Here is a 57,671-nt window from a genome sequence, read left to right as displayed (position 1 = left end):
ACAGTTAAAACGACCGTCGGTATAAAACTTTCTTGATACGGACGATACTTTTCTAAATGGACAAATATTGCGTTTAAAATCGATTCGCTATCTCTCTTTGAATCGACGTGAATACTGCGTGCAAGAGCTTTTGCTTTTTCTGTTAAGTTTTGACTTGCGACTTTACTCGTGTAGAAGTTATACATATATGTCACTAAGAAAAACAAGATAAAGTACACGATGAGCATTATAAATTCAGTTTTTACTGTCGTTTTGTTTATGATTAAGTTTTCAAGTAGTTTTGATAGTTCGTGACCGAACAATAAATAACTCACTGCAACTACGGTTGAAATGAGCGTATAGATCACGATGTACTTTCTATCCAAATCAAACTTCATGTTTACACCTCTATTAAAAAAACGTGAGAGTTCATCCTCCCACGCTTCCTATCCTCCAATATAGCTCATATCTATTTTACGACGCGCTTTGCGCTCTTCTTCTGTAATTTTATGACGAATTGCTGAATATTGGTCGTCACGCTTATTCCACTCACCCATTAAGATGTCTTCGAGTGTTTCATCTGAAATACCTTCACGCATGAGCGTTTTTATATCAAATCCTTCAGTTGCGAATAGACAACCATAAAACTTGCCGTCTGCAGATAGTCTTGCGCGTGTACATGTTGAACAGAAATTTTCAGACACACTCGTAATAAACCCTAAATGTGCATCTGTGTCCGTATGCTTATACACTTTCGCAACTTCCCCGTAGTACGCTGGGTCTACTGGCTCAAGTGTAAATTCTTCACGCAACATATCTAATATATCTTCTTTAGATACGACTTTTTCGAAGTTCCATCCGTTATCGTTACCGACATCCATAAACTCGATAAAACGTAACGTAATTGGCGTGTTTTTAAAATGACGCGCCATGGGTAAAATCTCATGGTCGTTTAATCCTTTTTGTACGACCATATTGACTTTAATTTTAAACCCGAGAGAAATCGCATAATCTATATTTTCTAATATTCTCGATGTACCGATGCCACGGTCATTAATTTGACCAAATAGTTCGTCGTCCATCGCATCGAGTGAAATGTTTAAACGACGAAGGCCCGCATCGTAAAGCTTTTGGCCATGTTTTTTTAACAGTAACGCATTCGTCGTCATACCGATATCTTCTATACCTGGAATTTTATTTAATCGTGCGATAAGCTCGTGTAAGTCTTTACGCATTAACGGTTCACCACCTGTTATACGTAATTTTTTGACACCGAGATCTGCGTATATACGCGCGAGTCTTTCAATTTCATCAAATGAAAGTAAATGCTCTTCTGGTAAAAACGCATAGTCATCGCCGAATATTTCTTTTGGCATGCAGTAGCTACATCTGAACTGACATTTATCCGTTACGGAAATACGAAGATCTCGTAACGGTCGTCCGAACTTATCAGTTACTTGTTTCATCGTATCCCTCCTAGAGAATATCCGTTTTACGATTAATGTTTACAAACATCGATTCATTTAGACCGTAGTCTTCAATGTTTAACGTTATATAGTCTTGGTGCTCTAAAAATTGTCGGATACTCAGTTTTTTTGATTCGAGTTGTCTTTTTAAATCTTCGACGATCGTTTCACCGTGATATACACCGATTAACGGATGTAGTTGCTCGCCTTCAGTAACGACGATTTTGTTCGTTTCAATCGCCTTTTCGACTAACACTTTTAACCACGCACTAGGTACGTACGGTGTGTCTGTCGACACGATGATGACGTAGTCGTCTGGATATTCTTTCATCAGTGCGTAAATTCCACCGAGTGGTCCGTGATCTATAAAACTTTCGTCATCTATCACCGTTTTATACGGATGAAACGCATCCTTTAATCGCACGTTTGTATTGACGACGATTTCGTCGACGACTCCACTTTTCTTTAAACGATTCACGACGTGCATATACATCGGCCTGTCGTTTAACGCATATAATGATTTGTCTGAACCAAATCGCGTCGAATTTCCACCTGCTAATACTGCTCCGATTACCATTTAACCACCACTCACTGGCGGGATAAGTGCTACGACGTCATCAGGTGCAATTACTGACTCGTCTCTTTCAAACGATTCGTTCACTGCAACTTGAAACACTTCTCCGTCTAATTCTGGATAATCGATATATAAACGCTCTTTTAATTCTTTCACTGTTATTGCGTCATGAATCGGTAGTTCAATATGATCGTCACCGATTTTTTCTTTTATACTTGCAAATATTTTAATTTTCATCACGATCCACCTCCACACTCGAGTGATAATGTCTAGAGTCACCAATCCACTCTTCTCCGTCTTCCCAAATCTCTTTTTTCCATATCGGAACGATTTCTTTTAATCGGTCGACTGCGTACATATTTGCACGATACGCGTTATGTCGGTGAGGTGAAGACGTTAAAATAACGACCGCGATCTCAGTCGCATCGAGTTTACCGATTCGGTGCGCGATGCTCGTTTTGACACCAGGCCACTTTTCGCTTATCTCATCTGCGATTTGTGCGAGCATTTTTTCTGCCATCGGAATATATGCTTCGTACTCTAAATATACTGTACGTGTCCCTTGTGTCCACTCACGCACGTGACCCGTGAACGTCACAAGACCACCTTGATGTTTGTCTAGAACATATTGTTGATATTTTACGATATCAATCGGTTCAGTTACTATTTCGAACTGCTTCATCTATTTTTACTCCAACCTTTAAACCATTGTAATATCGCATCTTGATCTGATGCTACGTTATAGTAGTTTACCACATTTGACAGCTCTAATTCTCTTATGTCGCCTTTTTCACCCGTGAACGAATGCGTGAGGACAATCTTGTCATAATCTTCGTTTTTATAACCTTCGATTAAAATGACGTCTACTTTACCGTTTAAAGCTTCGATTTGCTCTTTTAAACCCGGCACTTTGTTGTCGTGGTAAATCGTATAATTCGGTGTGTTTAATATCGTATAGTCGCTCAGTCGACTGAACTTTCCAGTGTCTGTCGAATCATCGATATCAATGTGATGATGTTTTATTACTGCTGCTTTTAAGTTCGAAGCTTTCAATATTTTTAGAAACTCAACGATTAGCGTTGTTTTGCCGGTATCTTTATATCCGACGACTTGTAAGATTTTCATTGTCGAATCGAAAAGTGTGACACACCGCTCGTCACATCTGTCAGCATTACTTGTACTTCATCTCCCGCTTCAAAGCCACGTGTACCACCTGGTAATACGATAACACCGTTGCTTCTAGCAATAGACGTTACGGCGTTTGATTTATTAAATCCAGACGGTTTTGAGATGACTTTACCGTCGACAAAGTCAATCTCAGCACGGACAAATCGCGTAAACGGATTTGGCTTTTTAAAGTCTTCTCCAAGCGTCGCGTTCACGAATGGCGCGAATGCTCGTGCAGAACCTTGCATAAGTAATATCGCAGGACGAGCGAATAACTCAAATCCTGAATAGCACGCAGATGGATTCCCGCTTAAACCGAATAAAAACTTGCCTTTTGCCCTTGCGACTGTCGTAACACTACCTGGTCGCATTGCCACTTTGTTAAACAGAACTTCCGCGCCAAGTTTTTCATATACTTTCGGAAGTAAGTCGTAATCTCCAACAGACACACCACCTGTTGTGATAACTGCGTCGACTTCGTTAAACATTTTTTCGATTTTTTCTAGAAGTGTGTCTAGATTATCTTCTTCGAGATCATATCGCTTAGCGTGCACGCCAATTCTCTCTAACTGTGCCATAATCATCGGTGTGTTTGAGTTTCTAATTTTACCGCGCTCTAATTCGTCAGATACTTCAAGTAATTCACTTCCTGTCGATAAAACACCGACAACTGGAACGCGGTAGACATTCACTTCAGCGTATCCAAATGTCGCAAGCGTTGCGACTGTGCCTGGGTTAATTTGACTTCCTTTATGGACGATAATGTCGCCTTTTTTACACTCTTCCCCTTGCATCGCAACGTTATCGAATGCATCAAATGTTTTACGTATCGTGAACGTATCACCGTCAATATTTGCCTGCTCAAACATCACGACCGTGTCTGCAGATTTCGGTAACTCTGCACCTGTCATAATACGGAATGCTTCATTTTCTTTTAATTCGTAGTCACTCGTACTGCCAGCGAGTACTTCATCTACAACAGTAAACGCTGCACCTTTACCTGAATCAGCACTACGGATCGCAAACCCATCCATCGCTGAACGCGTAAATAACGGCACGTCATGAGTTGCTGTTAAATCCTCTGAAAGATAACGATTATAACTATCTTCGAGTTTCACTGTTTCAGTATCTATATGTGTTACATTTTCTACTACTTTAGTTACGGCATCAAAAACTGGGATTGGTTGTCTATTTAAAGTCACTAAAATCTCTCCTTTTGATATAATTAACGTAATACTTATGAACTATTATACTAAAAAGAGGGATTTTAATGTCTAAGTTTACTCACTTTAACGAAGAAGGACGCGCGAAAATGGTCGACGTCTCAGAAAAAAATGTCACGTCACGCGTTGCAACTGCAGAAAGCGTAATTGAAGTCAGTCAAGAAATATATGAAGGCATCGTAAACGAAAAGATGAAAAAAGGTGACGTCTTAGCAGTAGCTCAAATCGCAGGAATTATGGCAGCGAAAAACACGCATCAAATCATCCCGATGTGCCATCCATTACAACTTTCTGGAATCGACATCACATTTAACTGGGATACGGATGACGGATACAAGCTACACATCAAAGCAACAGTAAAAGTTAAAGGGCAAACAGGTGTGGAGATGGAAGCCTTAACGGCCGCAAGCGCTGCAGCACTCACAGTGTACGACATGTGTAAAGCGCTCGATAAAGGTATGATCATCAGAGAAACTAAACTATTAAGTAAATCAGGCGGGAAATCCGGAGATTATTCTATTTAGGTGATGGATGTGGGTTGACCGGGGTGCTTTTGAATTGGTGTTTTTATTCTTTTGCCGATTTTATTTAACAAAAATATCGCGGTTTTGTGAGATATCCGGATTTATTTAACATATTTCGGTCCGGTTAGTTACGTCCATATAATTGTGTAAAATAGAAAAAAAAGAGCCATCGTATTCTCTGTTATAATTCAGTTACCAACAAAAATTAACAGGGAGAGAATACAAATGACTCAACTTAATTTTACAGTAGATATGAAAAAAAATCTAGAGGATATCTCTGGAAGTAACCTTAATGAAATGACTAAGGGTCTTCTAACTTTAGTGTTAAATCAGGTGATGCAAGAAGAACGAGATGAATACATGGGTATTGGCTCATATGAAAGAAACAGTAGTCGAAAAGACTATCGTAATGGCAGTTATCGCCGAGGGTTCACAACGTTAGTTGGAAAAATTGAACTCGAAGTCCCACGAACACGTTCCGGAGAGTTTTCACCACAGGTATTTGAGAAGTGGCAAAGAAAGGACCAGGCGCTCGTGCTTTCTTTGATTGAAATGGTAGTCAGCGGTGTGTCTACGCGTAAAGTCACTAAAATTGTGGAAGAACTAGTCGGAGAAAGTGTCTCGAAATCATTCGTATCTAACGTGATGAAACGATTAGATCCAGAAATCCAAGACTTCGCGGAGCGTTCATTAACACACAATATATTTAAATATGTATCAGTAGATGCGATGTATATTAAAGTACGTGAGAATCATAGAATCGTCTCTAAAGCTGTGTATATTGCGCTCGGTATTGGTGTAGATGGTCATCGTGAAGTACTTGGGTTTAAAGTGGATGATGCTGAGAGTAAGAATCACTGGGGACACTTTTTACGTGACTTAAAAAATCGTGGATTAACACAACCAGAACTCATTACTTCAGATTCACATCAAGGTTTAAAGCAGGCGATTCAAGAAGAGTTTCCGGGCACACCTTGGCAAAGATGCACAGTCCATTTCTTAAGAAACATTACGAATGTAATGCCTAAAAAAGGTTCAACTGTTGCGCGTCAATTATTGAGAGAGATTTTTCATACGACAACACCCCAACATGCACGAGAAGCAAAAGAGAAGTTTTTAGACTTTGTATCAGAGGATCCAAGATTTAATCACGCGGTAGAAATTTTAGAAAGTGGATTTGACGATGCGATTCAATGTTTAATGTGTCCAGCGGCTAGACAAAAGTTTTTAAAAAGTACAAACGCACTCTAACGACTAAATAGTGAGTTAAGACGTCGTGAGCGCGTTGTTAGAGTATTTCCAAATATCGAGTCTGCATTTCGTTTAATTGGCGCACTTCTTCTTGATGCGAATGAAGCCTATAAAGAAACAAATAGAAAAGTGAGCGCGTTCGTGGAAGCTAAAGAATAACAGAGAGATTTTTTATTTTACACAATATTTAAGACTTGACCGTCCGGTTGCTCGATTTTTGTTAAATATATTTTTTTTATCTAACAAAAACGGCACCGGATCCTCAGTTTTTGTTAATTATCCGGATATATCTAACAACTTCAGGCAATTTTTGTAAATAACCGAGGAGTGATAGTGGTGTTTTATCCTAAAAGATGAAAAACGCTCTTTCTCCCGATTTTATTTAACAAAAATATTGCGTTTTTGTGAGATATCCGGATTTATTTAACATATTTCGGTCCGGTTGCTCGGTTTTTGTTAATTATATTTTTTTATCTAACAAAAACGAGGTCGGAACCCGAATTTTTGTTAATTATCTTGATATATCTAACAAATTCAGAGAATTTTTGTAAATAACCGAGGAACGATAGTGTTTTTTATCCCAAAAAGATGAAAAACTCACATTCTCCCGATTTTATTTAACAAAAATATTGCGTTTTTGTGAGATATCCGGATATATCTAACACTTTCAGACATTTTTTGTAAATAAGCGCACCACACACAGCAAAGCACTCTTACTTCTCTATCCAAAAGAACAAAAACCTCCTCCGACCGCACGTCTTTACAACTACTACAATAGTTCGTGCCCCGACTAGTTCTCTTTGTTTAACTCAAATACTAAATGGTTTAACTCTGGGACGATGAGTTTGTCCATACCGAGTTTGACTGCACCTGTTGATCCTGGAAGGCTGACGATGAGCTGATTATCGTGCGTGCCCATTGCTGCGCGTGATAATAGACTTCTAGATCCGATGTCTTCTGTGTAAGATAACATTCTAAATAATTCTCCGAAACCTTCGACTTCTTTGTCAAAGAGCTCGCTCACCGCTTCTATTGTAACGTCTCGCTTAGCGATTCCTGTACCGCCTGTCGTGATGACGACGTCTAGACCTTTTTCGAGTAATCCAACAACCGCTTCACGGATTTTTTCTTTATCGTCTGTCACGATTAAGTGATTATCATGTTCGACAACTGCGTTAATTTCATTTAACTTTTCGATGACGAGTTTTCCGCCTTTGTCTGTTTCTTTTGTACGCGTATCACTTACTGTAATTACGCCAACGTTAATATCTCTCTCAATTCTTTCAACGATACTCATAGTATCTCTCCTATCCAAATAGTTGTGCGACGATTGTGCGTGCTTTTTCAATTCTTTTTAGACCGTGTATTAACATTCGACCGTTTTTAAATACGATAATTCGATAATCATCATAATAAAATTCGATGAAGTACGGTGTCTCCTTATAGTCACCGAGTCGCTTCGCGGTGTTTAAGGAAAGTTCATAAGTAATAGTGTCATCATATATTTGAACGGCGTCTCTTCCACATAAGCTTAACGCTTGATGTGATTCATTATATGAGGGATAAAGTTCCAACTCACACGTGTCGCACTCTTTATTTTTAATGTTATCAAACGCGATGCGACTATGCTCTCCTGACCATAAATCTCCAAATGTCATATAGTGTCTGTCAAACGTTTCACCGATGAGTAATTTGATTGCCGTCGTAACTTGTATTGACACGGCCGTATGAATGGCTGGAGATATCACACCTGCTGTGTCACACGTTAACGTGTTTGACGGAAGTACTGGCATCACACATCTATAACACGGTGAATCCTGTGTAAATGGTGCCACTACGTATGACGCTTCGACGACAGCTGCGTGGACCCACGGAATCCCGACTTTATACGCAACGTCGTTAATTATGAGTCTCGTTTCAAAGTTATCTGTTCCGTCTAAAATTAAATCGACGTCATGAGTTTTTACGAGCGATTCTAAAAAGAGTGCGTCTACGTGATTCACATGAACTTCAATATCGAGATCACTACGAATTTCTTTTAAATGTTCGAGTGCCGCGATTGCTTTTGGTTTTTGTTCATCTGCGTCACGTTCAGTATATAACGTCTGACGTTGTAAGTTCGATAGCTCAACGTAGTCTCGATCGACTAAAATGAGTTTTCCGATACCTAAACGCGCAAGCATCTCACTTGAAACTGAACCGAGTGCACCGACTCCGACAATTAAAACTGTACTTTCAAGCAGTTTTCGTTGACCGTCTTCACCTATATTTTTATATAAAATTTGTCGACTATAACGTTCGATATCCATAGTTTCACCTTAAAAAGTATAATCTCAATTACAATACTATATTCTACACTATTCCATGAGTATTCTACATTGTAAAGATTGTGTAAAATATAAGTGAATAATTGTAAACATGATAAAATGATTAACATATAACAAATTCGATATGCAGGAGGTTACTATGCATAAAATTCTCGTTGTTGATGATGAAACATCAATTGTAACGTTACTTAAATTTAACTTAGAACAAAATGGCTTTGAAGTTGTTACAGCAAACGACGGTTTAGAAGCAATTGAACAAGTGAAAAAGGAATCACCGGACGTAATGGTTTTGGATTTAATGCTTCCAAAAATGGATGGTATGGACGTCGTGAAAACTTTACGACTCGATAAAATTCATGTGCCTGTTTTAATGCTCACTGCAAAAGATGATGAGTTCGATAAAATACTCGGTCTTGAAATGGGGGCGGATGACTATATGACAAAACCGTTTAGCCCGCGAGAAGTCGTAGCGAGAGTTCGCGCTATATTAAGACGCATTGACTTCGAAGCAAATCAAGAGACTACAGAAGACAACACTGTAAAAATCGGTGAACTAACAATCGATTATGACAACTATGCTATTTATAAAAACGATAAAAAAATCGACCTCACTAAAAAAGAATACGAGCTTCTCGTTTACTTAAGTAAAAATAATGGACGTGTGCTATCTCGCGACCAACTGTTAAACGGAATTTGGCAGTTTGATTTTGACGGTGATACACGAATTGTCGATGTCCATATCGGTAAACTAAGAGAAAAAATTGAAGACAATCCGAAGTCGCCGAAATACATTCATACCGTTCGTGGATTCGGTTATAAGATGGAATATATCGATGAATAAACTATGGGTGCGCATCACACTTTCGTTTTTCATCGTGTTAATTGTCGGATTATGTATGATGTTTTTCTTTGTAGATAACGTGAACCGTACGACGTATAACGCGATGACGAGTAAGCAACTTACTGAAGAAAGTGAACTGCTCGAAAGTATGATTACAAAAGATTTGCTAACCATTCGTAATACGAAGGAAATGTTTTCAAATCTTAAGTTGCCTGAAAACTTACGCTTTACGATTATCGACAAGGACGGGAGAGTCATTTTCGACACGGATTCAAACATTTGGACGATGAGTAACCACATCGATCGCCCAGAGATTAAAGAAGCGAAACGAAAGAAAACGACGAGTGAATCTTACATTCGACAAAGTGACACTGAAGAAATACAGATGATGTACGTCGCTGTACCGATAACTGAAGATGGTGAAGTCATTGGGTATGTCCGTAGCTCTACACCACTTGAGACAATCGAAGCAGCTGCACAACAAAAATGGGTGTCAATCGTCATTGTATTTACACTCATTTTAGTCGCAACGATCATTTCAGCAGCACTACTCGCATATAAAATTACGAATCCAATTCAAAAAATTATAGAAGTGACAGAGCGTCTGAAGAAAAATGATTATAGCGCACGTATTAACGACACTTTTCCTGGAGAACTGTACACGCTTAGTGAGTCCGTCAATTCTCTAGCAATTAGTCTAAATGCCCACGTCACAGAGATTAAAGACCAGTCTAAACAGCTTGAGAGTATTTTATCGAATTTAAACACGGGTGTTATTTTGATTAACCCAGAAGGTGAAATTGACGTGATTAACGACGCAGCGTTAAAAATGATCAACCAAACGCGAGATAAAATTCTCAATAATGACTATCAGGAAAGTCTTGTTAAATTAAATGTACTAAGAGACATTCGTCACGTTTATAAATACGATGAAGTAAAAACGAGTGAAGTACATTTATACAATCCTGAAGAAATGATTTTAAACTTTTATGCTGCACCGTATTACGGTGAACGTTGGGAAAAGCGTGGTGTAATCGTTGCGCTTCACGATATTACGGATATTAAGCGCCTTGAAAATATACGAAGAGATTTCGTGGCAAACGTGTCTCATGAGTTAAAAACGCCGATCACATCTATTCAAGGGTTCTCTGAAACGTTATTAGAATCCGGTGATTTACCTCGAGAAGTTGAGAGAGAGTTTTTAGAAATTATATATAACGAAAGTGTTCGGTTAAATAAGCTGATCATCGATATTTTAAATTTATCGAAAATAGAAAAACACCAAATTCGACTGAACGAAACGAATTTTGATTTAACTGAACTCGTTCATACGACAGCACGTCCAATGAAACGTTTATTTAAAGATAGAAACTTACAACTCCATTTACCAGAAAATGAGGAGCACATGCTTTATGCGGATAAAGAACGCGTCGCGCAAATACTCGTAAACTTACTTTCAAACGCTGCAAATTACACGCATGAAGGCGACACCGTTGAAGTAAAAATAGAAGAGACGAACGATTCTATAGAGTTAAGTGTTCATGACACAGGGGCTGGAATTCCAGAAGAAAGCCTCAGTCGACTGTTCGAACGATTCTACCGCGTCGATTCTGCACGTAGTACAGCAGATGGTGGTACTGGCCTAGGATTATCGATTGTCAAACACCTCGTCGAACTTCATAATGCGTCTATAACTGTAGACAGTGTTGAAGGAGAATATACGACATTTACGGTAACATTTAAAAAGTAAAATGACGCCACTTTTAAAAGTGGCGTCATTATTATTTTCGGCGAATTAATTGTTCAAGTGCAATCATTTCTACAGCGACCTGCTCTAAACGTTCTAATCTATCATAGACAAATTCTACATCAGCATCGAGTGGCTCACTATTATAATCATTCGAGACATCTCGTAATTTCTCAAATCCTTTAACGATTTCCTTTTCTTTACTTTCAACTTCTACGTTATACACTTCCGCATGTTTATCTGAAACGACAAGCGGGTGTACCGTATCTTCGAGAAGTTCACTATAATCATTTAAAACTTGTTTGACTTTATCGTATGCGTGATGCACGTTTTCGTCTTTTAATTTTTTCTTCGACACTTTTTTAACATATTCATGTAAAACGGGCAATTCATCTTTTAAATCTTCGATATAACGGTCGTGTACTGTTTTTGTAAGATCTTGCTTCGTATGATTGACGTAATTTGTGACATGCTCGTCTTCTACAAAGTCTTTTAAATCGTTCACGACAGCTTCTACATCTAAATTATTTTTAACCGCGACATCTTCGACTGTTACCGTATCGTCGACAGCAAATTTAAGTGATAAAGGACGGATGACCTCTCCGATATTTGGATAATCTATAAATAAATGTTGTACGCGTGTAGCTTTATCTAACGCCATAATTAACGCCTCCTCGTTTACTTACATATTGCCGATTATTTATTTTTATAAACACAGCCGTTTCGTGTAAATGATTAACGGGTACGTTATAATAATAAGTAATTCGTTAACCGGAGGTTATTTTTATGAAAGAGAAGCTAAGAATGGCTGCGACAATTTTACCTGTTTTACTCGTACCATTACTCAAAAACAGAAATGAAATTAAAGACCATCCAGACGTGCAAAAACTCGCAAAAAACAGTAATATTTTATATAGTAAAGCTAAAGATAAAACACAAACTGTCACTGAAGCGGGTGTTAAAGGATTTAACGAAACGCGTGACTTCGTTTCAGAAAAATACCACGCTTCAAAAGATAAGCGCGAGTATAATAAACAGATGAAAGCACACGACAAATCGTTAAGTAAACTTAACAAACTAGAGGCACAGTTTGAAGCTGACAAAGAAAAACATCGTAAAAAACGTATGGAAAGTCTCGTTTCAACAGAGACTCTAAATCACGATGAAAAAGAATCACGTATGAACGTATCGAAAGGACATCAGAAATTGACTACTGAAAGACCAGACACAACAAACGTAAAAGAACTCAATGAACAATTCGTTGAACAAACGGAGTATGAAGATGATTATTCTCCAGGTGCATTACATTTAAAACATAAAGATTTACTCGACCCAAGAAGTGCACACCTTCGTGAAGAAGCTAAAGAACGTAAAGTTGAAAGAGCCGAAAAGAGAGACGACTCACTATTTGGTAAACATCGCCGTCAAAATGAGCGCCACATCGAAAATCACGGAAGAAAAACAGGATACGGTGAGAAATATCAAAAATCTGATTCTCTAAAACAATTTATCGAATGGAAAGACAAACACAACGACTAATGGAAATTAGTAAGGTTTCTGTTTTTTGTGGTGCACGTTTAGGTAATAGCGATAAATTTAGAGAAGATGCATACACGCTCGGCGAAACGCTCGCAAACGAAAATGTCGAACTCATTTATGGTGGAGGCGGCCTCGGTTTAATGGGGGCTGTTGCGAACGGTGCGTTAGACGCTGGAGGCGACGTGACTGGCATTATCCCGACAGTATTAGTCGATAAAGAAATGGCACACCCTCGCGTTAAAAACATGAAAATCGTCGACACGATGAGCATACGTAAAGATATGTTAATCGACGAAGCGGATGCGATCATCATTTTACCTGGTGGCGCAGGCACGATGGAAGAGTTTTTCCAAGTATTTGTCGGTGGACAAATTGGACACGCTCAAAAGCCAATTGCACTCGTCAATACAGATGGTTATTATGATTCACTTTTTGATTTATTTGAATCATTTATTGAAAACGACTTTTTAGAGCGCAGATTTTTAGATTTAATTATTAAACTCGATTCAATCGAAAACGTACTCGACGAATTAAAACAATTCCGTCCAGTTGCTGGACGTAGTCGAGAAGATATAGAAAACGGACATCATGATTAATTTCAAGATGTCCGTTTTTATGTGTGTATTTTAAAAATTAAACTATCCGCTTTACGATGCCCTTCTACATAATACGGGTTCGTATATTCAAATATAGGATCCATACCGATTTTGTCGATTACATTTAACCACGGAAGATTGAGCTTGGAAGTGAATGCATATACTTCTTGAATGTCTGTTTTTTTACGTACAAACTTCATCACCGCTTCAGCCGCTTCAGTTGCGAGCCCTTGATTCCAGTATCGTTTGTCAAGTAATAAATATAACTCAACACACGGAAATAAATGTTCGATTTCATCTAAATTTAGATGTTCGTCGTACTGTTTAATACGAATGCCCGCGATTCCTATCATTTCATTAATACTTTTTCTTTCTACCGCAAACACTCCAAATCCTCTGTCGCGAATGCTTCCTGACATATCTCTCACAAGCGTTTCTATTTCAACGTCAGATAACGGACTTGGAAAGTACTGTACGACATCTCTATCACGCATCATGTTTCGAATACAATCGATATCAGACGACGTATAATCTCTTAATAATAAACGCTTTGTTTTGATATGTGTCATTGTCGGTCACGTTTATTATAGTTAATTAACTTTACAGTAAGTCCTTTTTCATTTAGATCATAATCGACTAAATGCTTCTCTTTACTTACATCAGCTACGACGCTAACAAAATCATTAGAACCTTCAACATCAAAACGGATGTAGAACGTGTCGTAACGATCTTCAGGTTTTGGTTGTTGTGAGACGCTACGCTTCGTTTGTTCAGCGTTATATACGCACTTATTTTGAATGATGTTGCTGAGTTCTTGACGTAATGCTTCTAAAGACATCGTTTCGTTTTCCATTAAGACAAAATCACTTTCGTACATACTCTTTACTCCTCTTCTTCATCTTCTTTATCTTTTTCATTATCTTCTTGTTCGATTTGACTGAGTTCATCTTGTTTCGTTTTTAACTTCTGTTTTAAATCATCGTTATCTCTTTTTAATTCGTTAATTTGGCGTTCTAAGTTTGTAATGCTTTCTTCGAGTGCTTGGATGTCTTTTTCTTTTTGAGATTGTCCACTACACGCACTGAGAAACACCGTGCATATTAACAATATTAAAACACGTTTCATATCATCACCTACATATATAATAATAGTATAGCACTTCACATATACGTTGAAAATTCTCTTGTAGATTCTATCATTTTAAGCGATACTAAACTTAAGAGGTGGAACGAATGTTTGAATGGATTAAACTCGGAGTTACTGTTGTTTTCATCATTTTAATGCTCGTCGTATTTTTTAAAAATAAAAACGTTACTCGTTCATTGATCATACTACTTATCGCACATTCTATTATTATATTTTCACTTCGCTTTTTTGTCGGTAACGAACCGTTAGTCGATTCTATATTAGGCGCAGTGTATTTAATTGTAATTGCTATGTTTTCAGTATTAATATTTAGAGCGTTAAAACAACAAGACAATTGATAAAACGTCCCAATTTTGGGACGTTTTTTAAAATACAAATACGTCTAATACGAACCATAAAATAATTAATGTGTAAACGACTGCTTTAAAAACAATCGTCGTTACAAATGCAGCTAAACTACCAAGTGCTGCCTTTAATGCTTTCGATGCATCTTTATAAATGACAAATTCTGTAAAGAATACTAAAAATAGGGGCACAAAAATAACACCGAGAGGTGGGTATATAAACATCCCTAATACGACACCGATAAGCGCCGCCCATTCCCCTTGTTTAGTACCTCCGAGTTTGCCGACGTAATATTTTGTGATCGCCATGTCAGAGACAAACGTAAGTGCTGTAAATACTCCGAGTATTAACCAGAACATAATTCCTAAATTATCACCGATGAAGAACGCGTATATCGCAGCACCGAGCCAATACATAAATATAGACGGAATGACTGGATATACAAGTCCAACATATCCAATGACAAACGATAAAACAACTAAAAGCCAAAGTAATGCTTCCACTTAAATCTCACCTTCTCTAAACTGTGTTTTCGTAAACATAAACAATATGACAGACGTAAACATTAAACCACTGCTTACTAAAAATGCAGTATTCACACTAAACATATCTGATACAAATCCTCCGATTAAGTTTCCGAGCAACTGACCAACGACCATTGCATTCGCAAATAATGTCGATGCGTATCCTGGAAAGTCAGGGAGTAAATCTTGGAAATAACTAATTCCTAACCCAAGTAAAATTGCTAAGAAAAATGCAAGGACCACTTGTCCAATAAGTATAACTGTAAAACTTTGGAATAGCCCAATCGAAAGGAAGAATAATCCTCCGACAACTCCAGCAAACATGAGTAAATGTTTCGTTTCAAATCGAGACGCAATCCAGCCAATCCCAATCATAAACGGCACTTCTAATCCTGCACAAAGCGATGCAAGTACTCCGACTTTCCCTCTATCTTCACCGAGTACTTCCGTCACGTATAGAGGCATATTTAGTAAATACCCCCACTGACCGACGTGTAACATTATAAACGCAATAAACGGCACGATTAGAACGGGCGCGCTAAATAATGACGGCGCTCTTTTCTCATTGATTTCTTGAATAGACAGTTCTCGCTCTGTTTTTACTGGTTTAATAAAAAGTGTCGTAATAAAGACGACCCCAAATAAAATCATCGTTCCAACAAACAGCCCAGTAAAATCGTATCTCGCAATTAAAATCGACCCGATTAATGGACCAAATAAAAATCCGAAGCTAAACATCGAACGTAAAACAGTATTTGCAAATATTTTTAAACGTGCATCATTTCCGTTGTCTTTATTTACAGATTCACGTGCTGATGCATATAACTGCGGAATCCCAGGTGCACCGAGTGAGAAGAATATTACGTATCCAACAACTAAAATTATCGTATCTTTGACGATTAAAAATAGACTAAACGTAATAATCTCCATAACGATAGCAACGAGTAATAAATACTTCCTATCAAACGATAGCTTATCACTAAATCGCCCAACAATTGTATTAACGATAAACGACCCAATCGCTCCAGCAGCCATAAATATACCGTGCTGCGTGATCGTTAAACCGTGCTCTCCTGTCATGAAAAGCACAAGGAATGGCGCCGTAATTGCGATTGCCATTCCGAATAAAATCATATTTACTAAAAATAATTTATAGTTTTCAATTGAAAATAACTTTTTAAACATACGAATTCCTACTTATATTCTTCATCTAATAATTTTAAAAATTTCTCTACTTGCGGGAGTTCTGCCATTTGATGATCGTACGCGACATACGTCGAACGCGTCAATGGTACGTGGTCAATTTCTACTTTTTCAGTATGGAATTTCGATAGATCCATCGTCTTCGTAATAATCGTTGGCAGTACTGTCATCCCGACCCCTTTAAGTAATAATTCTCGGCACGTCGTCACTTGGTCAACATAGAGTTGAGGTTTATACGGTTTATTAAAACTCTTTTCAAAAAATTGTTTGAGCTGGTTAATATACCAAGGGTCTGCTTGAAATTCAATGAGTGGTTCGTTTTCAAGCGACTTATTTTTTGGCGCAACTAAATAGTGCTCATCCGTAAATAACAAACGATTTTCCAAATTTAATATTTTATTGCCACGTATAATCGCTAAATGATATCGATCGACGTTATCAATAATTTTTGAAGACGATCCAATCTCAAGCTGTATATCTACGTTCGGATATCGTTTTAAAAACTTCTCGAGTAACGTCGGCATAATCATATACCCAAGTAACGACGCCACTCCGATTTTTAATTTACCTTCAACTTTGTGTTTATTAATATGAATATTTTCTTTTAGTAAAAGCTCTGTTTCAACAATTTGTTTCGCATGCTCGATAATCTTCTCACCAGCACTCGTCTTAATGAGTTCCTTTTTTGTGCGGATAAAAATCTGCACTCCCCAGTAGTTCTCAATTGTCTTTAAACGCTGACTCACAGCAGGTTGCGATATATATAACGCTTCAGCTGCTTGGCGTAACGTCTTTTCTTTATCGAGTGTAACGAGCAGTTCGTAATCATCAAATCTCATTTTCTCTCTCCATCATTTCATACATAAACTGCCCTCTTTTAACGACCTCATCGAACTGATACTCTATTAAACGTTCGACGTATGATGCAACTTTATAGGCAAAATCTCTCTCTTCTGGTGTGACTTGGCCGTATTTTAATGCACGAATGATATCATCTTCATCGACGAGTTCGCTTCGGCCATCTGGTAGAGCTAGAACATCTAAATATAGATCTTCTCTTCTTGCTCGACCGAGTTCTAACGTGTTTGACTTATTTATATCAAAATAATATTGAACCGCTTCATCATTCTCATCGAACATTACTGTAAGACTATAGTGATCGCCTTCACCCATCATCGTAATCCATTTAAAATTATCATCCGCAACTTTAATCTTTTCACCAACAATCGTCACAGTCAGTGGATGATACACTGAATGAATATAATAGCATCCGATGAGAACCTTTTTACCTTCATATGTTGTTAATACTTCTTTATAGTCGGAATGTCTAATTCGGCGCCAGTCTTTTTTATTTAAATACTTTGTCTTCATCGCCTCATCTCCTTCTATAAGTATACAAAATTTATATCGTTAAAGTATAACTTAATACATTAAAAAGGAGAACCTTTCTGCTCTATAGCTATGTTTTTTACGAATATTTTAGTTGAAACAATGGTGTGCTGCAATTTGCGTCAACGAAATTAATTCATTTTTACGTAAATCGTTTTTGTGTTAAATTGTTTTTCATCTTTTAATACAAAATGCTTTTACGTAAAAAGAGGTGATGATTCGTTAACACAAACTCGCTAATCGTCAAACTAATCAACAGCTCGTTTACGCAAATGCAATTTGCGTAAAATTAACACACGAAACAACCTATCCCATCACGAAATTTTACGGATGAAAAACTAAAAAAGACTGTAGACAATGTCTACAGTCTTAAACTTTTACTTTACAACTACTGATAATTCAACATACATTAGTGAATCTCCGTCGTTGTAGTGATCTCCGATAATGTAGAGTGTATCTCCTGACATATCAAAGTTCATCTCGTTTAGTTTATTAAATTCTTCTTCTTTGTCTGCTTCAGCCACTTCGACAAAATCGTATTTTTTAGATACTTCACTGTACGATTTCGTTTTAATATCATTAAATAGTTGCTTCACATCATCTACTTTACTTAAATCGACTTTATATAGCATACTTCCGCTGTAATTATTAAACTCATAGTCGTGTTCTTTCATAAATGACTGAAGTGCTTTGTTGTATAGTGATGTCAGACCAGAATACGCACTAAATACCTTGTAATTCGTGTTCACATCTATATTAATAGTTCCCGTTTCAGCAAAAATGTCAGATTCTGTGTCGATGTTGTTCATCTCATTTTGGTAACCTTTAGCTAATACATTGAAATCTTTTAATGATATCTGTTCTGGATCAAACATCGTACTACCAATTGTCATTGTTGATATTGATTCAAACTTCTCACTTTTTACTTGATATAAAAAGTCTTTGTCTTTACTAAAGGATGGTATATCTGAATTGATAATACGCTTTCCGACGTCGCTTGATGCACTAATTTCTCCGAATTGTCGTGACACTACTTTACCATTTTTTAGTAAGTACGAAATTGTAACAGTTGGTGCGATTTCTTCATTATTTCTACCTGAATCCGTGCGTACAATTTCACTATGCAGATCACGCACTTCTTTAATTTTATCTGCTTCGATGTCGAACGTATAGTTTTCGTTAAATTTGTCTGAGTCTTCAACGTTGACATTGTGAATGCCATTTCCATCGTTATAGTTTACACCTTTAATGTCTGATTCATTCGGTATATAACTCGTATAACGATCCCAGTAAACGAAGAATCCAACTAGGAATAATACAACACTGATTAGTGTAATCATCGCTTCTTTTAATCTGAATTTGATGCGCACTGTGTCTTGAGTAAACATAAGTACAAATACGTATGTGACGACTGCACTAAACGTAATGATTAAGATCGATAACGTTCTGTAATCTGGTAAGAGTACTGATAATACACCACTTAATAGTAACATTCCGAGAATCGATAGTAATACGACGAGTACGTAGTACATAAATTGATAGTTAAACGGTTGGTTCACACGCTCGTTACGTCTAATTTTATATAGATAAGCACTACCGACGAGTAATCCGATAATTACGATTAACCAAACGATGAACGAACTTCCACCAAATCCGCCTTCGCCAAATGCTTTAAATAAGTATATGACTATACTTGTGTTTTCCATCGGTTCAAGTAGCGTTCTAAATCCACCAGCAGTGTATAGCATAATACCGTCAAAAAATGTCGCTGCATTAAATACAATCGCAAACCATAATACATAAGGTACAAACATCATGATGAGTATCATTTCGATATGCAGTGTGATTGAGTTTACGAACATCCCAGCAAACACACTGATAATAAATACCATTACTTGAGCAATCAGTATAAATAATAGCCAAACAGCGATATGCTTCATTGAAATTGATATACTGATAAATGATTTTTCAATCATGATGACGAATGCTGTAAGTAGTGTCGGCACTAAAATCGAGACGACACCAACAAAAAATCCACTATTAAAAATCGCGAGTCTCTTAATTGGAAGACTGTGGATAAAATCATTCGTGTCCGCTTTGTTTTTATAGTTATAAATTACGATCGCTAAAGTCGCACTGAAAATAATAGAAATAACTAAATGAATATGCCCATAAATGAATAATGCATTATCATTCCCAAAAGCCATTCCATAATCTTCAGCACCCATATTCAGTGATGATATATATATTGGTAACGGTAATGATAGTAATGATAATAAGAAATATCCGACCGTTAACCACATCACTGAACTCGTAAAGTTTTTAACGAGTACTTTATTCAACAACGATGTTTTCGATTGCATATCCTGTCTCCCCCATTTCATAAGCGAACATCTCATCTAACGTAATTGGTAAAATATCGTACATGAGTGGTTCGTATTTTGAAATATTTACTTCGACATTTTTAATGTCGCCTTTAATAATTGCTGTAATTACACGTCCTTGAATCGAGTGTTGGACGACGTTTAACTTTTTGTAGAACGATTCGTCTGGTAACTCTTTAAACGCGATTTGTAGTTTACAATGCGTATCTTTCATATCGTGAATACTGTTTGTGTACAGTACTTTTCCGTCGTGCATAATAGATATCGCATCACATATATTTTCCATTTCGAGTAAGTTATGGCTCGATAAGAATACTGTTAAGCCGTAACTTTCAACGTCCTGTAAAATGATATTCTTAATTTGTCTTCGAACGATTGGGTCTAACCCGTCAAATGGTTCGTCGAGTAATAGTACGTCTGGTTTAGATGAAAACGCGAGTATAAATGACGCTTGACGTCTCATCCCTTTAGACATTTCATTTAATGGTTTTTTCGGATTTAACTTAAAGTAACTATACAGCTTTTCAAAACGCTCGTCACTCCAGTTACTATAAATCGTCTTATAATGATTTGCCATTTGCATTAACGAAAACCCACTAAAGAAAAACGGCATATCTCCTATAAAAATTACACGGTTTTTCACGTCTATGTTTTCAAAAACAGGTGCGTCATCGAATAGTGCTTCACCTTCATCTGCTTTATAAATACCTGCTAATATTTTTAAAAGCGTCGTTTTACCTGCTCCGTTAGAACCGATAAGCCCGTGAATCGTTCCACTTTTGACGTTTAAGTCAACTTTATTTACTGCAAGTTCATCGATAAAACTTTTGCTGAGCTTGTGTGTATTTATGTTCATTTACTTAACCTCCTATATTTATACTTCGCAACGGTCGACAGCACGTTTGATATCTTCTTTAGTTTCATTCATATGTAATAGCTCGAGTACCACACGATTGAAACTTCCATACAGTTCTTTAATGTATTGGTTATTTTGAGTGTCATCGGCCATTTCTTGTACGTAACTTCCTTTTCCTGGAATCGAGTAAATGTATCCTTGTTGCTCAAGTTCACCATAAGCTTTTTGAATCGTATTCGGACTGATTGTCAGTTGACCCGCAAGCGCCCTTACTGATGGCATCTTTTCATCTGGTAATAATACTTGTTTAATAATCATTTCTTTTATATGATCAATCAACTGTTCATATATTGGGGTATCTTTTGAAAATCTTAAATCGAACATATTGCACCTCCATCTAACTGTCTCAATTAATATGATACAGTTAGTTTTAAAAAATTACAACTGTATTACTCAAATTAATACAGATATTTTTAAAATAAAAAATAGAAGTGGTAATCCACTTCTATTATTCTGGATTATTTTTAATATTTTCTTCAATAATCGTATCGTTGATAATCATTTCCATTTGATATATACGGCTCACTAAACCGTGAAGCGGTGCTTGAGTGATTGCATATATTGGCCATGGTAATGCAGGATCAAAATCATGTAATGCCATAATGAATGATTTTTCGTGTTTTAACTCTCTAAATTCTAACCAACTGTCACTTCTTTTAGCTAAACGTCCTCCGACGACGTCAAAAACGATTTGCCTTTCAGGTGTGTTTTTTCTACGCCTTAATGTGAGTAATGGTGTTCGAGATGTTTCTATCGTCATGTGGATTTCATCGCCAACAGACTCAATTTTAAACATACCGAAAATAATTTCGTCGAGCCATTTAAAGTAATATTTCATAACTCCTTCAAGCGTCCAACCTCTTGGTATTTCAGCGCGCTGTGCACTTCGCATCGTTTTGTTATGAGAGTTATTATATTTTAAACTTTTACCGAGGCGCTTCACTCTCGTATCAGTCGTTATCACGTTAACGTCATACGATGTCAACGTACGCTTCACGTCTTCATGCACTATTTCTTCTGAAATATAGATAATGTCTTTCACACCATTATATTCGGCTGCACGGCCGACGTTATCTGCAATGAGTTCAAAGAATGTATCGAAACGCCCTTGTGTGATTTTGCTAAACCTCATAATCGGATCTTCAAAAAATATAATTAAATCCATTCCTTTAACCACTTCAACCATATGTTCTAATTTATATGGATTTGAATAAATTGGGTGAATTTTATCTAACGTTTCTGTATCCTCTTTGTTCATAAACGCATACAGTTCATTTGTATCTTTTAAAGTGTCATACAGATTTCTACCGATTTCTCCGTATACACCAATAAGTAATATCTTTTTCATGCGTTACACCTCTTTAAAGTTTATACCTCTATCGAGTACTGCAAATACTACTAACAACACGATTAATACGATTGCCATGCTGAAAAATGGAATCGTAAACTGTTCAGTAAAGTACCCTGCAAGTGTAGAACCGACGACCGAACCAACAGAGAAGAACGCATAAAATATACCGTTCGCTTTCCCACGTTCACTCATCGTCGTAAATTGGCCGATTAATTTATTCATCGATGGGAATACGAGCGCATATCCTATTCCGTATATACCGAGTGCTGCGTACAACATGCTCATACCTTGTCCAAAGTGAATGAGAATCATCGCAAGCGAAATAATGACGAGACCGATTTTTATTAATCTGTTTACAGCGACTCGGTTAAACATATTATTTAACGGAGATCCAAATACGATTACAGCTGTAATTCCAAACACACTTAAAAGCATCCCTGTCACTCGATCATCTAATCCGAGCGACATCGTTTTAATCGGTAATGCAAAAGATAAAGCACCCATTGACGTCATTAACGCTAAAGACGAAATGTATGCAATGACTAACGGACGTCTCGTAATTAACGTCGTCCATTTCGTCTCATTATATTCTCTTCTCGACTGTACAGTTGTACTTTCTTTAACCGCAACAATCGTAAGTAAAAGCCCAACCACATACACAAGTGCAAGTATTAAGTACGTATTCGCGTATCCATACTTGCTAGAGAGGATACCTCCTGCTGCAGGACCGAAAATCGCAGCGAGTCCAATCGAAACACCAGTTAGCGCCATCGCTTTACCGATCGCTTCACGTCTAGAAATATCTTGAACTAAACTAAACGCAGCCGGCGTAATCATACCGCTCGTAAATCCGTGCACGACGCGAATACCAATTAACACACCAATCGTTGGCGTCGATATATATGAGCTAATAATTAGTACTTGTAGAATCATTCCAAGAAGAAGTGTTCTCTTCCTACCAAATCTATCAGAAAAATATCCACCGAGAACGTTACCGAGAACATTCGTTACAGAATACGCTGCAACGACGACACTCGCCATAAACTCACTTGCACCAAGTTCAAGCGCGTACGGCGTAACGATCGGGAATTGAACAAATAAATCTAAAAAACATATGATAATAATGACATATATTAACTTTCTCAAACTAAACCTTCCCTACATTTATGTAATAGCTCTATTATATTAAAAGAGATGCATAAAGTCATGATGTGGGGTTGAACAAAAAACGCTCCTGACTTTATCAGGAGCGTCGAACGTTATTTTTTACTTAAACTTTGGTCATATGCATCGATGATACCTGCAATAGCACCATCACCTGTGATGTTTGCTGCAGTTCCAAAGCTATCTTGTGCCATATATAATGCAATCATTAACGCGACTGCCGCTTCGTTGAAGCCTAAATGTGATACGAGTATTCCACTTGCCGCCATTACTGCGCCTCCTGGCACACCAGGTGCTGCTACCATCACGACACCAATGAGTAATACGAACCCGATCATTTTTAACATTCCAGGTGTATTATATTCAGGTAATACACTCATTACAGCAATAGAACATGATGTAATTGTAATTGCTGAACCTGATAAGTGAATGTTCGCTCCGAGTGGGATAACAAAATCTGCGATTTTGTCTCGTACTCCCATCTCTTTTGCTTTTGGTAGTGTGACTGAAATTGTCGCTGCACTACTCATTGTACCGAGTGCTGTTACGTATGCTGGGAGCATTGTTTTAATCATCTTAAATGGATTTTTACCAAGTAATGAACCTGCGATTGTATACTGAATTGTAATCCATATCCAGTGGAGTGCAATCGCGATGAGTAATACGACTCCAAATACAGAAAGTGTCTTAAACACTGTACCTGTAGATGCCATTCCAGCAAATACACCTGCGATGTAGAACGGTAAAATTGTAATGACTACTTTTTCGATTAAAAACTCAACGACCTGTTTACCGTCATGTATCCATTGTTTCATCGTCTCAGCTTTGATGATGTTAATGACGATACCAACTGAAAACGCAAGTACTAGCGCCGTTAAAATATCAAGTGGTGCTGGGATGTCGAACTCTAACAGTGGACCGAGCTCTGTTCCTTCCTCTTGAATTTGTCCGCCTTTAGTAACGATTGGCATTAAGAATTTAGCAACGACAAATGCTAAAAGTCCTGCACCAATTGTAGAGATGTATGCAACTCCTATCGTTGCACCGACAACTTTTCCGGCACCTCGTCCAATAGAAGAAACCCCGTCAGCAATAAAGAAAAATATAATTAACGGAATTAAAAAGAATATAAACGATCCGAGTATGCTTTGCATTGTGATGAATAGTCGTGTGACGATTTCCATAATGCTGTGGAACGTTGTGCCATCTGCCGAGAAGTAATAAATTGAACCAACAATAATTCCGGCAATGATTCCTGAAAATAACTTAAGGAGTAATTTCATTTTTTATCCTCCTAGTCTTATTTTAATTTCTAAAACACCTTTTCGTATGCAACATACCATTCATTTAAATTGTTATGAAGGTTTAGTTTACCTTTGTACTCGTATCCGCGCTTTTCGAATAGTTTTTGCATCGGTAGGTTATTTAGATTGGTGTCCGTATGGACACCGAGATACCCTTCATTTTTAAAGTGCGTTTCAACTTCGTCAAATAGTTTCGATGCGATACCTTGCCCTTGTGCTCTTGGGTCGACTGCTGCTCTATGAAAAGCAATACTATCTAATCTCGCCAGTTCCCATGGGATATCGTCGTACTCATACGCATGATGATTATCTGCAACTATAAATCCGAGTACTTCCCCATCTTCTTCATAAATATATAAGTTTTCGTTCTCTATGTCATTTAAAAGCGTGTCACGTGCTGGATAACTTTCGCTCCACTGGTTGTTTCCGCTTTCTTTCATCAGTATAACAACGGCATTTTTTATTGACATTATGTCGTCAATATCAGAATTTTTACCTTTTCTTATCCCCATTTTCATCTTCCTTATTAAAATCAGTGCTTTAAAATATTTCTTATACATGATATTATACAGATATATATATCAAGTTTGAAGACAATTTTAAAAAAGGCGGTGCCTAAATGTTTAAGTACGATAAAGACACAAAACCGTACCACATTAAGAATTTTATTTTTTACATTTTTGCTTTTATTGTTTTGGGAGCGATTTACTACTTCGCATTCCTACCACCATTACTTGACGCGACAAGCGGAGAATTCTTTAACGAATTTGGTTTTAGACAGTTTGTTGGAAGTATTTTCTTCCTTATCTTATTCGTCTTACCGTTCGCTTTAATTTACGGCGCGTTTTACCATTTCAAAGGTTTTACTGATAAAAATGTAAGAGCACATCAGAAGTAATTATTATTGATTACATAGTAATATCCTCTTAAGTAATAAACTTAAGAGGATATTTTTATGCTTTATATGCGATATCTTTTCTATAAAAGAAATCTGATGATTCGTATTTCACTTTAGATAATGTGTCGTACGCATTTTCTTTTGCTTCGTCGATTGTACCTCCGCGTCCAATCGCAAGTAATACACGGCCACCATTTGACTCATATGTGTCACCGTCTAAATGCTTTAATGCACTGACGTAAATATCAGCCATCGTACCTTTTTCGATTATGATCTCTTTTGCTTTCTCATAATCACCTGGATATCCTTCTGAAGCGAGTATGACGCCAACCGCATACTCATCTTTAAACGATAATTGAAGGGGTTGTTTATTGTACATACTTTCTAACAGTTCTACAAAATCTGTTTCTAATAAATCGAGAAGAATCTGTGCTTCTGGGTCACCGAATCTTGCGTTATACTCGATTGTTTTAACACCGTCTTTTGTAATAATAGCACCGAGATAAAGAACCCCGAAATAATTTAACCCTTCCTCAACCATCGCGTTTACCGTCGGACGTACAATTTTATCTACCGCTTCATCGATTATATTTTGAGAAATATAATCTACAGGCGCATATGCACCCATTCCACCAGTATTTGGTCCTTCATCGTTATCAAATGCACGTTTATGGTCTTGTGCGATAATGTTAAATGGCGTGAACGCATCACCATTTACGAGGACCATTAAACTAAATTCGTCACCGTCTAAAAATTCCTCGATGACGACTTCGCCGTCAGTTTCCATCAGTTCATCGAGCGCCTTCTGTGCTTCGCTTAAATCTTGAGCGATGATAACCCCTTTACCTGCTGCAAGTCCGTCTTTTTTAATGACGATTGGAAAATCTCCATTTTCTAAGTACGCAGTTGCTTTCGACTTATCTGTGAACACTTCGTAACTTGCTGTTGGGACGCTGTATTTTTTCATTAAGTGTTTTGTAAATGATTTAGACGACTCCATTTGTGCCTCTAGTTTTCTAGGACCAAATACTTTTAAGTTAAATTTGTCTTCGAGTCTGTCTACAATGCCTTCAGATAATGGATCTTCTGGACCAACAACGACCCATTCAATATTTTTCTCTTTACAAAACTCACCAATTTGGTCGAATTCAGAAACTGGGATACCTTCGACAAGCGTCGCTTCCGTCATTCCGTCATTCCCAGGTAACGCAAATACTTCATTTACTCTATCTGAACGATTCAATGCACGCACAATCGCGTGCTCTCGTCCGCCACTTCCAATAACTAAAGTATTCATATATTATTCTCTCCTAATGTTTAAAGTGTCTCATACCAGTTGTGACCATCGTCATATCATGTGCGTCACAGTAATCAATCGAATCTTGGTCACGCTTAGATCCACCTGGTTGAATAATTGCGTTGATGCCTGCTTCGTGTGCGACTTGTACAGAGTCTGGCATTGGGAAGAACCCATCACTTGCCATAACGACCGTACCATCTAACTCTTTTGTTGCACGTTCAATCGCAATTTTTAACGCACCGACACGGTTCATTTGACCTGCACCGATACCGACTGTACGATGTTCATCAGCAAGTACAATCGCGTTTGATTTTACGTGCTTAACAACTTCTAACGCGAGAGCAAGTGCACGGTATTCACTGTCTGTCGGTTCTTTTTTCGTTACGACTGTTACGTCATCCATATTTAACGGAGCGTTATCTCTATCTTGGATTAAATACCCACCTGATACGCTAACGATTTCTTCATCGCCTGTTTGTTCAGTGAAGTCAATTTCTAATACACGTAAGTTCTTTTTCTCTTGAAGTTTTTCTAATGCCGCTGCAGTGTACTTAGGTGCAATTATCACTTCTAAAAAGATTTTGCTTAATGCTTCTGCTGTTTCTAAATCGACTTCTTTGTTTAACGCAACGATTCCACCGAATATTGACTGTGGATCTGCGTCATAAGCATTTTGAAACGCGTCGTAAATCGTATCGCCAACGCCGACACCACACGGGTTCATATGTTTAACAGCAACTGCTACAGGACCGTTAAATTTACGCGCGAGTAAATACGCACTATCTGCGTCACGGAAGTTGTTGTATGATAGCTCTTTTCCGTTTAAAATCTTTGCATTTAAAATCGTGTTCGGTGCACTTGTCGTACGAATATAACGTGCTTTTTGGTGCGGGTTCTCACCATAACGAAGTGTTTTTTCAGCTTGACTAAAGAAGTTCGTGATTGCTTGGTCATAATTTGTCGTATGTTTAAATACTTTAACCATTAGCTCTCTTCTAAAATCTTCTGTTAAGTCATCGGTTTGAATTCGGCTAATGACCGCATCGTAATCAGCTGGGTTTACTACTGCGAGTACGTGTTTATAGTTTTTAGCCGCTGCACGTAACATCGTCGGACCACCGATATCGATATTTTCAATCGCATCTTCAATCGTTACGTTTTCATCTTTTACCGTCTCTTCAAACGGATAAAGGTTAACGACAACCATGTCGATTAAATCAATATCTTGCTCTTTTAACTCGTCTAAATGAGACTGTTTACTACGATCAGCAAGTAAACCACCATGTACTGCTGGATGTAATGTCTTCACTCGGCCATCCATAATTTCAGGGAAGTGCGTGAGTTCTGACACACTTTTTACAGGGACGTTCGCGTCTTCTAACGCTTTAAGCGTACCTCCTGTACTAAATAATTCGTAGCCGTTATCTACGAGTTTCTGTCCAAATTCAGTAATTCCTGTCTTATCTGAAACACTGAGTAACGCTCTCATTCTTTTACCTCCAACACTTTTTTAAGCGCGCGAATATATAACTTATATTCGGCTTCGTGAATTTTCTCTTCAAAACTTTCTAACGTATCGTCATCTCTTAAAACTACTGGTTCTTGATCGATAATTTCACCAGTATCGATACCACTGTCGACGTAATGCACCGTAACTCCACTGACTTTTACACCGTAATTATAAGCATCTAATATGCCGTTTTTACCTTTAAAGCTCGGTAATAACGACGGGTGGATATTAATGATTTTACGGTCGTATCGTTCGATAAATTCTGCCGATAAAATTTTCATAAATCCTGCGAGTAATATGTACTCGATATTTTTGTCTTTTAAAACATTTAATATTTCTGCTTCAAACTCTTCTTTAGTTTTACCGCTTCTTTCGACAATTTCATACGGTACATTTAAACGTTTTGCGCGTTCAATTGCTTTTGCGTCTTTATTGTCGACAATTAATACTTTTATAGACAGTGGTAAGTCGCTCGTCGCGATATTTTCAAAGTTACTTCCGCTTCCTGAAGCGAAAACTGCAACATTAACCATGGATTGTAAGTCCTTCTTCATTCACTACTTTACCTAAAACGACTGGACTTTCACCTGACGCTTTTAAGTTTTCAAGTGCTTTGTCTTTATCGTTTTCATCGACGACAATCATAAAACCTACGCCCATGTTAAAGACGTTATACGCCTCGTCACGGTTAATGTTTCCTTGGTCGATTAACCACTCTAAAATCTCAGGTACTTTAACGTCTGTCACGTCCACTTCAGCACCGAGCCCTTCTCTTAACGCACGTGGAATGTTTTCATAGAAACCTCCACCTGTAATATGGCTCATCGCTTTAATTTTAACGTCTTCTTGGAGTTTTAGTATTTGTTTGACGTAGATTCGAGTTGGCTCGAGTAGTAAATCGATTAAAGGCGTACCGTTTAACGTATCGTTTACGTCAACGTTGTTATCTTTAATGATTTTACGAACGAGTGAATATCCATTTGAATGAATACCACTTGAGGGTAACCCGATAATGACGTCTCCAGCATTGACGCTATCAAAATCAACATATTCTGATTTCTCAACCGCACCGACTGCAAATCCTGCGATATCATACGCACCTTCGTCGTACATATCACCCATTTCAGCAGTTTCTCCACCGATTAACGCACATCCTGCTTGTTTACAACCTTCACTGACACCTTTAACGAGATCAGCAACTTGTTCAGGGACTACTTTATTTACAGCAATGTAGTCTAAAAAGTACAGTGGCTCTGCACCTGTCGTTAAAATATCGTTCACGCACATCGCAACTGCGTCAATTCCAATCGTATCGTGGCGATTTGAGTCGATCGCAAGTTGTAACTTCGTACCAACACCATCCGTACCCGATACGAGTACTGGCTCTTTTAAATTTAACTGCGATAAATCAAACGCTGCACCGAAGCCTCCAAGACCTCCGAGTACTTCTTTACGCATAGTTTGTTGTACGTGCACTTTCATTTGTTTAACCGCTTCATACCCTGCTTCAATATCTACGCCAGCTTGTTTATATTGCTCAGACATAATTAAACTCCTTTAGATTTTTGTTCTTTTTCTTGTGGTAATAAATCGTCCACAACTTCAATCGGATAATCTCCTGTAAAGCATGCGTCACACTCACCTCTAGAACCGAATTGTCTATAGACGTCATGCATACTTTCGACAGATAAATACGTGAGAGAATCTGCATCAATTTCTTCACAAATTTCTTCAACAGACTTTCTTGAAGCGATAATCTCTGCATGAGTTGAGACGTCGATACCGTAATAGCACGGATCTTTTAACGGCGGCGACGAGACACCCATGTGCACTTCTGTTGCGCCTGCTTTTCTCAGTGCGCGAACGATATACTTACTCGTCGTCCCTCTCACTATTGAATCATCGATGACGATGACTCGTTTCCCTTCAACGATATCTCTCACCGGAGATAACTTCATACGTACTGCACGTTCTCTAGCTTCTTGACCTGGTGTAATAAACGTACGTCCGACATATCGATTTTTAAGTAGTCCAGCCTCTTGTTTAATACCAGATTCTGATGAAAAACCTCTCGCTGCAGCGAGACTTGAATCGGGCACCCCGATAACGAGATCTGCTTCATGTTTAAACTCTTTCGCAAGTGCAGCTCCGAGCGCTTTACGAATACGGTATGTGGACTGATGACGAAACTCTGAGTCTGCGCGCGCAAAATAAATATATTCCATCGAACATAAATTTGGACGCTCGACATAAGAGTACTTATCAAAGTCGATACCGTCGTCAGTAATCGTTATAAATTCACCTGGTTCAATATCACGGACATACTCCGCACCGATTGCAGTAAATGCACACGTTTCACTCGCGACACACCACGCATCGTCAATTCGTCCGAGCATTAACGGACGAACACCGTGGTTATCCATTGCAATCGTTAAACTATTTTCTTGTAGTAGTAAAAATACAAAAGCACCTTTGACTTGTCTAAGTGCACTTTTAATTCTATCTTTATTAGTTCTTGCTTTAGATCGTTTTAAAAGATGCGCCATCACTTCGACGTCTGTCGTCGTTTGAAAGATTGACCCTTCAGATTCTAAAGCTTTTCGTAATTGTATCGCGTTCGTTAAGTTACCGTTATGACATATACCTAAGTCACCAGAATAACTTTTTAGTAATATCGGTTGGACGTTTGCGAGTTCAGACGAAGTTTTTGTCGCATAACGGACGTGTCCAATCGCATTTTTAAACGGCTTTAATGACTCGAGCTGTTCTTTAGATATCGCGTCATTTAAAAGGCCCATACCGCGCGCACCAAATAAGTAGTCCTCATTTGATGCGACGATACCTGCACCGTTTTGTCCTCGATGTTGTAAACTATGGAGCGCGATATATGTGAGTTCTGATGCATTTTCATGACCCCATATACCAAACACGCTAAATTCCTCCTCCAGTTATTCTTAATTTAAGCGACTTGTAATTGCTGTTTCATATAGTTCTTTTACTTCTGACATCGGTAAGTCTAATTCTAAGCCTTCTGCTTTCACTTTAAAGTTTTCACCTGTCACTGTACCGATTTCTACAGCGTCTTTAATATTTAATCCTTTTTTACCAACTACGATATACGTACCTGCTGTTTCACTGAATAATAGATCACCACGAACGTCTAATTGAACGTCTGCCCCTAAGTCATAGTGCGATAGGAGTTGTGCAAGTTTGATAATGAAACCACCACGACCGATCGGTGCGATTTTTTCTAAATCACCATCTAATAATAGTTGTCTTAACTCCATACCACGTGCGTATTCTTTATCTAAATCAACCGTACGTTCTGTATGACGCACTGTGTTGTCGACGAGTTTTTCGATTTGGCTTCCACTAAATTCAGGTGTTAACTCTCCAACGACGTAAATGCTGTCGCCTTCTTTTACAAATCGCTCAGTTAAATACGTCACGTCTTCAATTAAACCGACCATACCGATAATTGGTGTCGGTAATACTGGGCCGTCTTTTGTCTCGTTATATAACGAAACGTTTCCTGAAATTACTGGTGTATTTACAGCAACTGATGCTTCAGCCATACCTTTAGTTGACTGTTTAATAATTTCATACATTTCTTTATTTTCAGGGTTACCGTAGTTCAGACCGTCCGTCATCGCAATTGGTAACGCACCTGTTGCAAGTGTCGTTCTAAACGCGTGTAATACTGTCTCTTTCCCTCCGTTATATGGATCTGCTTCAACGTAACGTCCTTTACCGTCAATCGCTACAGCAATCGCTTTATTGCTGTCTCCAATACGGACAATTCCTGCACCAAATCCAGAGCCTTGTAGCGTGTCTTCTTTACGATCGAATTTGTTGTAAATGTATGACTTATCTCCAAGTGTTGGATGGTGAATGAGTTGTTTAAAGACATCGACTAAATCTTCGTTACTATAGTCTACTCTTGCTTCATCTAATTCTCTTTCTTTACCTTCTAAGATAACTTCTGGTGCGTTTTCTAAATGTTCAGTTGGAAGGTCTGCGTACTTTTCACCTTCGTAATATAAAACGAGTGATTCACCTTCAGTAACTTCACCGATTACAGCGGCTGGTAAATCATGTTTTTCGAAAATTTTAAGAAATTCTTCTTCTGAACCGTCTTCTACGACGAGAAGCATTCTCTCTTGTGTTTCAGATAACATCATTTCAAATGGTGAAATTGTATCGTCAGATACAGGTACTTTATCTAAATGCATTTCAATACCGTATCCACCTTTAGCTGCCATTTCTGCTGAAGATGAAGTAAGCCCCGCTGCACCCATATCTTGAATACCGACGAGTTTATCGTGTTTGATTGCTTCAAGTGTTGCGTGCATTAAACGTTTACCGATTTCAGGATATCCTTCTTGTGTATCTGGAATTTCTACTTTACGGTCCTCACCTAACTCTTCACTTGAGAATGACGCACCTAAAATACCGTCTTTGCCTGTTTCAAGACCTGCATAAACGACTTTGTTCCCGACACCTTGTGCGAGCCCTTTTTGAATGTCATCATGATTAATTAAACCGACTGCCATCGCGTTAACGAGCGGACGTCCTTGGAAACGTTCATCGAATTCTACTTCTCCAGTTACAGCGCTAATTTCCATCGTATTACCATAAAATTGTAAACCGTCTGTTGCCTCTTTTAATAACCACTTACTGTTATCATTGTCTAACTCACCAAATCTTAGAGAGTTTACGAGCGCAATTGGTGTTGAACCGATTGATACGATGTCACGTAAAATCCCACCAATACCAGTCGCAGCACCATGGAACGGTGCAACTGCTGACGGAGAGTTATGAGATTCTACTTTAAATACGACCGCTTCATTGTCGCCAATATCCACAACTCCTGCACCTTCACCAGGTCCCATTAATACGCGTTCACCTTTTGAGTTGAATTGGCGTAAAAATGTTTTAGATGTTTTGTAACTACAATGTTCACTCCACATAGACGCAAAAATTCCAGTTTCTGTGTAGTTTGGTTGTCTTCCTAATAACTCAACGACTTTGTCGTACTCATCTTCACGTAATCCCATTTGTGTATATAGTTTCTCATCGGCAATTTGTTGTGCAGTAGGTTCATTAAATTTTGTCATTATTTTCCTCCAACGTTTTAATTTCTTATTTTAGAAATGTTGTTTAATATCGTTTAATGTCGTTTCGATTTCATCTGTGAGTATTGTGACGTGGCCCATTTTACGTTCAGGTTTACGGTCTGATTTTCCATATAAGTGAACGTTCCAGTCTGAGTGTTTATATAATTCATCTTCTAAGCGATCTAAATCTTGTCCGAGTAAGTTCATCATAATCGCTGGTTGATGCTGATAAACTTCTGGTAATGGTAAATCACATACCGCTAATATATGTGCGTCAAACTGACTGATGTTACACGCTTCAATCGTATAATGTGCTGAGTTGTGAGGTCTTGGTGCGATTTCATTGACGTAGACGTTGTTGTCTTTGTCGACGAAAAATTCTACTGTGAAGACTCCGACGAATAGTAACTCTTCCATGATGAGTTCGACTTGTCGTTTCGCTTCTTCAAATACGTCAATTCTTGACGGTGCAATCGTACGATACAGAATTTGATTGCGATGTAAGTTTTCTTGAAGTGGGAAGACGACTGTTTCACTACTTGCGCTTCTTGCTACTGTTAACGACACTTCTCGTTCTAGGTCGATATATTTTTCTGTAACGAGTTCAACGTCTCCAAATGGCACGTCTTTAATATCTTTTTCTGACTCAATTAAATATTGCCCTTTACCATCATAACCACCTGTTGCAGTTTTTACGATCACAGGGTAATCATGTTTTTCGATAAACTGCTGCAATTCTTCTTTTGTATTCGTCGTTTGATACGGTACGACTGTCGCTCCTGATTTTTGAATTGCTGCTTTTTCAGTTTCTCTGTCTTGAAGGGTGAGTACTGTCTCTGCACCTTGAGGAACATAGTGATGTTCGACTAAATCTCTCAGTAAATGTGCATCGATGTTTTCAAATTCATACGTTAGAACATCTGACATTTCTGCAAGTTGTTTAAGCGCACTTTCATCACTAAAGTCCGAATGAATAAATTCGTGACACGTCGCACGAGCAGGGGCATCTTCAGATGGATCTAAAATCGCAACTTTATAACCCATTCGAAGGGCACTTTGTGCGAGCATTTTACCGAGCTGTCCACCACCGATAATCCCGATTGTTTTCATTGGTAATATCGTCTTACTTGAGGTCATTTTGCATATCCTCCACTTTTTTTTCTAATGATTTTGTGTATGCTTCTAATTTGTCATAGACTGATTCGTCTTCTATCGCGATCATTTTCGCCGCATAAATTCCAGCATTCGTCGCTCCAGCTTCACCAATTGCCATCGTAGCCACTGGTACACCACCTGGCATTTGAACGATAGAATATAACGAATCGACACCGCTTAACGCTTTCGTTTGAATCGGTACGCCAACGACTGGTACGTTCGTCATCGAAGCGATCATCCCTGGCAAGTGTGCTGCTCCGCCAGCTCCTGCGATGATTACTTTCGTCCCTTTTTCTTTTGCATTTTCAGCAAATTCATACATATTTTTAGGCGTACGATGCGCACTTACGACTTCGACATTTGTTTCAATCCCGAAATAGTCGAGCATGTCTTTTGCTTTTTTCATCGTTGGCCAATCAGAAGAACTACCCATTACGATACTAACTACCAAAATACTCACTCCGTTTTTTAAGAATTCATTAATAATATACCACATAAAACATCGACAAAAAACCGAAAATACGAACGTTTTTTATTTTTTAAAAGCGAATGTTTGTGTTTTAACGAAAACAAACATAAAAAAGGGCGATTTAAATTATAAATCGCCCTTTTTTATATCATCTAATGTTTTTTCAATTGCATAAATATATAAATCTACTTCAGCTGCTCCGTTCATTTTAAAGCGCTCGTTAAAAATAAAGTGTGGCACACTTTGAACGCCGAGAATTTTCCCGTAATTAAAGTCTTCGAGTACAAGTTCCGCGAATTCTGATTCATCTTCAATCACTTCTTTTGCGCGTGCTGTATCGAGTTCTACCGCTTCAGCAACTGATAAAAGCGCATCTTTATCAGCAACGTTTTCGTTCAACTTAAAGTTACGATAGTATAATTCATCTAACGTTTCACTACCTTTTCCTTCTTGAATAGCAAACTTTAATAAACGATGCGCATCACGTGTATTTGATGGCACAACGTTTTCTAGATTCAATTCAATACCTTCTGCTTTTGCAGACTCGATTAAAATACGGTATTGTCTGCGAATTTCTTCTTCAGACACACCTGTTCTTTCTGATAATGACGTAATCAACGTTTCCTCTGGATATTTTGGTGCTTCATAGTTGAGTTCAAAGCTTTTATATTCGATTTCAAAATCGACTTCGTTAAATTCCTTTAACGCTTCTTCAAATTTCTTTTTTGCGATATAGCAATACGGACATGCGATATCTAAATATATTTTTATATTCATACAGCTCATCCTAATTTCAAATAGTCGTACTTTTATTTTACCAAATATTATACTTTTTTGAACAGTATCATGCGAAAACAGGCCGTTTCTGCTATAATATTTAATGCATGATTATCTATCGAGTATAACTTGCAATTATATGTATGATAGGAGAAAACAAAATGAAATATCGAGTATTACTGTATTACCACTACGTTACGATTGAAGATCCAGTAGAATTTGCTGATGAGCATCTTCAGTTTTGTAAAGACCTCGGTCTAAAAGGTCGTATTTTAGTCGCGAATGAAGGGATTAACGGCACAGTGTCAGGTGATTACGAACAGACTGAAAAGTACATCGAGTACATGAACAATCACCCACTATTTAAAGGAATGCCTTTTAAAATTGACGAAGCAGATACACATGCATTTAAGAAAATGCATTGCCGCCCACGTCCTGAACTCGTGAACTTAAGTTTAGAAGATGACATTAACCCACACGAAATTACGGGTGACTATTTATCACCCGAAGAGTGGATGGAAGCCATTCAAGATGAAAACACTGTCGTATTAGACGTAAGAAATGACTACGAATATGACGTTGGACACTTCCGTGGTGCTATTAAACCTGAAGTTTCAACATTTAGAGATACACCGGAATGGGTGAGACAAAACAAAGACCTATTTGAAGGTAAACGTGTCTTAACATATTGTACAGGTGGAATTCGTTGTGAGAAATTCTCTGGCTGGTTAAAACGTGAAGGTATTGGAGAAAACGTCGGACAACTTCACGGCGGTATCGCAACTTACGCTAAAGACGAAAATACAAAAGGTCAACTATGGGACGGTCAAATGTACGTATTTGATGAACGCCTAACAGTACCGATTAACCAAGTCGACCCAACAGTTATCGGTGTAGATCATTATGACGGCACACCATGTGAACGCTACGTCAACTGTGCGAACCCAGAGTGTAACGCACAAATTTTATGTAGCGAAGAAAACCAACACAATCATTTAGGCGCTTGCTCAATGAAATGTGCAGAGCACCCTAGAAACAGATATATTACGGTTCATAACATTCCACAAGAAGAAGTCGAAGAACGCCTTGAAGCAATGCGTAATAGTGACTTTGCTAAAACTGAAATGATCGGACCACGCGCATAATAAAAACACGTCACAATTGTGACGTGTTTTTTAGTATCTATAATACCCGTCCACTTTACCATGGACATATGATACTGCACGTAGTCCGACACCTTCGTCTGGATTTAATGCGTCGACCATCATTCCATCTCCAACATATACACCAACGTGTGCAAAGTCGTTAAAGAACACTAAGTCTCCTGGTTCAGGGTTTTCTACTCGTGTACCTTCTCTCACTTGATCATATGTTGTTCTAGAGATGTTAATCCCTTTAAATTCTCTTAAAAACTGCTGTGTAAACGCAGAACAATCAACTTCTGTATTAGAGTTCCCACCCCATACATATCGTTTCCCTACAGCTAGTTGTAACGCAAAATCCGCAGCGTCAGTATCAGGTTGTACAAAATGTTCATCTACAAACTTTCCATATGTATACGTTATAGAATCATTTTCCTCTTCTTCTTCAGAGAATGGTTGACTCGGCTGTAACATTAACGCATGCGCTTCGTTTGATAATACAAAGCACGCACATGCTGATAAAACAAAAGAAAGTATTAGCTTCTTCATATAATCCTCCTCTTCTAAAGAATAGAAGAACGAGCTTTCGCTCGTTCTTACTATTGTTCTACAACTACATATGCGCTAAACTCTTTAGTTTTCAACTCAAGTTGTCCAGATTTTTTATTAAATAATCCATTATCTTTGAATTGTTCACCAGAGTTAACATTTAACACATTAACTTTTTGTTTTGGTGACTCTAGAAGTACGACAAAGTTTGAATTTAACTGAGATACTTCTTCTGCGGCACCATTTGATTCACCGATAAGTTTTACTTTAAGTTGATCTGATAATCCATCTGATTCAAATCTTTCAAGAACTACATATACGTTGTCATAATCATTTAACTCTTTGAAGTTATCTACGTTAAACTTAACGCCGTAACCACCTAAATCAAATGTTAACGATTTGTTCTTTTTAAGTTTTGAAAGTGTGTTTAGTGCATTGCTATCTAACTCAACAGCTACACTGTTGTATTCAGAAAGATCAGCGACAACATCACTTCTACCATTTACGAATAATCCGTCATAGTTGTTTGGATCGAATGAAACAACTTCTCCTTCAAACTCTCCTTCGTCATCACCTGGTTCTGGCTCAGGATCTGGTTCTGGTGCTGGTTCGTTTGGTAATTCGTGATGTCCTTCTTTTACATCATTTTCAGCAGGGTTTACAGTGTACTCATATGTCTTACTGTTACCAGCTGCGTCCGCAAAGTCGATTGTTAAGTGGTAAGCAGTATCGAACTTCTGATCGAAGTTGAACTTACCTTCTTTAGTGAATTGTCCGTTACCAGTTAACTCTTCTTCACCGTTGCTTAATTTCACTTTACCTTTAACAAATAAGTTCGGATCGTAGTCTAATCCATAAAGCTCTTTAAGTTTTGGTAATGCGTTGATGTAAAGATCGTCTACAGTGAGATCTAAGTTTCCATCGACAACTTTAGCTTCTGTAATTTCAGTCGCTTTACGTTTAACGAATAATGGACCATCGAATTCAGAATTTAATTGAGATTGTCCATCAATTGATAGAACATCTACTGTGTATACACCGTCATCAATTTTACCAGGTACACGTTTTTCATCTACGATATTGTACATATCACCTGTAATCGGTAATTGATTTTTTAATTCTGGTAAGAATAAGAAATCAATCGTACCTTCATACCCATCGTTATCTGGACCAGATTTAGGGTCGAGTAAGTTAAAGTATGAAACAAGCGCATAACTTTGTGGTTGACCAAACTCAAGGTCGAGTACAGTTTCATCTTGTACACCGTCATCGTTTGGTGAAATGTGTAAGTCTTGTAATTCAACTTTCTTAATGCTTTCGCCACCTGCATCGTCACCGATTAGAGCTGCAAATGGAACGCTGTAATCACCGTGGTCACTCTTCACGTGAATGTAACCTTGGACTTCTGTTCCGTCTGGTGTGTCTTCAGGAGCATCAATCGTAAATTCTACAGACGCATTGTCTGCTGTTGATACTGAAGTTTCGCTCGCTTTAAGGTTAATTCCAACATCTGATAACATTTCAATTTCGATGTTGTAGTTTACAGATGAACCACTATTATTCTCGATGAATAATTCTTTAGTTTTTGATTCTCCACTTTGCATTTTTCCAAATGACATAGTACCGCGTGTATGTTCATGAACTGTTCCGTCCATTTCTGTTTCATGATTCACTTTAAGTAGTGAGTCAGTTGTTGAAGCTGCATACGGTTGTACAAGTCCAGCACCTTGATCGAATACATCAAATGTAGATGTGTCGAGTAATTTCGCTGTGTTTGAAAGTGCAGATTTCACATCAAATGGCGTGTAATCAGGATTTAACTCTAAGGTTAACGCTGCAATACCTGCAACATGTGGAGTTGCCATTGAAGTACCTGTGTACTCTGCGAATGCATATGTGTAATCCATATTTTCGTCGAATGCTTTAAACACTGGTACTGTAGATAAGATGTTTGTACCCGGTGCTGAAACATCCGGCTTAATGTCAAAGTTTGGTTTCGACGGACCTCTAGAAGATGAATCGTTCATTTCGTCTCCACCTGATACTTCATCTTTAAATGAGTTAAACGTCACTTTACCTTCTTTGTTTTTGTCGATAGCTTCTTTGAACTCTTTACCGTCAGTGTAACCAACATCTAATGTCGGTACGTAGTGGAATGATTTACCTAAGAATAATCCTGTTGGACCAGGTGCGCCGCTTCCACTTTCAGAGTTATAAATAATAACCCCTTTTGCACCTTGTTCTTTAGCGTTTTGAACTTTTTCAACAAATGGAATATCTCCACGTTGAATAAGTGCAACTTTATCTTTTACATCCAGTCCTTTAAAGTCTTCTACTTTACCAACATTTGGTACTGCAACTACTTCTTCAGTATCACTTAGTTGGTCTGCTGGATTTTCATTCATTGTGTATGTCATAAAGAGTACGTCTTTTAACTCTTTTTTATAGTCTCCAGATTCTAACGTAACATTTGCGTAGTATTTTAACTCTGGTAGTGTCGTGTTACCTACACCAATACCAATCGCTCCTGAAGCTGGACCACCAACTGTAGAACGGTTAGGTCCTGAGTTACCTGTCGCTGATACAGCAACTGTACCAAGTAACATAGCGTTGTTAACTGCAAATGAGTTTGCTTGCGCTTCTTCTGGTGAGCCGTTACCGAGTGATAAGTTAATAACGTCCATGCCGTCTTTAACTGCGTCTTCAATACCACTTACAATCCAGTTCGTATACCCGCTACCATATGCTCCAAGCACGCGGTATGCATATAATTGAACGTTCGGCGCAACACCAACAACACCGTATTCGTTGTTACCTTGTGCTGCAATTGTCCCCGCTACGTGTGTACCGTGAGTTGTCCAGTACTCACTTCCGTTTCTTTCTTCTGGAACATTGTCTGGACGCTCTGCCGGATTAGTTTCATACGGATCATCTGCTGCACGTGGTGATTTGTATTCATTACCTTCTACGTAGTTACGTCCACCTTTATAAACATCTTTTAAGTCTGGGTGGTTGTAGTCAATTCCAGTGTCGAGTACTCCGACTTTAACGCCGTTACCTTTTTCACCAATTTCCCAAACCTTTTCGATTTCAAGGTGTTTTAAAGCAGGTATTAGGTTAGATGAAACATCATCCTCACCTTTTGCTACCTCAGCTGATTCTGGAGTATGTATTTTCGTAATTTCAGGATCTAAAGTTACAACAGTATCTTTTTCAACAAATGCAACATCTTTAAGCTCAATCAGCTTGTCTAAGTCTTTTGCATCAACTGTTAATGCCTCAGCATTTAAGACTACGTCGTATTTCTTCTTCTCCTTAACTTTTATCTTCTTAAACTTTCTTTCTTTTTGAACACGTAATCGTTCTTTTGCGATTTCGTTTTTAACCTTCTTTTCGTCTGCTGCTGTAAAGTTTTTGCCTTTCGCATTAGCGATACCTTTTGCTAACCCTACAGACGGCGTACGATAGTGGACAATTACATCTACTTGCCCTGTCTCTCCTTCTAAGTTTTCAGAGATTGTTGCTGGACCATTGATAAGTTCTAATTGTTCAGCAATTGCTCGCTGTTGTTCAAGTTGTTCTTTTGTTAGTTTAACATCGTGCTTTAAACCTTCTACTCTAAGCGTGCTGTCTAAATCAAAATCATTTTCAGCCGCATTAGCGAGTGGCGAGAACGAGGTTAAAACAATTAGAACGATTGAGAACAGTAAAAACAAACGTCTAAGTTGCTCTACCATATACAAACCTCCTAAAAATTTTAATATCAAATTCTGAAAATTTGATATTTACAGTTATGTTAACGCTTTAGTTAAATAAATGCAATATGATTTATAAAAATTATTTTAAAATCCGAAATAAAAAAACGCACATCGAGTTGATGTGCGTTTTATATGAATGAAATTTTTATAATCCCATTTCTTCTTCGACTATTTGAGCAATTTTTTCTGCATAAGATTTCGCTTGTTCTTCTGTTTCTGCTTCTACCATTACACGTACAAGTGGCTCTGTTCCGGATGCACGAACTAAAATTCGTCCATTACCCGCCATTTCTTCTTCGACAGATTGTATGACTGATTTTACTTTTTCGTTATCAGTTACGTGATATTTGTCCTCGACTTTTACGTTCACGAGTTCTTGTGGGAATTTCACCATTTCACCATGTAATTCACTTAGTGTCTTACCACTTTTCTTAATGATGTGTGCGAGTTGTACACCTGTTAATAAACCGTCACCTGTTGTATTATGGTCGAGCATAATAATATGACCAGATTGCTCTCCACCTAAGTTATAGTTGTGTGTTTTCATTTCTTCAACGACGTAACGATCTCCAACTTTTGTTTTGTCGCTTTTAATTTTTAACTTTTCAAGTGCTTGATAAAACCCTAAGTTACTCATTACTGTACTTACGACCATGTCGTCATTTAAAAGACCATTTTCTTTTAAGTCCTTTGCTAAGATGTACATGATTTTATCTCCGTCGACGAGCTGTCCTTTTTCGTCAACCGCAATGATACGATCGCCATCTCCATCGAACGCAAGACCAAAGTCAGCACCGAGTTCGACGACTTTTTCTTGTAATTTCTCTGGATGTGTTGAACCGAATCCAGCGTTAATGTTTGTACCATCTGGATTACAGCCAATCGTATCAACGTCCGCTTCTAAGTCACCGAATAAGTACGGAGCAAGTGAATACGTCGCACCATGTGCACCGTCAAGGACGATATGTTGATCGAGTAGATCTCCGTCAATTGTCGCTTTTAAATGACTTAAATATTTTTGACCACCTTCGAAAAAGTCTGTTATAAATCCAACATCGACACCTGTCGGACGTGGCAATTCAGCATCTTCTTCTAACATACTTTCAATTTTTGCTTCTGTCTCGTCATCGAGTTTAAATCCGTCGTTTTGGAAGAACTTAATACCGTTATCCTCCACTGGGTTATGTGATGCAGAAATCATCACACCGAGGTCCGCTTCCATATCTTTTGTTAAATATGCAACACCTGGTGTTGAAATAACCCCAAGGCGAATGACTTCTGCTCCGATTGATAATAATCCAGCAATGAGTGCAGATTCTAACATCTCTCCAGAAATACGTGTATCTCTTCCGATCAGAACGCGCGGTCTTTCTTCTTTACTATTTTCAAGTAAAACACTGCCTCCAACACGTCCAAGTTTAAATGCGAGTTCTGGTGTTAAAAACGCGTTTGCTACTCCTCTAACACCGTCTGTTCCAAAATATTTACCCATAATTAACTCCTATTTCTTACTTATTTTGACTTCAGCTTTTATGTTCGCTGGTTCAGTTTTTTGTATATTACTTGGTAGTGATAGTGATACATTAAAACTACCAGATTGATCGATATCTTCTAAATTAATTTCCGCTTCGACTCCGACGATTTCATCAAGCATATCTTGTGGTCCGTATATTGTTATCGTCTCATTTTCTAATGAGATACCATCGAGTTGGTATCCACTTTTTAAACTACCGACGACATTTAAATAGACCGGCACTTCTTTACTATTTTCTTTCACTTTAATATCTACTGCAACTTTCTGCGGCTCGATTACGACATCTAATTTGTTATAAACGCCGTCAAAGACACTCACTTCCGCACTTTCTCTAATCGCGTCAGTAATCTTCTCAGTGCCAGAAATCATTGCACGAACATACTGTATACGTGCCATATCATCTTCTCCACCTCTAACAGTGACGACTTCTGGGTCTGTCGTAATAGACTCGATTGTATAGTTAGATGATAAACGACTTTCATTTACTTCCGCCTGAACTTCAAATGTTTGTTCGACTAAGTTTTGAATCGATACCATAGTCTTTTTCGGTAAAACTGTTGCTGTGACGTCTTCAGGTATTCCTTCTACTTCATACGTCACTTCAAACTCACCAAGCTCATAATTTCGTAAATCTAATATGACGTTAAAGTTATCTGTCGCTTGAATTTGCTTTAACTTTGATGGTGTTCCTGAGAAGTTCACTTGGACTGTTTTTTGTGCCCCTGTCACGTAGTACTCTTCTTCATCGTACTTTAATTCAACAGGTACATTTTCAATCGTAATCGTATTATTACCACCACTTTGTCCAAACAGATTAAAATCTTCAAATATCTTATTGGCACTCGCAAACATGAATAACGCGAGTATCAGTGATACGATAAGTATACCCGGTTTACTTTCTAGCAAATAGACCACCTCCGTCTTTCTTTACGGATGTCATTATCCAGTACTTCTTTAATTCTTCATCGAGTTCTTCTATCGAAATATTTTTTCTTAAACGGCTGTCAATAGTCGTAGAAACGTCACCAGTCTCTTCAGAAATGACGATTGTAAATGCATCTGTAACTTCTGAAATACCGACAGCTGCTCGGTGTCTAGTCCCAAGCTCTTTGCCAATCTTGTTACTATCCGATAGCGGTAAGTAACTACCTGCTGTAACGATTTTATCGTCTCGTACAATCATCGCTCCATCATGCAGTGGTGTATTCGGCACGAAAACGTTAATGAGTAATCCAGCAGTTAAATCTGCATTCATCGGCGTCCCTGTTTCGATATAGTCTTTTAATCCAGTTTCACGTTCAAATACAATTAAAGCCCCGATTCTACGTTTGGCCATATATTTCACAGCAGTAATCATTTCTTCACGGTACTTCTCTAATTCGTCTTCACGATTTGTCGTCGACTTTTTAAAGATCTTTCCTCGTCCGAGTTGTTCTAACGCTCGTCTTAACTCAGGCTGGAATATTACAATTACTGCTAAGAATCCCCATTGAAGTACAAGGTCAAATATTTGTGTCGTCGTCGTCAGTTCAAGGAAGTTACTCACTGCTCGACCGATGATTATGAAAAATATACCTTTGATTAACTGGATTGCTTTTGTCCCTTTAATCACATTAATTAGTTGATAAAATACAAACCATACAATTAATAAGTCGACAATACTTGTAATTAAATGGAGTGTTGGTGTTTCTTCAAATAGTTTTCCTATAAGCATGTCGTTTCTTTTCCTCTCTAGATAATAGATTTGAATCGCTCGTCGAGTTCGTCTATTATCTCATTCAATGCATTGAATTCACGCGTGAATTCAATCGTTCCATATATATCAAGCGCAGACTTAACGTCCCCTTTCGCAAGAAGTGAATATGAATACAATACTTTATCGTACACATTAGTTTTGTGTGCTGTAATTAGTTCTAGTGTATCAAATTTTTTCTCATGATACAGGCAAATACCCTTCATATAACGTACGTCGTCCTCTTTATAAGTGATATTCACTTGACGAGATAGATATTCCATTCTATTGATAATTCTAAGTACTGTATAGTACTGCTTTTTATCGAAATAAATATTCGCCATTAAAAATAAGTTTTGAATCGATTCTAGTTGAAACTGATTCGTATATGACATTTCAACGAGTGCACGTTCTAAAACGTCGAGTGCTTCATCATAATCATTATTTTTAACATAGTAGCGACTGATCACATTCGTATAACGAATAAAATAATCGTTCACAGGCATTTTTAACAGTATATCTGCTGCATCGTCTAGATATCGTTTACATAACTTGTATTGAGATCGATTTAAATAATATTCTCCATATATTAAATAGATTCTCGCTAGATCTAACTTTTTAATATCTTCTTTTTCTTCATAGTGGTTGTCGATAAATTGTTCAATGACGTCAAATTCTTCATTTTGAATTTTATTTTCATAAAAAATTATCTCACGACTCATATCGATATCGCTGTATTGATAGTTCTTACTTTCAACCATCAAGTCATTCACATTTACACCAAGTCGTTCACTTAACTTAACAAGCACGTTATTCGATGGCTGAACCGATCCTTTTTCAATTAAACTTAAATACGTTCTCGATACGATGCCTTCAGACAATTCTTCTTGAGTCAGCTTTTGATTGTTCCTTAATTCTTTAATTCTATTACCAATCATATGTACACCTCACGTTTCACTCTTTTAGAGTATGAACGTTTTTATAACAAAATGCAACAATGTTTAATAAACGTTAAAAAAGCTAGTGCAATTGCACTAGCTTACTTTGTACGTTTACCGAATAAATATTCTGTTACGTGTACAGCTGTTTCTGCTGTTTTATTTTCCTCATCGAGTAAAGGATTCACTTCTACTAAATCCATTGAAGTGAGTTTGTTTGTTTTACTTAATTCTTCCATAAACATGATGACTTCAGAAGTAAAAAGTCCTCCTGGTACTTTAGTACCTGTACCTTTTACTTCCATCGGGTCAATTGAGTCTACGTCAAATGATAAATGTAAACCATCTGTATGCTCTAAATGCTTTAAAGTACGGTTTAAAATCTCATTTAAACCAAGTATTCTTACGTCACTCATAGAGAACGTTAAAATATTCTTTTCTTTAATTAGTTCTTTTTCTCCATCGTCTAAATCTCTAATTCCGATTAAGACGACGTTTTCAAATTTAAGTTTTGCATTAAAGCCGTTCACCGACGTTAACTTATCATTACCTACACCTAATAATTCTGCTAAAATCATACCGTGAATATTACCACTCGGAGATGTTTCTGCTGTATTTAAATCACCATGTGCATCAAACCAAATGACGCCTAAGTTGTCATAGTGAGGTGCAATTCCAGATAAACTACCAAGCGCAAGCGAGTGATCCCCACCGATAGTTAAAGGGAATTTATTGTTTTCTACACTTGATGATGTTGCTTTAGCGAGCGCTTCAGAGTAGTCTCTTACTTCATCTAAATTTTTAAGATCATCTGTTACTTTAATATTTTGTTTAGTAAAATTATGAGGATAGTTACCGATAATATTTCCAACATCAGTAACAGTATGTCCATTTTGTTCAAGCATTTCTACAATGCCCGCCATTCTTAAAGCATCTGGTCCAAAAGTCACTCCAGGTTTACCTTGCCCAAATGCTGTTGTTGCTCCAATTAAGTCAATCTCAAATGACATATTAAAACCCACCTTTATGTATTATATATATAGTTTATATGAGGTGAGATGGATAAACAATATGTAAATTAAAACGTTTTCATGTATATATTATGCATAAAAAAAGCACTAGCTATTGCTAGTGCTATTAGTGAGCCGTACAGGAATCGAACCTGTGACCCTCTGATTAAAAGTCAGATGCTCTACCGACTGAGCTAACGGCTCATACTGGCCTGAAAGGATTCGAACCTTTGCATGACGGAGCCAAAATCCGTTGCCTTACCGCTTGGCTACAGGCCAATATAATGGTGGAAGGGGGCAGATTCGAACTGCCGAACCCGAAGGAGCGGATTTACAGTCCGCCGCGTTTAGCCACTTCGCTACCCTTCCATAAAAAAATGGAGAATGGCGGGCTCGAACCACCGACCCCCTGCTTGTAAGGCAGGTGCTCTCCCAGCTGAGCTAATTCTCCAAGTTATAAAATTGTATAAAAAAGTGACCCCTACGGGACTCGAACCCGTGTTACCGCCGTGAAAGGGCGGTGTCTTAACCGCTTGACCAAGGGGCCATAAAAGCTCCGCAGGTAAGATTCGAACTTACGACCGATCGGTTAACAGCCGATAGCTCTACCACTGAGCTACTGCGGAATAATATAAAAATGTTTGCCTAGCGACGTCCTACTCTAGCACGGGTCAACCGAACTACCATCGGCGCTGGAGAGCTTAACTTCTGTGTTCGGCATGGGAACAGGTGTGGCCTCTCCGCCATCGTCACTAGACATACACTCAAAACCAAATAGAAGCAATTCGTAGTTACACGCTTGAATCATATTGAATAAGTCATCGATGAATTAGTATTTGTCCGCTGAGTATGTCACCATACTTACACGCCAAACCTATCAACCAGATCGTCTCTCTGGCATCTATAGGGAAATCTCATCTTGAGGGGGGCTTCATACTTAGATGCTTTCAGTATTTATCCCGTCCATACGTAGCTACCCAGCTATGCCGTTGGCACGACAACTGGTACACCAGTGGTATGTCCATCCCGGTCCTCTCGTACTAAGGACAGCGCCTCTCAAATTTCCTACGCCCACGACGGATAGGGACCGAACTGTCTCACGACGTTCTGAACCCAGCTCGCGTACCGCTTTAATGGGCGAACAGCCCAACCCTTGGAACCGACTACAGCTCCAGGATGCGATGAGCCGACATCGAGGTGCCAAACCTCCCCGTCGATGTGAACTCTTGGGGGAGATAAGCCTGTTATCCCCGGGGTAGCTTTTATCCGTTGAGCGATGGCCCTTCCATGCGGAACCACCGGATCACTAAGTCCGTCTTTCGACCCTGCTCGACTTGTTGGTCTCACAGTCAAGCTCCCTTATACCTTTACACTCTTTGAATGATTTCCAACCATTCTGAGGGAACCTTTGAGCGCCTCCGTTACATTTTAGGAGGCGACCGCCCCAGTCAAACTGTCCACCTGACACTGTCTCCGTACCGGATCACGGTACCGGGTTAGAACCGCAAGTACACCAGGGTGGTATCCCACCAGCGTCTCCACATACACTGACGTGCATGCTTCTTAAACTCCCACCTATCCTGTACAGGTGTACTCGAGATTCAATATCAAGCTACAGTAAAGCTCCACGGGGTCTTTCCGTCCTGTCGCGGGTATCCAGCATCTTCACTGGAACTATGATTTCACCGAGCCTCTCGTTGAGACAGTGCCCAAATCGTTACGCCTTTCGTGCGGGTCAGAACTTACCTGACAAGGAATTTCGCTACCTTAGGACCGTTATAGTTACGGCCGCCGTTTACTGGGGCTTCGATTTGTACCTTCGCTTACGCTAAGCACGCCTCTTAACCTTCCAGCACCGGGCAGGCGTCAGCCCCTATACGTCACCTTTCGGTTTGGCAGAGACCTATGTTTTTGATAAACAGTCGCTTGGGCCTATTCACTGCGGCTCATTTTCATGAGCACCCCTTCTCCCGAAGTTACGGGGTCATTTTGCCGAGTTCCTTAACGAGAGTTCGCTCGCTCACCTTAGAATTCTCTTCCCAACTACCTGTGTCGGTTTGCGGTACGGGCAGTATAACACTCGCTAGCGGGTTTTCTTGGCAGTGTGAATATCGATCTTCGGGCTTCGCCCTCCGCATCATGACTTACCTTACACTCATACCGGATTTGCCTGGTATGACAGCTTGTCACTTGCACGCACTCTTCCAGTCGTGCGATTCGATTCTCCTCCTGCGTCACCACTTCACTCATTCATGTTACACCGGTACAGGAATTTCTACCTGTTGTCCATCGCCTACGCTGTTTGCCTCGGCTTAGGTCCCGACTTACCCAGAGCGGACGAGCCTTCCTCTGGAAACCTTAGTCGTTCGGTGGACGGGATTCTCACCCGTCTTGCGCTACTCACACCGGCATTCTCACTTCTATACGCTCCACTTTCCCTCTCGGTTTGGCTTCGCTGCATATAGAACGCTCTCCTACCATCCTCTCGGATCCACAGTTTCGGTAATATGTTTAGCCCCGGTACATTTTCGGCGCAGCGTCACTCGACTAGTGAGCTATTACGCACTCTTTAAATGATGGCTGCTTCTAAGCCAACATCCTAGTTGTCTGTGCAACGCCACATCCTTTTCCACTTAACATATATTTGGGGACCTTAACTGGTGGTCTGGGCTGTTTCCCTTTCGACAATGGACCTTATCACCCACTGTCTGACTCCCATACATCTCATCTATGGCATTCGGAGTTTGTCTGAACTCGGTAACCCGGGATGGGCCCCTTATCCAAACAGTGCTCTACCTCCACGATGATAATATGAGGCTATACCTAAATATATTTCGGAGAGAACCAGCTATCTCCAGGTTCGATTGGAATTTCACCCCTACCCACAACTCATCCGGTCATTTTTTAACATAAGTCGGTTCGGTCCTCCATCCAGTGTTACCTGGACTTCAACCTGGTCATGGGTAGATCACCTGGTTTCGGGTCTACACACACATACTACTCGCCCATTTCAGACTCGCTTTCGCTTCGGCTCCACATTCGCTGCTTAACCTTGCATGTATGCGTAACTCGCCGGTTCATTATACAAAAGGCACGCCATCACCCTTATAGGGCTCTGACTACTTGTAGGCACACGGTTTCAGGTTCTATTTCACTCCCCTCCCGGGGTGCTTTTCACCTTTCCCTCACGGTACTGGTTCACTATCGGTCACCAAGGAGTATTTAGCCTTAGGAGATGGTCCTCCCAGATTCCGACGGAATTCCTCGTGTTCCGCCGTACTCAGGATACTTCTAGCGTCCGCTCGCTTGTCGTGTACGGGACTGTTACCCTCTATGGTCATTCTTTCCATAATCTTCCACTAAACTTGCTTCTCGCATCTCGAAGTCCTACAACCCCAGTTTAAACTGGTTTGGGCTCTTCCCACTTCGCTCGCCGCTACTACGGGAATCGTGTTTACTTTCTCTTCCTCTGGGTACTAAGATGTTTCAGTTCCCCAGGTCTACCTCTACCATCACTACTTAATTCGTAATGGAGTGACATTAAAAATGCCGGGTTCCCCCATTCGGAAATCTTCGGATCACAGCTTACTTACAGCTCCCCAAAGCATATCGGTGTTTGTTCCGTCCTTCTTCGGCTCTTGGTGCCAAGGCATCCACCGTGCGCCCTTCACTACTTAATCGTAATGAATTTGTGAGAGAGTATCTCTACTCTATCGCGCGTGTATTTTTGAACTTTTTCGTTCTCGGTTTCTACGCTTGAAATCATATATTAATATATAATCTGTTGCTTCTATTTGGTTTTCAATGTACGTCTTTAGAGTGATTACACTCAAAACTGAATACAATATGTCATCTTTCCGTTCCATTTCCTTAGAAAGGAGGTGATCCAGCCGCACCTTCCGATACGGCTACCTTGTTACGACTTCACCCCAATCATCAGTCCCACCTTCGACGGCTCCCTCCTAATGGTTAGGCCACCGGCTTCAGGTGTTACCAACTTTCGTGGTGTGACGGGCGGTGTGTACAAGACCCGGGAACGTATTCACCGTGGCATTCTGATCCACGATTACTAGCGATTCCAGCTTCATGGAGTCGAGTTGCAGACTCCAATCCGAACTGAGAACAGTTTTATGGGATTCGCTTGACCTCACGGTTTCGCTGCCCTTTGTTCCTGCCCATTGTAGCACGTGTGTAGCCCAAATCATAAGGGGCATGATGATTTGACGTCATCCCCACCTTCCTCCGGTTTGTCACCGGCAGTCACTCTAAAGTGCCCAACTCAATGATGGCAACTAAAGTTAAGGGTTGCGCTCGTTGCGGGACTTAACCCAACATCTCACGACACGAGCTGACGACAACCATGCACCACCTGTCTCTCTGTCCCAAAGGGAAAATCATGTCTCCATGACGGTCAGAGGATGTCAAGATTTGGTAAGGTTCTTCGCGTTGCTTCGAATTAAACCACATGCTCCACCGCTTGTGCGGGTCCCCGTCAATTCCTTTGAGTTTCAGCCTTGCGGCCGTACTCCCCAGGCGGAGTGCTTAATGCGTTTGCTGCAGCACTAAGGGGCGGAAACCCCCTAACACTTAGCACTCATCGTTTACGGCGTGGACTACCAGGGTATCTAATCCTGTTTGATCCCCACGCTTTCGCACATCAGCGTCAGTTACAGACCAGAGAGCCGCCTTCGCCACTGGTGTTCCTCCATATCTCTGCGCATTTCACCGCTACACATGGAATTCCACTCTCCTCTTCTGCACTCAAGCGATACAGTTTCCAATGACCTTCCCCGGTTGAGCCGAGGGCTTTCACATCAGACTTATTTCGCCGCCTACGCGCGCTTTACGCCCAATAATTCCGGATAACGCTTGCCACCTACGTATTACCGCGGCTGCTGGCACGTAGTTAGCCGTGGCTTTCTGGTTAAGTACCGTCACACAGTAAGCAGTGACTCTTACTGTCGTTCTTCCTTAACAACAGTGCTTTACGATCCGAAGACCTTCTTCGCACACGCGGCGTTGCTCCGTCAGGCTTTCGCCCATTGCGGAAGATTCCCTACTGCTGCCTCCCGTAGGAGTCTGGACCGTGTCTCAGTTCCAGTGTGGCCGATCACCCTCTCAGGTCGGCTACGCATCGTCGCCTTGGTAAGCCGTTACCTCACCAACTAGCTAATGCGCCGCAGGCCCATCCTTAAGTGATAGATAAATCCACCTTTTAACTCCTAAACTTATGTTTAAAAGTGTTATCCGGTATTAGCTACGGTTTCCCGTAGTTATCCCAGTCTTAAGGGCAGGTTGCCCACGTGTTACTCACCCGTCCGCCGCTCGACTCTTAAAGTGAACCCGAAGGTTCGGTATAAGAAGTCGCGCTCGACTTGCATGTATTAGGCACGCCGCCAGCGTTCATCCTGAGCCAGGATCAAACTCTCCATAATAGTTAGAGTTTTCTAGCTCTTTTAAACTGCGTTTTATACTAGTCGCTCTAGTTTCGTTACCTTTATATAGTAACTTCTTTTTATCGGAATTAACGTTGACATATTGTCATTCAGTTTTCAATGTTCATTTGTCGCGCTTTTGAAAAGCGCAATATTTACTATAGCACGTTCAAAAAATTAAAGCAAGTTATTTTTTGATATTTTAAAATTTATTTTTCGTGCGTCTGTCGTTTCTTGATTTTGACGACTTTTATATAATAGCAAGTAAACAAAAAATGGTCAAGCGTAAAAATATATCTTTTTAAAAAACTTTAGAGCGCTGGTGTAGCGCTCTAAAGTTATAGTCTTTTATTTGTCTTTGTTAACGATACCGCGTGCGATTTTATCTTCTCTAGATGCTTCAATATATTTTGGCAATCTAAGTAATTGGTACGCATTTAATATGAGTACAGTAAATATCGAACGGTATATCCAAGTCGTATCTTCTACTGATATAAATGGTAGTAGTGTTAACGACGTCATAAATATCATAAAGAACAATGACGGTATAAAGATATTCTTTTCGACTTGTTTATTTTTAACATATGCGACTACGAATCCGACAATTACAACAATAATTGGTATCCATATGAATTCAAACGTTGAACCGTGATCTTTTCCAACTTTGAAAAATCTTAAGTAGAAAAGATCAAATATCGCATACATAATAAGAAGGATTTGTACGTATGGCCAAAAACTTCTAAATATCCCGAGTCCAAGTGGGTTAATGAACAAGTATATATAGAAAACAACTTGTGCGACAGTCGCGATAATAAGTCCGTATCCTATAATCCATATTAAACCGACGAAAAACTCAGAGAAGTCCCCTTTAAACAAGTGACTCGTCACGTTCTCATATTCTGTAAACAGACTGATAAAAGTAGACGCAATTACACCGATAATTAACGTCGTAAAGTAAAACTTAACAACATATTTTGAACTCATTCTTCTTCCTCGATAATGCGTTTTGCGATTTTCTCATAATGATCGCTAATTTCACCTTCAAGGTAAACGGACGGTGCAAAGTCTTCTTTGTCAAAGTTTGGTTGGCCAAGTGGAATCTGCCCGAGTAACGGCACGTTTAACTCTTCCGCGAGTTTTTGTCCGCCACCTTTACCGAATATATATTCCTTATTGCCTGTTTCTTTACTTTCAAAGTAAGACATATTCTCTACAACACCTAAAATCTCGTGATCCGTATGAATTGCCATCGCTCCTGCACGAGCTGCAACGAATGCTGCTGTTGGATGTGGTGTCGTTACGATAATCTCTTTACTTTCAGGTAACATTTGATGTACGTCAAGCGCAACATCTCCTGTTCCTGGTGGTAAATCGAGTAGAAGATAGTCTAGGTCGCCCCATTCTACTTCTTTAAAGAAGCTCGTTAACATTTTACCGAGCATTGGCCCTCTCCAAATGACAGGCGTATTCTCCTCAACAAAGAATCCCATAGAAATAACTTGAACCCCGAAGCGTTCAACCGGAATAATTTTTTTATCTTTAATTTCGGGTTGCTCTGAAATCCCCATCATATCTGGCACACTAAACCCGTATATATCTGCGTCGATGATTCCAACTCTTTTACCAAGCTTTTGTAATTTAACCGCAAGGTTTACCGTAACCGTTGATTTACCAACGCCACCTTTACCAGATGCTACAGAGATGAACTTCGTTTTCTCCATATCAAACTGACTTTCGTATTGGTTACCCATCGTCGCTTTATGTTTATTAATTTCTTCTTCTGGTAATTCGTCAAAACGAAGACCGACACTGTTAGCGCCCGCTTCTTTTAATAAATTAACGATTTTAATTTGTAAGTCTAACTGTTCTTGTCCACCTAAACGTCCAATTAAAATCTTTAAGCTGACGTGTCCTTTATCTTCTATTATTTTGACTGATTCGATACCACTCGTTTCAGAAATCGGTACGTTTAAAATCGGATCGTTTACACTCTCCACTATTTGACGTACTTCTGACTCTGTTATCATTTAAAATCCCCTCTCGATAATCGCTATTTGAACTTATATTATCATAATAAGCGATTGCTTCATGCAATAAAATGCGTATGAAGTCTGATTTTATGTTAAATCATGTAGAACACGATACCGATATAATGAGCGACACTCGCTATAAATATAAAAAAGTGCCATATCATATGGAAGTATCGCTTATCTTTTTGCGCATAGAACCATGCGCCAATTGTATATAATACGCCACCTATAAAAAGCATGACTAAAAACATAATATTTGTACCAAATAATACGGCAGGTAAAAACGGTACAATCATCCACCCCATCACAAGATAAAACGCTAAGCTAATTTTTGGACTGACTTTCGGACTTAACGTCTTATATAGTACACCTAAAATCGCCGCACTCCACTGGAGTATGAGAATCGTATATCCCCAAAATCCACCGATAACGCTAAGCGCGACTGGTGTATACGTACCGGCAATCGCAATGTATATACAACTATGGTCAATTAAACGCATGACATATTTGTGATGTGTGCCCGGTGCCATAATATGGTAAATCGTCGACGATAAAAACATTGTAATAATTGAAATGACATACACGCTACCGCCAAACGCATGCATTGCCCCACCTTCTACATACATATATATCGCAGTAAAAGGAAGTAAAAATATAAATAGAAATGTTGCGACACCGTGACTGACGCTATTTCCTACTTCTTCACCAAACGATAAAGGAATAATGTGTTTTAAAGTTTTTTCAACAGAGATATTATTTTCTTTCATCTATATCAGTTCGTACCTCTCAAGATCACGACGCGCTGTTTCCACACTATCTTGACCCTCTTTGTTTTTAAGTGGTGAAAATTCTCCTGCACGGTCCACTTGAAGCGTCTTATGTTTATTTGCAACGATAAATGCGTCGAAATAGAACTTTTCAAATTTTAACGCTTCTTCTTTTACTAACTTTAAATCATCATCTAAAAACTCTAAGTTTTTAAGCGCGAGGTGATATGGCATATCCGCCTCTGCCGCTTTCTCGATAAACGGGATACTAAATACATGAATACCGATATTTCCATTTGTAAATGACGCATCTTCTCCGTCAGGAATTTCAGTGTATTCAACGACTGTTTTCTTACCGTCAAGTAACGCGAGTCGACCGACACTTTCATTTGGTTTAGGTGTAATCGATTTTGACGTCACTTCATTTTTTTCATCTAAATGAAGACCGACAAGTACTTCGTCGAGTACTTTTACGACGACATTGTCGACGTTATTCATAAACACCGCTTCAACGCCACGCGATTTCATATCTTCTAGCATACCGCTCGCTTTAAGCGCACTAAATATTCCACCGTTTCCGTTCGGTGTAATCATTATTTCTTCTTCTTTAGTTAATAGTAACTCTCCAGATTTTGATAGAGACGGAAAATGCTCTTGCTTAAAGAAGCGAACATTTTCTTTTGGTAATCCGAAGTAGTTTTTTTCTTCGAAAAATTGAACTGTTTCATCGTGATTAATGTCGCTCGTCATAATGTACCAATGAACGTTTAACACGTCTTCTTTTTTATATTTTAAGATTTGACGCGCTTGAAGTTCAAAAAGCGATACGTCGTCAAACATAAACGTACCTTTCGGACCGTCGTACCCGAGGCGTGTCCCTTGTCCACCAGCCATTAAAAGTACCGCGACTTTTCCGTTTTCAATCGATGTATGTGCTAAACGTTCTAATGCTTCTACGTCTAACTCTTCTTTTGTCACGTACGGGACTTCTTCAACATTTGACGTATCAAACGTCGTCTGATTTACATATACGTCTTCATAGACAGATTTAACTCTTTCTAAATCTAGCTCGTTTAACTGTGCATCTACTTTTTCTTTTGATGTTTCTCTAAGCTTGTCATATTGCGGAATCCATCGTTTCAATATATACACCTCTATTCTGTAATCACTTTTTTAATGAGTGTTGGATGAACTCCTTCTTCACCAAACGTATAACAATCTTTAACGCGTGAAATGACGTCATCCACATTTTCTTTGTTAGAGTGAATCACTGCTAGTGTGTCTCCAACTTCTACTTTATCTCCAACTTTTTTCTCTAGAACGATACCGACCGCTAAGTCAATCTCACTTTCTTTCGTTTCACGTCCAGCACCTAAAATCGATGCTGCTATACCCATATTTTCAGACTCAATTTGAGTGACGTATCCTGCTTTGTCTGATTTTACTTCAATCGTATATTCAGAAGTAGGCAATAGACTGTAGTCATCAATCACGTCACCGTTACCACCTTGACTAACGATAAGTTGTCTAAATTTTTCAAGTGCCGAACCATCTTCGATTGCTTTCTCTAATAGTCCACGTGCTTCTTCTAAACTGTTTGCACCGCCACCAAGAACAACCATTTGACTACCGAGGACAAGCGATAATTCCGTAAGATCTTCTGGACCTTTCCCTTTTAACGTTTCAATTGCTTCAATCACTTCTAGCGCGTTACCAATCGCATAACCGAGTGGCTCTTCCATGCTTGAAATAACTGCCATCGTATTTCGTCCGACATTATTACCAATTTGTACCATCGTATGTGCGAGTGCCTCTGCGTCTTTTTCGTTTTTCATAAATGCGCCGTCACCAACTTTTACATCGAGAACGATACCATCTGCACCTGCTGCGATTTTTTTAGACATAATCGAACTTGCGATTAGTGGGATCGAGTTTACTGTTCCTGTAACGTCACGTAAAGCGTAAATCAGTTTATCTGCCGGAGTTAAGTTACCTGATTGTCCGACTAGTGCAAGTTTTTGTTTGTTTACGAGATCGATAAATTCTTCTTGAGATAATTCAACATGGAATCCTTCCATTGCTTCAAGCTTATCAACCGTTCCACCTGTATGTCCTAGCCCTCTTCCACTCATTTTAGGCACTGGAACGCCAACTGCTGCAACGAGTGGTGCTAATACTAACGTCGTAGTATCACCAACACCACCTGTCGAGTGTTTATCTACTTTAAACCCTTCGATTCCAGATAAGTCGATTTGGTCTCCAGACTCAACCATTTCCATCGTTAACGTTGCAACTTCATCTTCTGTCATACCGTTTAAAAAGATTGCCATCAGTAGACTCGATGCTTGATAATCTGGGATATCTCCATTTGTATATCCTTGAACAAACGATTTAATCTCTTCTTTTGATAATTCGATATTGTCACGTTTTTTTGTAATGATGTCTATCATTCTTGTCATATTCATACACTTCCTTAACTTTTTTCGAACATATTTTTCTATTCTTACATTATAACGTATCCTATTTAAATGATAAAATAAACGAATGTTGCACGAGATTAATATTCATTGCATAATTAAGTTACATAACG

Annotated in this window: 53 protein-coding genes, 6 tRNA genes, 3 rRNA genes and 1 pseudogene (1 of these 63 running past the window's edge); 9 read left to right on the top strand and 54 right to left on the bottom strand. The window is 38.9% G+C overall.

The window, feature by feature from the left end; all coding sequences use genetic code 11:
* The 7 genes in view from CJ229_RS07570 to glp are tightly spaced (at most 48 nt apart) and all read right to left on the bottom strand, a layout consistent with a single transcriptional unit that may run on beyond the window.
* Positions 1-377, bottom strand: the start of a protein-coding gene (locus tag CJ229_RS07570; RefSeq protein WP_102167866.1) for an ATP-binding cassette domain-containing protein. It extends 1,159 nt beyond the left edge of the window; the window shows 377 of its 1,536 coding nt (coding positions 1-377); the start codon lies at positions 375-377; the stop codon falls past the left edge of the window.
* A 48-nt stretch (positions 378-425) separates the two neighbouring features.
* Positions 426-1,445 (bottom strand): GTP 3',8-cyclase MoaA, encoded by a 1,020-nt coding sequence (gene moaA / locus CJ229_RS07565; protein WP_102167867.1) that lies wholly within the window; start codon positions 1,443-1,445, stop codon positions 426-428.
* A 10-nt stretch (positions 1,446-1,455) separates the two neighbouring features.
* Complete coding sequence (locus tag CJ229_RS07560) at positions 1,456-2,022, bottom strand: molybdenum cofactor guanylyltransferase (protein WP_068129751.1); 567 nt, start codon at positions 2,020-2,022, stop codon at positions 1,456-1,458.
* A complete protein-coding gene (locus CJ229_RS07555; RefSeq protein ID WP_070458122.1) occupies positions 2,023-2,256 on the bottom strand; it encodes a MoaD/ThiS family protein in 234 nt (77 codons plus the stop codon). It abuts the gene before it with no gap.
* Complete coding sequence (locus tag CJ229_RS07550; RefSeq protein WP_068129743.1) at positions 2,246-2,701, bottom strand: molybdenum cofactor biosynthesis protein MoaE; 456 nt, start codon at positions 2,699-2,701, stop codon at positions 2,246-2,248. The genes CJ229_RS07555 and CJ229_RS07550 overlap by 11 nt, the downstream gene beginning before the upstream one ends.
* A complete protein-coding gene (gene mobB, locus CJ229_RS07545; RefSeq protein ID WP_068129741.1) occupies positions 2,698-3,144 on the bottom strand; it encodes a molybdopterin-guanine dinucleotide biosynthesis protein B in 447 nt (148 codons plus the stop codon). Before mobB ends, CJ229_RS07550 begins: the two co-directional genes overlap by 4 nt.
* Positions 3,141-4,388, bottom strand: a complete 1,248-nt coding sequence (gene glp / locus CJ229_RS07540) for a molybdopterin molybdotransferase MoeA (RefSeq protein WP_102167868.1) — start codon at positions 4,386-4,388, stop codon at positions 3,141-3,143. Before glp ends, mobB begins: the two co-directional genes overlap by 4 nt.
* Before the next feature lie 68 nt (positions 4,389-4,456).
* Here glp and moaC point away from each other — a divergent pair, with 68 nt between their 5' ends.
* Positions 4,457-4,933, top strand: coding sequence for a cyclic pyranopterin monophosphate synthase MoaC (gene moaC / locus CJ229_RS07535; RefSeq protein WP_068129735.1), 477 nt, complete (start codon positions 4,457-4,459; stop codon positions 4,931-4,933).
* Positions 4,934-5,158: 225 nt separating this feature from the next.
* Positions 5,159-6,343: pseudogene (locus tag CJ229_RS07530) on the top strand (IS256 family transposase).
* A gap of 631 nt (positions 6,344-6,974) precedes the next feature.
* Here CJ229_RS07530 and CJ229_RS07525 read toward each other — a convergent pair.
* Together CJ229_RS07525 and CJ229_RS07520 are read right to left on the bottom strand one after the other, a co-directional pair.
* Positions 6,975-7,481 carry a MogA/MoaB family molybdenum cofactor biosynthesis protein gene (locus CJ229_RS07525; protein ID WP_068129732.1) on the bottom strand — a complete coding sequence of 169 codons (507 nt, stop codon included), beginning with the start codon at positions 7,479-7,481 and terminating at the stop codon, positions 6,975-6,977.
* A gap of 10 nt (positions 7,482-7,491) precedes the next feature.
* Entirely contained in the window at positions 7,492-8,493 is a 1,002-nt protein-coding gene (locus CJ229_RS07520) for a ThiF family adenylyltransferase (protein ID WP_102167781.1), read from the bottom strand.
* A 157-nt stretch (positions 8,494-8,650) separates the two neighbouring features.
* On the opposite strand from CJ229_RS07520, the gene CJ229_RS07515 reads away from it, so the two are divergent.
* Both CJ229_RS07515 and pnpS read left to right on the top strand, forming a co-directional pair.
* Entirely contained in the window at positions 8,651-9,352 is a 702-nt protein-coding gene (locus CJ229_RS07515; RefSeq protein WP_102167780.1) for a response regulator transcription factor, read from the top strand.
* Positions 9,345-11,102 (top strand): two-component system histidine kinase PnpS, encoded by a 1,758-nt coding sequence (gene pnpS, locus CJ229_RS07510; RefSeq protein ID WP_070458109.1) that lies wholly within the window; start codon positions 9,345-9,347, stop codon positions 11,100-11,102. The genes CJ229_RS07515 and pnpS overlap by 8 nt, the downstream gene beginning before the upstream one ends.
* Positions 11,103-11,133: 31 nt before the next feature.
* Here the strand turns inward: pnpS and CJ229_RS07505 are convergent, their stop codons facing one another.
* Positions 11,134-11,760, bottom strand: coding sequence for a hypothetical protein (locus tag CJ229_RS07505; protein WP_102167779.1), 627 nt, complete (start codon positions 11,758-11,760; stop codon positions 11,134-11,136).
* A 125-nt stretch (positions 11,761-11,885) separates the two neighbouring features.
* On the opposite strand from CJ229_RS07505, the gene CJ229_RS07500 reads away from it, so the two are divergent.
* Both CJ229_RS07500 and CJ229_RS07495 read left to right on the top strand, forming a co-directional pair.
* Positions 11,886-12,638 carry a hypothetical protein gene (locus CJ229_RS07500; protein WP_068129717.1) on the top strand — a complete coding sequence of 251 codons (753 nt, stop codon included), beginning with the start codon at positions 11,886-11,888 and terminating at the stop codon, positions 12,636-12,638.
* On the top strand, positions 12,638-13,234 hold the full coding sequence (locus tag CJ229_RS07495; protein ID WP_168161320.1) for an LOG family protein: 597 nt from the start codon (positions 12,638-12,640) through the stop codon (positions 13,232-13,234). The genes CJ229_RS07500 and CJ229_RS07495 overlap by 1 nt, the downstream gene beginning before the upstream one ends.
* A gap of 17 nt (positions 13,235-13,251) precedes the next feature.
* Here the strand turns inward: CJ229_RS07495 and CJ229_RS07490 are convergent, their stop codons facing one another.
* From CJ229_RS07490 to CJ229_RS07480, 3 genes are read right to left on the bottom strand one after another with little or no spacing between them, the layout of a single operon-like run.
* Positions 13,252-13,803: a GNAT family N-acetyltransferase gene (locus CJ229_RS07490; RefSeq protein WP_068129712.1), complete on the bottom strand. Its 552-nt coding sequence runs from the start codon at positions 13,801-13,803 to the stop codon at positions 13,252-13,254.
* Positions 13,800-14,111, bottom strand: a complete 312-nt coding sequence (locus CJ229_RS07485; RefSeq protein ID WP_070710110.1) for a hypothetical protein — start codon at positions 14,109-14,111, stop codon at positions 13,800-13,802. Before CJ229_RS07485 ends, CJ229_RS07490 begins: the two co-directional genes overlap by 4 nt.
* A 5-nt stretch (positions 14,112-14,116) precedes the next feature.
* Entirely contained in the window at positions 14,117-14,359 is a 243-nt protein-coding gene (locus tag CJ229_RS07480) for a hypothetical protein (protein ID WP_040929517.1), read from the bottom strand.
* A gap of 107 nt (positions 14,360-14,466) precedes the next feature.
* Here CJ229_RS07480 and CJ229_RS07475 point away from each other — a divergent pair, with 107 nt between their 5' ends.
* Positions 14,467-14,718 carry a hypothetical protein gene (locus CJ229_RS07475; RefSeq protein WP_102167778.1) on the top strand — a complete coding sequence of 84 codons (252 nt, stop codon included), beginning with the start codon at positions 14,467-14,469 and terminating at the stop codon, positions 14,716-14,718.
* A 27-nt stretch (positions 14,719-14,745) separates the two neighbouring features.
* Here CJ229_RS07475 and CJ229_RS07470 read toward each other — a convergent pair whose 3' ends face one another.
* The 11 genes from CJ229_RS07470 to CJ229_RS07420 form a co-directional block, all read right to left on the bottom strand.
* The gene (locus tag CJ229_RS07470) at positions 14,746-15,228 is read right to left on the bottom strand and encodes a DUF456 domain-containing protein (protein WP_068129706.1); all 483 of its coding nucleotides are present in this window, start codon (positions 15,226-15,228) and stop codon (positions 14,746-14,748) included.
* The gene (locus CJ229_RS07465) at positions 15,229-16,434 is read right to left on the bottom strand and encodes a sugar efflux transporter (protein ID WP_102167777.1); all 1,206 of its coding nucleotides are present in this window, start codon (positions 16,432-16,434) and stop codon (positions 15,229-15,231) included.
* 8 nt (positions 16,435-16,442) lie between these two features.
* Complete coding sequence (locus CJ229_RS07460; RefSeq protein WP_068129700.1) at positions 16,443-17,291, bottom strand: LysR family transcriptional regulator; 849 nt, start codon at positions 17,289-17,291, stop codon at positions 16,443-16,445.
* On the bottom strand, positions 17,281-17,823 hold the full coding sequence (locus CJ229_RS07455) for a ribonuclease FAU-1 family protein (RefSeq protein WP_070710112.1): 543 nt from the start codon (positions 17,821-17,823) through the stop codon (positions 17,281-17,283). Before CJ229_RS07455 ends, CJ229_RS07460 begins: the two co-directional genes overlap by 11 nt.
* 395 nt (positions 17,824-18,218) lie before the next feature.
* Complete coding sequence (locus tag CJ229_RS07450) at positions 18,219-20,204, bottom strand: ABC-2 transporter permease (protein WP_102167776.1); 1,986 nt, start codon at positions 20,202-20,204, stop codon at positions 18,219-18,221.
* Positions 20,176-21,081 (bottom strand): ABC transporter ATP-binding protein, encoded by a 906-nt coding sequence (locus tag CJ229_RS07445; RefSeq protein WP_068129692.1) that lies wholly within the window; start codon positions 21,079-21,081, stop codon positions 20,176-20,178. The genes CJ229_RS07450 and CJ229_RS07445 overlap by 29 nt, the downstream gene beginning before the upstream one ends.
* An 18-nt stretch (positions 21,082-21,099) precedes the next feature.
* Positions 21,100-21,465, bottom strand: coding sequence for a GntR family transcriptional regulator (locus CJ229_RS07440; protein ID WP_040929525.1), 366 nt, complete (start codon positions 21,463-21,465; stop codon positions 21,100-21,102).
* A gap of 124 nt (positions 21,466-21,589) precedes the next feature.
* Positions 21,590-22,489, bottom strand: a complete 900-nt coding sequence (locus CJ229_RS07435; protein WP_102167775.1) for a hypothetical protein — start codon at positions 22,487-22,489, stop codon at positions 21,590-21,592.
* Between the two features lie 3 nt (positions 22,490-22,492).
* On the bottom strand, positions 22,493-23,638 hold the full coding sequence (locus CJ229_RS07430) for an MFS transporter (RefSeq protein WP_102167774.1): 1,146 nt from the start codon (positions 23,636-23,638) through the stop codon (positions 22,493-22,495).
* A gap of 113 nt (positions 23,639-23,751) precedes the next feature.
* Positions 23,752-24,939 carry a dicarboxylate/amino acid:cation symporter gene (locus CJ229_RS07425; protein WP_102167773.1) on the bottom strand — a complete coding sequence of 396 codons (1,188 nt, stop codon included), beginning with the start codon at positions 24,937-24,939 and terminating at the stop codon, positions 23,752-23,754.
* Positions 24,940-24,968: 29 nt separating this feature from the next.
* Complete coding sequence (locus CJ229_RS07420) at positions 24,969-25,472, bottom strand: GNAT family N-acetyltransferase (RefSeq protein ID WP_180953420.1); 504 nt, start codon at positions 25,470-25,472, stop codon at positions 24,969-24,971.
* Positions 25,473-25,579: 107 nt separating this feature from the next.
* Between CJ229_RS07420 and CJ229_RS07415 the strand changes: the two genes are divergently transcribed.
* A complete protein-coding gene (locus tag CJ229_RS07415) occupies positions 25,580-25,858 on the top strand; it encodes a hypothetical protein (protein ID WP_040929530.1) in 279 nt (92 codons plus the stop codon).
* A gap of 55 nt (positions 25,859-25,913) precedes the next feature.
* Here the strand turns inward: CJ229_RS07415 and purD are convergent, their stop codons facing one another.
* The 9 genes from purD to CJ229_RS07370 form a co-directional block, all read right to left on the bottom strand.
* Positions 25,914-27,155: a phosphoribosylamine--glycine ligase gene (purD, locus tag CJ229_RS07410; protein ID WP_102167771.1), complete on the bottom strand. Its 1,242-nt coding sequence runs from the start codon at positions 27,153-27,155 to the stop codon at positions 25,914-25,916.
* Positions 27,156-27,168: 13 nt separating this feature from the next.
* A complete protein-coding gene (purH, locus tag CJ229_RS07405) occupies positions 27,169-28,647 on the bottom strand; it encodes a bifunctional phosphoribosylaminoimidazolecarboxamide formyltransferase/IMP cyclohydrolase (protein WP_068129673.1) in 1,479 nt (492 codons plus the stop codon).
* Complete coding sequence (purN, locus tag CJ229_RS07400) at positions 28,644-29,222, bottom strand: phosphoribosylglycinamide formyltransferase (protein WP_317846551.1); 579 nt, start codon at positions 29,220-29,222, stop codon at positions 28,644-28,646. Before purN ends, purH begins: the two co-directional genes overlap by 4 nt.
* Entirely contained in the window at positions 29,194-30,213 is a 1,020-nt protein-coding gene (purM, locus tag CJ229_RS07395) for a phosphoribosylformylglycinamidine cyclo-ligase (RefSeq protein ID WP_102167769.1), read from the bottom strand. The genes purN and purM overlap by 29 nt, the downstream gene beginning before the upstream one ends.
* Before the next feature lie 2 nt (positions 30,214-30,215).
* The gene (gene purF, locus CJ229_RS07390; protein WP_371440541.1) at positions 30,216-31,598 is read right to left on the bottom strand and encodes an amidophosphoribosyltransferase; all 1,383 of its coding nucleotides are present in this window, start codon (positions 31,596-31,598) and stop codon (positions 30,216-30,218) included.
* A gap of 24 nt (positions 31,599-31,622) precedes the next feature.
* Positions 31,623-33,785, bottom strand: coding sequence for a phosphoribosylformylglycinamidine synthase subunit PurL (purL, locus tag CJ229_RS07385; RefSeq protein ID WP_068129646.1), 2,163 nt, complete (start codon positions 33,783-33,785; stop codon positions 31,623-31,625).
* A gap of 30 nt (positions 33,786-33,815) precedes the next feature.
* Positions 33,816-34,922, bottom strand: coding sequence for a 5-(carboxyamino)imidazole ribonucleotide synthase (gene purK / locus CJ229_RS07380; RefSeq protein WP_070623463.1), 1,107 nt, complete (start codon positions 34,920-34,922; stop codon positions 33,816-33,818).
* The gene (purE, locus tag CJ229_RS07375; RefSeq protein ID WP_068129642.1) at positions 34,909-35,391 is read right to left on the bottom strand and encodes a 5-(carboxyamino)imidazole ribonucleotide mutase; all 483 of its coding nucleotides are present in this window, start codon (positions 35,389-35,391) and stop codon (positions 34,909-34,911) included. Before purE ends, purK begins: the two co-directional genes overlap by 14 nt.
* 144 nt (positions 35,392-35,535) lie before the next feature.
* Entirely contained in the window at positions 35,536-36,186 is a 651-nt protein-coding gene (locus CJ229_RS07370) for a DsbA family oxidoreductase (RefSeq protein ID WP_180953419.1), read from the bottom strand.
* Between the two features lie 161 nt (positions 36,187-36,347).
* Here CJ229_RS07370 and CJ229_RS07365 point away from each other — a divergent pair, with 161 nt between their 5' ends.
* Complete coding sequence (locus CJ229_RS07365) at positions 36,348-37,331, top strand: oxygen-dependent tRNA uridine(34) hydroxylase TrhO (RefSeq protein ID WP_068129634.1); 984 nt, start codon at positions 36,348-36,350, stop codon at positions 37,329-37,331.
* 30 nt (positions 37,332-37,361) lie between these two features.
* Here the strand turns inward: CJ229_RS07365 and CJ229_RS07360 are convergent, their stop codons facing one another.
* From CJ229_RS07360 to CJ229_RS07260, 21 genes are all read right to left on the bottom strand, one after another.
* Complete coding sequence (locus tag CJ229_RS07360; RefSeq protein WP_070458049.1) at positions 37,362-37,877, bottom strand: C40 family peptidase; 516 nt, start codon at positions 37,875-37,877, stop codon at positions 37,362-37,364.
* A gap of 50 nt (positions 37,878-37,927) precedes the next feature.
* Positions 37,928-41,614, bottom strand: a complete 3,687-nt coding sequence (locus tag CJ229_RS07355; RefSeq protein WP_102167767.1) for a S8 family serine peptidase — start codon at positions 41,612-41,614, stop codon at positions 37,928-37,930.
* 166 nt (positions 41,615-41,780) lie between these two features.
* Complete coding sequence (gene glmM, locus CJ229_RS07350; RefSeq protein WP_102167766.1) at positions 41,781-43,127, bottom strand: phosphoglucosamine mutase; 1,347 nt, start codon at positions 43,125-43,127, stop codon at positions 41,781-41,783.
* Between the two features lie 9 nt (positions 43,128-43,136).
* Positions 43,137-44,075, bottom strand: coding sequence for a CdaR family protein (locus CJ229_RS07345; RefSeq protein WP_102167765.1), 939 nt, complete (start codon positions 44,073-44,075; stop codon positions 43,137-43,139).
* Positions 44,062-44,883, bottom strand: coding sequence for a diadenylate cyclase CdaA (gene cdaA / locus CJ229_RS07340; RefSeq protein WP_102167764.1), 822 nt, complete (start codon positions 44,881-44,883; stop codon positions 44,062-44,064). Before cdaA ends, CJ229_RS07345 begins: the two co-directional genes overlap by 14 nt.
* 17 nt (positions 44,884-44,900) lie before the next feature.
* Positions 44,901-45,839 carry a helix-turn-helix transcriptional regulator gene (locus CJ229_RS07335; protein ID WP_068129601.1) on the bottom strand — a complete coding sequence of 313 codons (939 nt, stop codon included), beginning with the start codon at positions 45,837-45,839 and terminating at the stop codon, positions 44,901-44,903.
* A 101-nt stretch (positions 45,840-45,940) separates the two neighbouring features.
* Complete coding sequence (rocF, locus tag CJ229_RS07330) at positions 45,941-46,849, bottom strand: arginase (RefSeq protein ID WP_102167763.1); 909 nt, start codon at positions 46,847-46,849, stop codon at positions 45,941-45,943.
* A gap of 131 nt (positions 46,850-46,980) precedes the next feature.
* Positions 46,981-47,053 (bottom strand) — tRNA-Lys (locus tag CJ229_RS07325).
* A gap of 3 nt (positions 47,054-47,056) precedes the next feature.
* Positions 47,057-47,128, bottom strand: a tRNA-Gln gene (locus tag CJ229_RS07320).
* A gap of 6 nt (positions 47,129-47,134) precedes the next feature.
* Positions 47,135-47,218: transfer RNA gene (locus CJ229_RS07315), tRNA-Tyr, on the bottom strand.
* A 9-nt stretch (positions 47,219-47,227) separates the two neighbouring features.
* A tRNA-Val gene (locus tag CJ229_RS07310) sits at positions 47,228-47,300 on the bottom strand.
* A gap of 24 nt (positions 47,301-47,324) precedes the next feature.
* Positions 47,325-47,396: transfer RNA gene (locus tag CJ229_RS07305), tRNA-Glu, on the bottom strand.
* A 7-nt stretch (positions 47,397-47,403) separates the two neighbouring features.
* Positions 47,404-47,475: transfer RNA gene (locus CJ229_RS07300), tRNA-Asn, on the bottom strand.
* 17 nt (positions 47,476-47,492) lie between these two features.
* Positions 47,493-47,606: ribosomal RNA gene (gene rrf, locus CJ229_RS07295) — 5S ribosomal RNA — on the bottom strand.
* A gap of 52 nt (positions 47,607-47,658) precedes the next feature.
* Positions 47,659-50,529: ribosomal RNA gene (locus tag CJ229_RS07290) — 23S ribosomal RNA — on the bottom strand.
* Positions 50,530-50,723: 194 nt separating this feature from the next.
* Positions 50,724-52,284 (bottom strand): 16S ribosomal RNA (locus tag CJ229_RS07285).
* Together the 16S, 23S and 5S rRNA genes with 6 tRNA genes alongside form the textbook arrangement of a ribosomal RNA operon.
* A 348-nt stretch (positions 52,285-52,632) precedes the next feature.
* Positions 52,633-53,268: a KinB-signaling pathway activation protein gene (locus tag CJ229_RS07280; RefSeq protein ID WP_068129547.1), complete on the bottom strand. Its 636-nt coding sequence runs from the start codon at positions 53,266-53,268 to the stop codon at positions 52,633-52,635.
* Positions 53,265-54,311 carry an Mrp/NBP35 family ATP-binding protein gene (locus CJ229_RS07275; protein WP_102167165.1) on the bottom strand — a complete coding sequence of 349 codons (1,047 nt, stop codon included), beginning with the start codon at positions 54,309-54,311 and terminating at the stop codon, positions 53,265-53,267. The genes CJ229_RS07280 and CJ229_RS07275 overlap by 4 nt, the downstream gene beginning before the upstream one ends.
* A 95-nt stretch (positions 54,312-54,406) precedes the next feature.
* A complete protein-coding gene (gene trhA / locus CJ229_RS07270) occupies positions 54,407-55,081 on the bottom strand; it encodes a PAQR family membrane homeostasis protein TrhA (RefSeq protein WP_070623868.1) in 675 nt (224 codons plus the stop codon).
* Positions 55,082-56,227, bottom strand: coding sequence for a UTP--glucose-1-phosphate uridylyltransferase (locus CJ229_RS07265; protein WP_102167172.1), 1,146 nt, complete (start codon positions 56,225-56,227; stop codon positions 55,082-55,084).
* 8 nt (positions 56,228-56,235) lie between these two features.
* Positions 56,236-57,540 (bottom strand): pyrimidine-nucleoside phosphorylase, encoded by a 1,305-nt coding sequence (locus CJ229_RS07260; protein ID WP_145998130.1) that lies wholly within the window; start codon positions 57,538-57,540, stop codon positions 56,236-56,238.
* Positions 57,541-57,671 lie beyond the last annotated feature (131 nt).

The organism is Nosocomiicoccus massiliensis, from assembly GCF_002871345.2.
GTDB lineage: Bacteria > Bacillota > Bacilli > Staphylococcales > Salinicoccaceae > Nosocomiicoccus > Nosocomiicoccus ampullae_A.
This window is presented reverse-complemented; position numbering and strand designations above follow the sequence as displayed.

Excerpts from the sequence above, each read along its gene's own strand:
- CJ229_RS07370 (WP_180953419.1), bottom strand. The coding sequence starts at position 36,186 with ATGAATATAAAAATATATTTAGATATCGCATGTCCGTATTGCTATATC.
- CJ229_RS07495 (WP_168161320.1), top strand. The coding sequence starts at position 12,638 with ATGGAAATTAGTAAGGTTTCTGTTTTTTGTGGTGCACGTTTAGGTAAT.
- purK (WP_070623463.1), bottom strand. The coding sequence starts at position 34,922 with ATGACCTCAAGTAAGACGATATTACCAATGAAAACAATCGGGATTATC.
- CJ229_RS07425 (WP_102167773.1), bottom strand. The coding sequence starts at position 24,939 with ATGAAATTACTCCTTAAGTTATTTTCAGGAATCATTGCCGGAATTATT.
- cdaA (WP_102167764.1), bottom strand. The coding sequence starts at position 44,883 with ATGCTTATAGGAAAACTATTTGAAGAAACACCAACACTCCATTTAATT.
- trhA (WP_070623868.1), bottom strand. The coding sequence starts at position 55,081 with ATGAAAGAAAATAATATCTCTGTTGAAAAAACTTTAAAACACATTATT.
- CJ229_RS07550 (WP_068129743.1), bottom strand. The coding sequence starts at position 2,701 with ATGAAGCAGTTCGAAATAGTAACTGAACCGATTGATATCGTAAAATAT.
- CJ229_RS07475 (WP_102167778.1), top strand. The coding sequence starts at position 14,467 with ATGTTTGAATGGATTAAACTCGGAGTTACTGTTGTTTTCATCATTTTA.
- CJ229_RS07505 (WP_102167779.1), bottom strand. The coding sequence starts at position 11,760 with ATGGCGTTAGATAAAGCTACACGCGTACAACATTTATTTATAGATTAT.
- purN (WP_317846551.1), bottom strand. The coding sequence starts at position 29,222 with ATGAAGAAGGACTTACAATCCATGGTTAATGTTGCAGTTTTCGCTTCA.
- CJ229_RS07480 (WP_040929517.1), bottom strand. The coding sequence starts at position 14,359 with ATGAAACGTGTTTTAATATTGTTAATATGCACGGTGTTTCTCAGTGCG.
- pnpS (WP_070458109.1), top strand. The coding sequence starts at position 9,345 with ATGAATAAACTATGGGTGCGCATCACACTTTCGTTTTTCATCGTGTTA.
- CJ229_RS07490 (WP_068129712.1), bottom strand. The coding sequence starts at position 13,803 with ATGACACATATCAAAACAAAGCGTTTATTATTAAGAGATTATACGTCG.
- CJ229_RS07365 (WP_068129634.1), top strand. The coding sequence starts at position 36,348 with ATGAAATATCGAGTATTACTGTATTACCACTACGTTACGATTGAAGAT.
- CJ229_RS07355 (WP_102167767.1), bottom strand. The coding sequence starts at position 41,614 with ATGGTAGAGCAACTTAGACGTTTGTTTTTACTGTTCTCAATCGTTCTA.
- CJ229_RS07420 (WP_180953420.1), bottom strand. The coding sequence starts at position 25,472 with ATGGGGATAAGAAAAGGTAAAAATTCTGATATTGACGACATAATGTCA.
- CJ229_RS07445 (WP_068129692.1), bottom strand. The coding sequence starts at position 21,081 with ATGAACATAAATACACACAAGCTCAGCAAAAGTTTTATCGATGAACTT.
- CJ229_RS07435 (WP_102167775.1), bottom strand. The coding sequence starts at position 22,489 with ATGAAAAAGATATTACTTATTGGTGTATACGGAGAAATCGGTAGAAAT.
- CJ229_RS07360 (WP_070458049.1), bottom strand. The coding sequence starts at position 37,877 with ATGAAGAAGCTAATACTTTCTTTTGTTTTATCAGCATGTGCGTGCTTT.
- CJ229_RS07440 (WP_040929525.1), bottom strand. The coding sequence starts at position 21,465 with ATGTTCGATTTAAGATTTTCAAAAGATACCCCAATATATGAACAGTTG.
- CJ229_RS07415 (WP_040929530.1), top strand. The coding sequence starts at position 25,580 with ATGTTTAAGTACGATAAAGACACAAAACCGTACCACATTAAGAATTTT.
- CJ229_RS07465 (WP_102167777.1), bottom strand. The coding sequence starts at position 16,434 with ATGTTTAAAAAGTTATTTTCAATTGAAAACTATAAATTATTTTTAGTA.
- CJ229_RS07335 (WP_068129601.1), bottom strand. The coding sequence starts at position 45,839 with ATGATTGGTAATAGAATTAAAGAATTAAGGAACAATCAAAAGCTGACT.
- purD (WP_102167771.1), bottom strand. The coding sequence starts at position 27,155 with ATGAATACTTTAGTTATTGGAAGTGGCGGACGAGAGCACGCGATTGTG.
- CJ229_RS07455 (WP_070710112.1), bottom strand. The coding sequence starts at position 17,823 with ATGAAGACAAAGTATTTAAATAAAAAAGACTGGCGCCGAATTAGACAT.
- purH (WP_068129673.1), bottom strand. The coding sequence starts at position 28,647 with ATGAGAGCGTTACTCAGTGTTTCAGATAAGACAGGAATTACTGAATTT.
- glmM (WP_102167766.1), bottom strand. The coding sequence starts at position 43,127 with ATGGGTAAATATTTTGGAACAGACGGTGTTAGAGGAGTAGCAAACGCG.
- CJ229_RS07450 (WP_102167776.1), bottom strand. The coding sequence starts at position 20,204 with ATGCAATCGAAAACATCGTTGTTGAATAAAGTACTCGTTAAAAACTTT.
- CJ229_RS07260 (WP_145998130.1), bottom strand. The coding sequence starts at position 57,540 with ATGACAAGAATGATAGACATCATTACAAAAAAACGTGACAATATCGAA.
- CJ229_RS07280 (WP_068129547.1), bottom strand. The coding sequence starts at position 53,268 with ATGAGTTCAAAATATGTTGTTAAGTTTTACTTTACGACGTTAATTATC.
- purM (WP_102167769.1), bottom strand. The coding sequence starts at position 30,213 with ATGTCTGAGCAATATAAACAAGCTGGCGTAGATATTGAAGCAGGGTAT.
- CJ229_RS07520 (WP_102167781.1), bottom strand. The coding sequence starts at position 8,493 with ATGGATATCGAACGTTATAGTCGACAAATTTTATATAAAAATATAGGT.
- CJ229_RS07500 (WP_068129717.1), top strand. The coding sequence starts at position 11,886 with ATGAAAGAGAAGCTAAGAATGGCTGCGACAATTTTACCTGTTTTACTC.
- purL (WP_068129646.1), bottom strand. The coding sequence starts at position 33,785 with ATGACAAAATTTAATGAACCTACTGCACAACAAATTGCCGATGAGAAA.
- CJ229_RS07515 (WP_102167780.1), top strand. The coding sequence starts at position 8,651 with ATGCATAAAATTCTCGTTGTTGATGATGAAACATCAATTGTAACGTTA.
- CJ229_RS07485 (WP_070710110.1), bottom strand. The coding sequence starts at position 14,111 with ATGTACGAAAGTGATTTTGTCTTAATGGAAAACGAAACGATGTCTTTA.
- CJ229_RS07275 (WP_102167165.1), bottom strand. The coding sequence starts at position 54,311 with ATGATAACAGAGTCAGAAGTACGTCAAATAGTGGAGAGTGTAAACGAT.
- CJ229_RS07555 (WP_070458122.1), bottom strand. The coding sequence starts at position 2,256 with ATGAAAATTAAAATATTTGCAAGTATAAAAGAAAAAATCGGTGACGAT.
- CJ229_RS07560 (WP_068129751.1), bottom strand. The coding sequence starts at position 2,022 with ATGGTAATCGGAGCAGTATTAGCAGGTGGAAATTCGACGCGATTTGGT.
- mobB (WP_068129741.1), bottom strand. The coding sequence starts at position 3,144 with ATGAAAATCTTACAAGTCGTCGGATATAAAGATACCGGCAAAACAACG.
- moaC (WP_068129735.1), top strand. The coding sequence starts at position 4,457 with ATGTCTAAGTTTACTCACTTTAACGAAGAAGGACGCGCGAAAATGGTC.
- rocF (WP_102167763.1), bottom strand. The coding sequence starts at position 46,849 with ATGTCATTTGAGATTGACTTAATTGGAGCAACAACAGCATTTGGGCAA.
- CJ229_RS07525 (WP_068129732.1), bottom strand. The coding sequence starts at position 7,481 with ATGAGTATCGTTGAAAGAATTGAGAGAGATATTAACGTTGGCGTAATT.
- moaA (WP_102167867.1), bottom strand. The coding sequence starts at position 1,445 with ATGAAACAAGTAACTGATAAGTTCGGACGACCGTTACGAGATCTTCGT.
- CJ229_RS07460 (WP_068129700.1), bottom strand. The coding sequence starts at position 17,291 with ATGAGATTTGATGATTACGAACTGCTCGTTACACTCGATAAAGAAAAG.